Raw genomic sequence first — 55,156 nt, forward strand, 5'->3', positions numbered from 1 at the left:
TCAGCCCGATGACCCAGGCAAAGCCCCGCGCGGGCAGCGACCGATGCGGCCAGACCTCAAGACGGAAAACGGCCCCGGATTGCTCCGGGGCCGCGTCATGCCATTGATAAGGCATCGCCTAATGGGCGTGGCTGCGGTCCCAGTCCTCGCGCTTGGGCAGTTGCTCGAACGTGTGCTCGGGCGGGGGCGAGGGCAGGGTCCATTCCAGGGTGTCGGCGTGCTCGTTCCAGTAGTTCGGCACGTTCACCCGCTTGCCGGCAAAGAGCGTGTAGAACACGATGCCGATGAACAGCAGGAAGGACGCGAACGAGATATAGGCGCCGATGGACGAGATGTTGTTCCAGTAGGCGAACTCGACCGGATAGTCGATATAGCGCCGCGGCATGCCCTGGCGGCCCAGGAAATGCTGCGGGAAGAAGATCATGTTCGAGCCGATGAACATCATCCAGAAATGCAGCTTGCCGGCCCATTCCGGGTATTGCCGGCCCGACATCTTGCCGATCCAGTAATAGACCCCGGCGAAGATGCCGAAGACGGCGCCCAGCGACATCACGTAGTGGAAGTGGGCGACGACGTAGTAGGTGTCGTGATAGACCCGGTCCAGAGGCGCCTGGCTCAGCACCACGCCGGTCACGCCGCCCACGGTGAACAGGAACAGGAAGCCGAAGGCCCAGAGCATCGGCGTCTTGAACTCGATCGAGCCGCCCCACATGGTCGCGATCCACGAGAACACCTTGATGCCGGTCGGCACGGCGATGGTCATCGTCGCCAGCATGAAATAGGCCTGCTGCGTCAAGGACATGCCGGCCGTGTACATGTGGTGGGCCCAGACCACGAAGCCCAGGATGCCGATCGCCGCCATGGCCAGGACCATCGGCAGGTAGCCGAAGATCGGCTTGCGGGCAAAGGTCGAGATGACGTGGCTGATGACGCCGAAGCCCGGCAGGATGATGATATAGACCTCGGGGTGGCCGAAGATCCAGAGGAGGTGCTGATACAGCACCGGATCGCCGCCACCGGTCGGGTTGAAGAAGTTGGTGCCGAAGTAGCGGTCCATCGCAGCATGGTGATCGCGCCCGCCAGCACCGGCAGCGACAGCAGGATCAGCCAGGCGGTGATGAAGACCGACCAGGCGAACAGCGGCACCTTGAACAGCGTCATGCCCGGCGCGCGCATGTTCAGGAAGGTGGTGATGATGTTGATCGCGCCCAGGATCGAGGACGCGCCCGAGACGTGGACGGCGAAGATCGCCAGGTCCATCGAATAGCCACCCTCGGTCGTCGACAGCGGCGGATACAGCACCCAGCCCACGCCCGAACCGGGCTGGTCCGACCCACCCGGCGCCAGGAGCGAGGCGATCCCCAGCGCGACACCGCAGACATACATCCAGTAGGAAAGGTTGTTCAGCCGCGGGAAGGCCATGTCCGGCGCGCCGATGTGCAGTGGCATGAAATAGTTGCCGAAACCGCCGAACAGCGCCGGGATGACGACGAAGAACATCATCAGCACGCCGTGATAGGTGATCATCACGTTCCACAGATGCCCGTTCGGGGTGCATTCCGCAGAGGCGTCCGCGATGAAGCGCGCGCCTTCAAGGCACATGTACTGCACGCCCGGGTGCTGCAGTTCCATCCGCATGTAGACGGTGAAGCAGACCGAGATCAGGCCGACGACGCCGGCCGTGAACAGGTAAAGGATCCCGATATCCTTGTGGTTGGTGGACATGAACCAGCGGGTGAAAAATCCCCGGGTATCATGATGGTCGCCGTGGCCATGTGCGGCTGCGTCTGCCATGCTGAACTCCCTAAACATGCGGCTGGCCGGCCTGGGGCCGACGGACTCGGATCAAGTTCTAGAACACAATGCCGCGACCGGCAATCATCCGAAGGCAGGCTCGGCCTCGCCTGCGGCGGCCCGGGCCTTCTGCCACGGCGGCTGTTGCCCGCATGCGACAGCCGGGCGCGGGCGGGCCGCCGGGGCGGGGGCGCGGGATGCGCCCCCCGGATCAGTTCGCGGCCGGCGCCTCGGCCGGTGCGGCGGCAGGTTCGGCCGCGGCCCCGCCGGCATCGGGCGAGTGTTGGGCCAGGAAGGCCACGACATCGGCCTGACCCTTGGCCATCTTGAAGGTCATCTTGGTTTTCAGGGACTTGTCGCCGACCTTTGCCTCGACATACTTGTTCGGGTCGGCGATGTACTGGGCTAGGTCGTCCTCGGTCCAGATCTCGCCCGCCTCGCCCAGCTTGATCAGCGCGTCGGAATACTTGAAGCCTTCATAGGTGCCTGCCTTGCGGCCGACGACGCCGTAAAGGTTCGGGCCGGTCTTGCCGCCCTTGACCACGTCGGTTCCGTCCGGGGCCTGGATCATGTGGCAGGCCTTGCACTTGCGGAACTCTTTCTCGCCGTTGGCGGCGTCCTGCGCCATGGCCGGCAGCGCAAGCGTCGTCGCGGTCAATGCGGCGATGATGTTGATTTTCATGACTTGTCCTCTGGGTCGTTTCCTGTCGCGGATGGGACCTCTCCCCTCCCTGAAGACATGGGCTAGCATGGGGCAGGCGGCGCGCCTACCGTCAAAAGGTCGCATGTTCGGCAAGACTGTCTGCAATTCTGCGCGAACAAGGCTGCGGCCCTGTGCCAGGACAAGGCGGAACATCCGTATCGCATCGGAGTCTGGCGCGACGGGCAGGCCCACGGAAGCTTTTGATGCCGTCGCCCTAGATCCGCAGGGACGATGCCGGCGTAATGCGCAAGGTCGGGTTCGACATTGATGGAAATGCCGTGAAAGCTGACCCATTTGCGCAGCTTGACGCCGATGGCGGCGATCTTGTCCTCGCGCATCGTGCCGTCGGGCAGGGGGGGCTTGTCGGGCCGGGCGATCCAGACGCCGACGCGGCCTTCCCGGATCTCGCCCCGGAGGTTGAACTCGGCCAGGGTGTCGATGACCCAGTGTTCCAGCGCCTGGACGAAGGCGCGGATGTCGCGGCCGCGCCGGTTCAGGTCCAGCATGACATAGACGACGCGCTGGCCCGGCCCGTGATAGGTGTATTGCCCGCCGCGCCCGGTCTCATGGACCGGGAAGCGGGCCTGCAGCAGGTCGGCGGCCTTGGCCGAGGTTCCGGCGGTGTAAAGCGGCGGATGTTCGACCAGCCAGACCAGTTCGTCCGCCTCGCCCGCGGCGATGGCGGCGGCGCGCGCCTCCATGAAGGCGGCGGCGGGGGCGTATTCGGTCAGGCCGGGCGCGGTGATCCATTCGGTCATGGCCGCCAGATAGTCGGCTGCACGCGGGGCCGCAAGGGTGGTGCCGGCGGCGCTGTCGTGGTGGGGGCTGTCTGCCCCCACGCCCCCGAGGGTATTTCGGCAACAAGGAAGCCCGTGATGATGAATCGCGCGCATCATCATTGTGCGGATGATGAATTTCCCTAAATGCCTATCTGCCTATATAGGTATCTGCTTAACTAATCCGGATGCCGCCATGACCTTGCCCAGATCGCCCGCCTTCGACGCCATACTTGCCGCCGCGCACGAACGGATCCTGATCCTTGACGGGGCGATGGGCACGCAGATCCAGGGGCTGGGGCTGACCGAGCCGGATTTTCTGGGCCAGGGTTCGGGCGTGCCGCTGGCGTTTCCCACCAACCATCCCCAGCAGGGCAACAACGACCTGCTGATCCTGACCCAGCCCGAGGCGATCGAGGCGATCCATTACCGCTATGCCAAGGCCGGCGCCGACATCGTCGAGACGAACACGTTTTCCTCGACCACCATCGCCCAGGCGGATTACGGGATGGAGGCGGCGGTCCATGACCTGAACGTGCAGGGCGCGCGGCTGGTGCGCCGGGCGCTGGACCGGGCCACGGCCGAGGACGGGCGCCCCCGCTGGGTCGCGGGCGCGGTGGGGCCGACGAACCGCACGGCCTCGATCAGCCCGGACGTGAACAACCCCGGCTATCGTGCCGTCACCTTCGACGACCTGCGCGTCGCCTATGCCCAGCAGATCCGCGGGCTGGTCGAGGGCGGGGCCGACCTGATCCTGATCGAGACGATCTTCGACACGCTGAACGCCAAGGCCGCGATCTTTGCCTGCGAGGAGGTGTTTGCCGAACACGGCCTGCGCCTGCCGGTGATGATTTCCGGCACGATCACCGACCTGTCGGGCCGCACCCTGTCGGGGCAGACGCCGACCGCCTTCTGGTATTCGCTGCGCCATGCCCAGCCGCTGACCATCGGCCTGAACTGCGCCCTGGGGGCCGAGGCGATGCGCCCGCACCTGGCCGAGTTGTCGGGCGTGGCCGATACGCTGATCTGCGCCTATCCCAACGCGGGCCTGCCGAACGAGATGGGCCAGTACGACGAATCGCCCGAGGACATGGCCGCCCAGGTCGCCGAATTCGCGCGCGAGGGGCTGGTGAACGTGGTGGGCGGCTGCTGCGGCTCGACCCCCGACCACATTGCCGCCATCGCCCGCGCCGTTGAGGGGCTGGCGCCGCGCGCGGTCCCAGAGATCGAGCCGCGGCTGCGCCTGTCGGGGCTGGAGCCCTTCACCAAGACCGATGACATTCCCTTCATGAACGTGGGCGAGCGCACGAACGTCACCGGATCCGCGAAATTCCGCAAGCTGATCACCAACGGCGACTATGCGACCGCCTTGGACATCGCGCGCGACCAGGTGGAAAACGGCGCCCAGATCATCGACGTCAACATGGACGAGGGGCTGATCGATTCGAAGCAGGCGATGATCGACTATCTGAACCTGATCGCGGCCGAGCCCGACATCGCGCGGGTGCCGGTGATGATCGACAGCTCCAAGTGGGAGGTGATCGAGGCCGGGCTGAAATGCGTCCAGGGCAAGGCCATCGTGAACTCGATCAGCCTGAAGGAGGGCGAGGAGGCCTTCCTGCACTACGCCGACCTCTGCCGCCGCTATGGCGCCGCCGTGGTGGTCATGGCCTTTGACGAGACCGGCCAGGCCGACACCGAGAACCGCAAGGTGGAGATCTGCGCCCGGGCCTATGACATCCTGGTGGGTCGCGTGGGCTTCCCGCCCGAGGACATCATCTTTGACCCGAACATCTTTGCCGTGGCGACCGGGATCGAGGAGCATGACAACTATGGCCTCGACTTCATCAACGCGACGCGGCGGATCGTGCAGCAGCTGCCGCATGTGCATGTCTCGGGCGGGGTGTCGAACCTGAGCTTCAGCTTCCGCGGCAACGAGCCGGTGCGCGAGGCGATGCATGCGGTGTTCCTGTACCACGCGATTCAGGCCGGCATGGACATGGGCATCGTCAACGCGGGCCAGCTGGCGGTCTATGACCAGATCGAGCCCAGCCTGCGCGAGGCCTGCGAGGACGTGGTGCTGAACCGCAAGCCCAAGGCCGGCGGCACGGCGACCGAGAACATGCTGGAGATCGCCGAGCGCTTTCGTGGCGAGGGCGGCGCGAAGGCCCGCGAAAAGGACCTGACCTGGCGCGAATGGCCGGTCGGCAAGCGGCTGGAACATGCGCTGGTCAACGGCATCACCGAGTACATCGACGTGGACACCGAAGAGGCGCGGCTGGCGGCCGAACGTCCGCTGCATGTCATCGAAGGTCCCCTGATGGCCGGGATGAACGTCGTGGGCGACCTGTTCGGTTCGGGCAAGATGTTCCTGCCGCAGGTGGTGAAATCGGCCCGGGTGATGAAGCAGGCCGTGGCGCATCTGCTGCCCTATATGGAGGCCGAGAAGGCCGGTGGCGGTTCCAGCGCAGGCAAGGTGCTGATGGCGACGGTCAAGGGCGACGTCCACGACATCGGCAAGAACATCGTCGGCGTCGTGCTGGCCTGCAACAATTACGAGATCATCGACCTGGGCGTGATGGTGCCGGCGACCAAGATCCTGGAAACCGCCAAGGCCGAAAAGGTGGACATCATCGGGCTTTCCGGCCTGATCACCCCCTCGCTGGACGAGATGGTGCATGTGGCGGCCGAGATGGAGCGCGAGGGCTTCGACATTCCGCTGCTGATCGGCGGGGCGACGACCAGCCGCGTGCATACCGCCGTGAAGATCCATCCGAAATATGCCAGGGGGCAGGCGGTCTATGTCACCGACGCCAGCCGCGCGGTGGGCGTGGTGGGCAGCCTGCTCTCGGGGCAGAAGAACGCCTATGTGGACACGATCCGCAGCGAATACCTGGATGTGGCCAACAAGCACGCCCGGGCCGAGGCGGACAAGAAGCGCCTGCCGCTGGCCTCGGCCCGCGACAATGCGGTGCGGATCGACTGGACGGGGTTCCAGGCCAAGACGCCGGAATTCCTGGGTGCGCGGGTCATCGACGACTTCGACCTGGCTCAGATCGCGCGCTATATCGACTGGACGCCCTTCTTTCAGACATGGGAGCTGAAGGGCGTTTATCCCCGCATCCTTGACGACGCGAAGCAGGGCGAGGTGGCGCGCCAGCTGTTCGCGGATGCCCAGGCCATGTTGAAGCGCATCATCGACGAGGGGTGGTTCAAGCCGCGCGCCGTGATCGGCTTCTGGCCGGCGAACCGGGTCGGCGACGACATCCGCCTGTTCACCGACGAAGGCCGTGCGCAGGAACTCGCGACGCTTCACACCCTGCGCCAGCAGGTCTCCAAGCGCGACGGCCGCCCGAACGTGGCGCTGGCCGATTTCGTCGCGCCCGAGGGGCTGCGCGATTACGTCGGCGGCTTCGTGGTGACGACCGGGGCCGAGGAACAGGCCATCGCCGACCGCTACAAGGCGGCGCATGACGATTTCTCGGCCATCCTGGTGCAGGCGCTTGCCGACCGTTTCGCCGAGGCGCTGGCCGAGATGATGCACGAGCGGGTGCGCAAGACATACTGGGGCTATTCCGACGAGGATTTCGCCCCCGAGGCGCTGATCGCCGAGCCCTACAAGGGCATCCGCCCGGCGCCGGGCTATCCGGCCCAGCCCGACCACACGGAAAAGGCCACGCTGTTCCGGCTGCTGGATGCGACGGCGGCGACCGGGGTGGAACTGACCGAGTCGATGGCGATGTGGCCCGGTGCCTCGGTCTCGGGGCTTTATATCGGCCATCCCGAGGCCTATTACTTCGGCGTCGCCAGGACGGACACGACCAGGTGCTGGACTATGCCGCGCGCAAGGGCATGACCCTGGCCGAGGCCGAGCGCTGGCTGGCCCCGATCCTGAACTATACCCCGCAAGGGGCGGTCGCGGCCGAGTGAAAATCGCGCCGGAAAAAACACCGGGCGGGGTTGAAATGGGCCTTTTCATCCGCCCCGCAAGCGTCTAGAAGGCGCAAGCCTACGAAGATGCGGTCGTGGCGGAATTGGTAGACGCGCAGCGTTGAGGTCGCTGTTCCTTAACCGGAGTGAAAGTTCGAGTCTTTTCGACCGCACCATGAACAAAAAGCCGTTCGATCTCGATGAGATGGGCGGCTTTCGTTTTTTCCGGCCCTGACTTTTTCGATGATGACCCCGAAAAGCGGTGCCCCCGGTTTACGACAGTTCCATGGGATTCTTGCGACGGGCGCGGGGGACGGGCCGCCGGGTCCGGGCGGGGCGCGGCTTTGCCGGGCAGCTGCCGGTTTTCCGGGCGAGGCGCCCGGGCTTGCGTTTCAGGCGCGTTGCCGGGATGCGGTCTGGGTCTGCGGGCGCCCGATCCGGGGCTCTGCCCGGAATGGCGGCAGCGCCGGACCGCCTGCCCACCATCTGCACATGTCAGTTGCAATACCGGGCCGCCGCCGCATAACCTTGCCTTGCGGAAACAAGAACCACGGAAAACAGGGAGCCCCGCACTTGGCAAGCGCAGCCGGCAACGACGCCTTCGTCGTCTTCGACCATGTTCAGAAAAGCTATGATGGCCAGACCCTTGTGGTAAAGGATCTGAACCTTTCCATCGGCAAGGGCGAATTCCTGACCATGCTTGGCCCGTCGGGTTCGGGCAAGACCACCTGCCTGATGATGCTGGCGGGTTTCGAGACCGCCACGCATGGCGAGATTCGCCTGAACGGCCGCAACATCAACGACATGCCGCCCCACAAGCGGGGCATCGGCATGGTGTTCCAGAACTATGCCCTGTTCCCGCACATGACGGTGGGCGAGAACCTGGCCTTTCCGCTTGAGGTCCGCGGCATGGATTCGGCCGAACGCGCCACCCGGGTCGCGCGGGCGCTGGACATGGTGCAGATGTCCAAGTTCGCCAGCCGCCGCCCGGCCCAGCTTTCGGGCGGCCAGCAGCAGCGCATCGCCCTGGCCCGCGCGCTGGTCTTCGACCCCGAACTCGTGCTGATGGACGAACCGCTGGGGGCGCTCGACAAGCAGCTGCGCGAACACATGCAGTTCGAGATCAAGGCCCTGCACGACCGGCTGGGCATCACCGTGGTCTATGTCACCCACGACCAGGGCGAGGCGCTGACCATGTCGGACCGCATCGCCGTCTTCAACGACGGGCGCATCCAGCAGCTTGCGCCGCCGCCGGTGCTGTACGAACAGCCCGAAAACAGCTTCGTCGCCGGGTTCATCGGCGAAAACAACGCGCTGCGCGGCCGCATCGAACAGCTCGAGGGCAGCAAGGCGCTGGTCCGGCTGGGCAATGGCGACCTGATCGACGCCACCGCCGTCAACATCCGCGAAAAGGGGCAGGAAACCACCGTCTCGATCCGGCCCGAACGGATCGAGTTCAAGCCCGACCTGATGCCTCCCGGCGCCCATACCCTGCAGGCCGAGGTGCGCGACGTGGTCTATATGGGCGACATCCTGCGGGCGCGGCTGAAGGTCGCGGGCCAGGACGATTTCGTGATGAAATACCGCAACACGCTGGGCCAGACCAAGCTGGACCCCGGCCAGTCGATCCGCATCGGCTGGCACCCCGAGGACGCCCGGGCCCTGGACCCGGTCTGAGATTTCGACAGAAAGACAAGGAGCTATGATGAAACGCACGCTCATCCTGACCTCGGCGCTGGCGCTGGCCGCGGGGGCCGCGCAAGCCCAGGACAAGCAGCTGAATCTGCTGTCCTGGGGCGGGGCCTATGGCAACAGCCATGTGCAGGCCTATGCCAAGCCCTTCGAGGCCAAGACCGGGATCAAGGTCGCGGTCGCGGATGCCGACAACCCCGCCACGCCCCTGAAAGCCCAGGTCGAGGCGGGCAACGTCACCACCGACGTGGCCTCGGTCGAATATGCCGATGCCGTGCGGCTGTGCGACGAAGGCCTGCTCGAGGAAATCGACGCCTCGATCCTGGTCCCCACGGCGGACGGCACCCCGGCGGCCGACGATTTCATCGAAGGCGCGGTGACGGACTGCTTCGTCGGCACCGACGTCTATTCGATGATCATCGCCTATGACGACGGCAAGTTCTCCGATGCCAAGCCCGCCACCCCGGCCGATTTCTTCGACACCGCGACATTCCCCGGCAAGCGCACCATGCGCAAGGGCGCCAAGTTCAACCTGGAGCTGGCGCTGATGGCGGACGGTGTGCCCGCCGATCAGGTCTACGAGGTGCTGGGCACGCCCGAAGGCGTCGATCGCGCCTTCAAGAAGCTGGGCGAGATCAAGAACGACGTGATCTGGTGGGAAGCCGGCGCCCAGCCGCCGCAACTGCTCGCCGATGGCGAGGTCAGCATGGCCTTTGCCTTCAACGGCCGGATCTTCGACGCCGCCCAGAAAGAGGGGAAGCCCTTCAAGATCCTGTGGGACGGCCAGATCTATGAGATGGAGGGCTGGGTGGTACCCAAGGGCGCGCCGAACCTCGAGGCGGCCAAGGAATTCATCGCCTTCTCGACCGCGCCGGAACAGCAGGCCCGCGCCGCCGAGTTCATCAGCTACGGCCCGCCGCGCAAATCGGCCGCCGCCCTGGTCGGCAACATCGAGGGCACCGACGTGCCGATGGGCCCGAACCTGCCGACCTATGCCGAGAACATGAAGGCGGCCCTGGCCTCGAACCTCGACTTCTGGGTCGATCACGATGCCGAACTGCAGGAACGCTTCAACGCCTGGCTGGCGGCAAGCTGAGGCTTTCCGGGCCGGGGGCAAAGGCCCCGGCCCGGTCGCATCCCGACACGGGGGATGCCAACAAGAACGGCCAATGCGCCGAACAAAACCAACGGGAGCAACACCATGAAAAGAACCCTGATCCTGACCTCGGCGCTGTGCGGCCTGGCTTTTGCGGCACAAGCCCAGAACAAGGAGGTCAACGTCGTCTCCTGGGGCGGCTCGTATGAGAAGTCCCAGGTCGAGGCCTATAACAAGCCCTTCCAGGAAAAGACCGGCATCAAGGTCAACATGATCGCCGCCGACAACCCCGCCACGCCCCTGAAGGCGCAGGTCGAGGCCAACAACATCACCGGCGACGTGTTCGACATCGAGACCTCGGACGCGATCCGGCTGTGCGACGAAGGCGCGCTGATGGAAATCGACCCGGCCACCCTGCCGGCCGCGCCCGACGGCACCCCCGCGTCCGAGGACTTCATCCCTGGCGCCCTGCAGGACTGCGCGGTTGCCAACATCTTCTGGGGCACGGTCATCGCCTTCGACAGCACCAAGTTCACGGATGCCAAGCCCTCGACCGCGGCGGATTTCTTCGACACCGCCAAGTTCCCCGGCAAGCGCGGCCTGCCCAAGGCGCCCAAGCGCACGCTCTATCTGGCGCTGATCGCCGACGGCGTGGCGCCCGACCAGATCTATGAGACGCTGTCGACCCCCGAAGGCGTCGACCGCGCCTTCAAGAAGCTCGACACCATCAAGAAGGACGTCGTCTGGTGGGAAGCCGGCGCCCAGCCGGTGCAGTTGCTCGCCGATGGCGAGGTCACGATGGCCACCGGCTACAACGGTCGCTTCTTCGACGCCATGGTGGCCGAGGGCAAGCCCTTCGAGATCATCTGGGACGGGCAGTACATGGACATGGACATGTTCGCCATTCCCAAGGGCGCGCCCAACCCCGAGGCGGCGATGGAATACCTGAAGTTCGCCACCGACACCCAGCGCCTGGCCGATCAGGCGAAATGGATCGCCTATGGCCCCTCGCGCAAATCCTCGGCGGCGCTGGTCGGGCTTTACCAGGACGGCAAGACCGAGATGGCGCCGCACATGCCGACCAATCCCGACCACATGACCACCGCCGTGATGGACGACCCGGAGTTCTGGGCCGACCATTCGGCCGAACTCTCGGAACGGTTCAACAGCTGGCTGGCCGCCGGCTGACGCATCCGCCGCCGTCCGGGTGCCGGGCGGCGGCCTTCCGACAAGACGATTGCAGGTAAGGACCAAGATGGCGAACGCGCTTGACCCCCATGCCGCCATAGTGACCGAGGCGGGCGGCCTCGACCAGGGCGGGACGCTGACGACCAATGACGGGCAGCCGCTGGCCCGCGCGCTGGCGCGCAGTTCGCGCCGTGCGCGACGGCGCGCCTTCCTGCTGGTGCTGCCGCTGCTGCTGTTCATCCTGGTCACCTTCGTGGTGCCGATCGGGCAGATGCTGCAACGCTCGGTCAAGAACGACGGCTTCTCGGCCAACATGCCGCAGCTTTCGGCCTGGTTCCACGACAACCCCCGCGGCACCGCGCCCGACGATGCCGCCTGGGCGGCGCTCGCCGCCGATCTTTCCGCCGCTGCCGAGGCGCGCACCATCGGCGTCGTCGGCACCCGCATCAACTACGACATGCCGGGTACGCGCTCGCTCTTCACCTCGGCGGGGCGCAAGGCCCGCGGCGGGCTCGAGCCGCCCTACCGCGAGACCATCCTGGACATGGACCAGAAATGGGGCGACCCCCGGCTCTGGTCCGTCATGCGCGAGGCCTCGACGCCCTATACCGCGAACTTCTACCTGGCGGCGGTGGACCGCACCCGCGACGACCAGGGCAACATCGTGCAGGCCCCCGAACAGCAGCGCGTCTATCTGATGCTGTTCCTGCGCACCTTCTGGCTGTCGCTGGTCATCACCGCGACGACCTTCCTGCTGGGCTTTCCGATCGCGCATCTGCTGGCGACGCTGCCGATGCGCAAATCGAACCTGCTGATGATCCTGGTGCTGCTGCCGTTCTGGACCTCGCTTCTGGTCAGGACCACGGCCTGGATGGTGCTCTTGCAGCAGCAGGGCGTGGTCAACGACATCCTGGTCTGGCTGGGCGTGATCGGCGACGGCAACCGGCTGCAGATGATCTTCAACCAGACCGGCACCATCATCGCGATGACGCATATCCTGCTGCCCTTCATGATCCTGCCGCTGTATTCGGTGATGCGCACGATCAATCCCAGCTATGTCCGGGCCGCGCGATCCCTGGGCGCGACCAGCTGGACCGCGTTCCGCCGGATCTATTTCCCGCAGACCCTGCCGGGGCTCGGGGCCGGGGCGCTTCTCGTCTTCATCCTGGCGGTGGGCTATTACATCACCCCCGCGCTGGTCGGCGGCTCCAGCGGGCAGCTGATCTCCAACATGATCGCGATGCACATGACGCAGACGCTGAACTGGTCCATGGCCGCCGCGCTGGCCGCGCTGCTCCTGGGCGGCGTCCTGATCCTCTACTGGGTCTATGATCGCCTCGTCGGCATCGACAACCTCAAGCTGGGATAACCATCATGGCGCTTCCGACCTATGCCTCGCCGCTGGAGAAAGCCTGGCACTATTGCTACCTCGCGATCTGCGCGGCGATCTTCTTCTTCCTGATCGCCCCCATCGTGGTGGTGATCCCGCTCAGCTTCAACGCCGAGCCCTATTTCACCTTCACCGACAAGATGCTGTCCTTCGACCCCAGCGGCTATTCGATGCGCTGGTACGACAGCCTGCTGACCTTCGGCATGACCCAGCCGGACGGGCCGCGCGGCCTGGCCTGGTGGGCCGATGTCTGGCAGAACGCGAAATGGGTGCAGGCCGCGAAAAGCTCGATCATCATCGGCTTCTTCTCGACGATCCTGGCGACGGTCCTGGGCACGCTGGCCGCGCTCGGCCTGTCGCGGCCCGAGATGCCCTATCGCCGGCTCATCATGGCGGTGCTGATCTCGCCCATGATCGTGCCGATCATCATCACGGCGACGGGCATGTTCTTCTTCTACTCGAACCCCTGCGAGCCGCTGACCTGGATCGGGCTCAACCCCAGCTGCGGCCGGCTTGCCGGCACCTATCTGGGGGTGATCCTGGCCCATGCGACGCTGGGCATCCCCTTCGTCATCATCACCGTGACGGCCACGCTGATCGGCTTCGACCAGTCGCTCGCGCGGGCCGCGGCCAGCCTCGGGGCGAACCCGCGCACCACCTTCTTCCGCATCATCATGCCGCTGATCCTGCCCGGCGTGATCTCGGGCGCGCTCTTCGCCTTCGTCACCTCCTTCGACGAGGTTGTGGCGGTGCTCTTCATCGCCGGCCCCGACCAGCAGACCATCCCCCGCCAGATGTGGAACGGCATCCGCGAACAGATCTCGCCCGCGATCCTCGCCGTGGCGACGCTCCTGGTGATCTTTTCGATCGCGCTTCTCGCCACGGTCGAGATGCTGCGCCGCCGCTCGGAACGGCTGCGGGGCGTCACCCCGCATTGACGCAAACGCCGCCCCCCTGTCTTCGGGCGGGCGGCTTTCACCGTTTCCCAAATACCCCCGCCGGAGGCGTCCTCAGGGCGGACCGGGGTCGAACCAGATCGTCAGCGAGCCACGGCGTTTGAGCGCTTCATTGTAGGCTGGCCAGTTCGTGGTTTGGTACATCGTGGGTGTCGGTCTGCTCACCCCCGGCGCCATGCTGGCACGTGATGACGGCCGAGCGCATCGGCGCGGCCGGCAGCTGGAACAGCAGCCCCAGCCCATAGGTGGTGACCGGGTGGACGACCAGCGAACACAGGCAGCAGATGGCGATGGCGGTGCTGTCGCCCTCGGGCTTGTAGCGGTGCAGGACGCCGCCCAGGCCGAACAGCGCGGCGGGCAGGGCGGCGCGCGCCATCATGTCGACCGCCGCCCAGAACCCCTGGGGCATGACCAGCCCCGCACGCGTCAGCAGGTTCATCGCTACCCCGCACAGGATGCCGATGATCAGCGGTGTGTGCAGCACCCCCGACAGCGCCCGCATGGCGATCTGGCTGACCGCCAGGCTTTGCCCGCGCGCCCGGGTGATCTCCATCATGGTGATGCCGAAGGTGTAAAGCAGCGGCGAATGGATCGCGATGATCGCGACGTTGCCCGCGATCGCCTCGGCGCCATAGGCGCGCTCCATGATCGGGATGCCCAGCAGCAGCGAGTTCGAGAACAGGCAGCAGAACCCGATGGCCACCGCATCCGTGCCCGGCCGCTTCAGCCAGTACAGCGCCAGCCCCCAGCCGATGAAATAGGACAGGAAGGCTCCGCTATAGAAGGCGATCCACATGCCCAGGTTGAAGTTCTCGGCCATGTCCAGCCGGGCCACGCTGGCGAAAAGCAGGACCGGCACGGCGAAGTTCTGGGCAAAGCGCATCAGCCCGTCCACCGCGACCTCGGTGAACATCCTGCGCCAAGCCACGACATAGCCGAAACCGATCACGATGAAGACCGGCAGGATGACGTCGAACAGGATCGTCATGTCAGCTCAGGTCCAGCACCAGCCCGTCGTGGGCGGGGATGACATGCGGCGGGGTCTGGCGCATCACCGCGTCGTAATCCAGGTCGATGTGCATGTTGGTGATGACGCCGCGCCGGCAGCCCGAGCGCGCGATCCACTCCACCGCCAGGTCCAGATGGGCGTGGCTCGGGTGCGGGCGATAGCGCAGCCCGTCGCAGACAAAGACCTCGGCCCCCTGGATGGCGGGCCAGGCGGCGTCCGGGATGGACTTCACGTCGGGCAGATAGACCAGCCCGCCCGCCGGCGCCGCGATGCGGAAACCCAGTGCCGGAATGTCGCCGTGGCTGACCTCGAAGGGCCGCAGGCGCAGCGGCCCGCCCGCACCCTCGACTGCAAACGCGCCCTCGATCGGCAGCAGCGTGCAGATCGGCGGATAGGACGAGCCCTCGGGTGTGTGGAACACATAGCCGAGCGGTCCGAAGCTGCGCGCTGGTCTGCGCATCGGCATGCACGGGAATGCGGCGGTCCATGTTGTAGGCCAGCTGTCGCAGGTCGTCGATGCCGTGGATATGGTCGGCATGGGGATGGGTATAGACCACCGCATCGACCGCGCCGATCCCGGCGTCCAGCAGTTGCGGCACCATGTCGGGCCCCGTATCGATCAGCACCCGCGTCGTGCCCCGGGGGCCCTCGCGTTCCAGCAGCAGCGCGCAGCGCCGCCGCCGGTTCCGGGGATTGGCCGGATCGCAGTCGCCCCAGCGATTGCCCAGGCGCGGCACCCCGCCCGACGACCCGCAGCCCAGGATGGTGGCCCGGAACGCCCCGGTCATCCGGCGGCCTTGCCAAACAGCCGGTCGAAATTCGCGGTCGTCAGGGCGGCGAACTCGGCCTCGCTCAGGCCAAGGGTCTGGGCGCCGACGCGGGCGGTATGGACCACATGCGCCGGTTCGTTGCGCTTGCCGCGAAAGGGCGGGGGCGCCAGATAGGGCGCATCCGTCTCGACCAGGATGCGGTCGCGGGGGGCCGCGGCAAAGATCTCGCGGATCTCGGTCGAGCGCGGGAAGGCCGCGATGCCCGACATCGACAGGTAAAAGCCCAGGTCCAGCGCGGTGCGGGCCAGATCGGGGCCGCTGGTATAGCAATGCATCACGCAGTCGAAGGCGCCGACCCGGTGCTCCTCGGTCAGGATGCGGGCCATGTCGGCGTCGGCGTCGCGCGAATGGACGATCAGCGGCAGGCCAGTGCGGCGCGCAGCCCATGCGGATGCGCAGGCTCTCGGCTGGATGACGGCCTTTCATCGGTGTAGTGGAATCGAGCCCCGTTTCGCCGATGCCGACGAACTTCGGGTGACGGGCCAGGACGACCAGTTCCTCGACGGCGACCAGGGGCTCCTCGGCGGCATACATGGGATGGGTGCCGGCGGCATAGAACAGCCCCGCATGCGCCTCGGCCAGCGCGCGCACGGCGGGCTCCTTGCGCAGCCGGGTGCAGATCGTGACCATGCGGCGCACGCCGGCGGCGCGGGCACGGGCGATCAGCGCCGCCGCCTCGCCGTCGAAATCGGGAAAATCGAGGTGGCAGTGCTGTCCACAAGCTCGGGCAGGGCAGGGCTGTCGGTCATCGGAATCCCGTGTGGCGCGGCTCAGGCGGGCTGGTTCGCAAGCCCGACTAGCATATCCATCACCAGCGCGGCGGGGTCAAGGTTGACCGCCCGCCCGACGCGCGCCCGCGCCGAAAGCTCGGCCTGCGCCTCGGCCCACAGGCGCGCGGCGCGGGGATCGGGCGCAAGCCGCGTCAGCACCTCGGCCTCGGCCCCGGCGGCCTCGGGCAGGGGGGCGCCCATCAGGCCGGTGCGGGCCGCCCGGGTCGGAAGCGGTCGAGCAGCGTCACCACCAGGTCGAACGGGTCGCCCTCGGCCCCCGGGCGCGCGCCCGCGGTTTCGGCCAGCGCCGCGGCGGCGCGGCGGTCCATGCGGGGGTGCTGCGCGAACAGATCGACGATGCGCTGTACAGCGCCAGCCCGTTCTGGCCGGCCAGCCGCACCGCCTCGCCGGCCGAGCCGCCGGCCAGCGCGGCCAGCCGCTCGGCGTCGTCCGCGACGCCCAGGCCCGCCAGCACGCGGGCCATGTCCGCCGGTTGCAGCGGCTGCAGCCGCAATTCCCGGCAGCGCGAGCGGATGGTCGGCAAAAGCCGGCCCGGCTGATGCGCCACCAGCAGCAGCGTGGCGTCCTGCGGCGGCTCCTCGAGCTGCTTCAGCAGGGCGTTGGCGGCGGCGGCGTTCAGTTCGTCGGCGGCGTCGATGATCGCGACGCGGCGTCCACCGTCAGTGGCCGAAAGGTGGAAAAAGCTCTGCAGCTTGCGGATCTCGTCCACGGTGATCTCGGCCCGCAGGCGACCGGTCCGCTCGTCGACCGGGCGGCGGACCAGGTGCAGCCGCGGCTCGGACAGCGGCGATGCGGCGCACGGCAGGGTTTCGGGCGGCACCGCCAGCCTGCCGGCGCACCCCCTGCGATCAGCCATTTCGCGATGGCCCAGGCCAGGGTCGCCTTGCCCGATCCGCGCGGGCCGGTCAGAAGCCAGCCGTGATGCAACCGCTGCGCCTGGGCCGCCGCCAGAAAATCGCGCACGGCGCCGTCCTGGCCGATGACCTCGGCGGCCTCGCGCGGGTGGGGCGCACCCGGCACCCGGTCGGATTCGGGCAGGGCGTCCTCGGTCATGGCAGGGCGGCCAGCACGCGGGCGGCCACCGCATCCTCGGGGCCATCGCCGTCGATGACGCTGATGCGGCTGGGGTATTCCCGGGCGAGTGCCAGAAAGCCCGCGCGCAGCCGCTGCTGGAATTCCAGCCCCAGGCTTTCGAACCGATCCTCTGCCCCGCCCCGGGCTTTGCTCCGCGCCAGCGCGGCCGCGGGGTCCATGTCGATCAGGAAGGTCAGGTCCGGTTCGATCCCGATGACAAGGCGGTGCAGCGCCTCGACCAGCTGGCGGTTGCCGTCGCGCGCCACGCCCTGATAGACGCGGCTGGAATCGGCAAAGCGGTCGCTGACCACCCAGGCCCCGCGATCGAGCGCAGGCCGGATCAGCCGTTCCACATGGTCGCGGCGCGCGGCGTTGAACAGCAGCAGTTCGGTTTCGGGCGACCAGCGCTCCTGGCCACCCTCGACCAGCAGCGCGCGGATCTGTTCCGCCCCGTCGCTGCCCCCGGGTTCGCGGGTCAACACGGTCTCATGCCCTAGGGCGCGCAGACGATCGGCCAGCAGGCGCGCCTGGGTGGACTTGCCCGAACCGTCGATGCCTTCGAAGCTGATGAACATTCCCGCGGTCAGTTCTGCGCGGCCTGCCAGGCGCGCTGGCCCAGCCGGGTGGCCGCGTTCTGCAGCCGGCCCATGACCCCCGCGCGGCCCACGTCCTCGGCGGCGATCAGCGGCTGGCGGGACTGGCCGGTCCCGGGGATCGTCACGACAAGCTCGCCACCGGTGTGATCCGGATGATCGGCGCCTCGAAGGGGTCATCGCCCTGGGGGCTGACCTGACCTGCGCGCCCGCCGGCAACAGCACCCTGACCCCGTCCTCGGTCGTCAGGCCGACGCGGCTTTTCTCGCCCAGCCAGACCGGAGCATGCGCCACGATCCCGCCCTGCGGGATGATGGTGCGCATGGTGAACTGGCGATAGGCCCAGTTCACGATGCGCTCGGATTCCTCGGCCCGGGCGCGATCGCTGGGAAGGCCGGTGATGACAAAGATGATCCGCCGTCCGTCCTGCACCGCCGAGCCGACCAGCCCGTAGCCCGCCTCCTGCGTGTGCCCGGTCTTGAGCCCGTCTGCCGTCCAGTCGCCGTTCCCCAAGTGCAGCAGCGGGTTGCGGTTGTTGGAGTTCGACGGGACGCGGCCCTTGTAGTTGTATTCGGTCAGGGCGAAGTTCTTGTAAAGCTCGGGGAAATCGCGGATCAGGTGCTCGGCCAGCAGGCCCAGGTCGCGCATCGACATCCGATGGTCGGGATGCGGCCAGCCCGAGGCATTGGCGAAATGAGACTGGGTCATGCCCAGTTGCCGCGCCCGTTCCGTCATCTGCCGGGCAAAGGCCTCCTCGGTGCCGGCCAGCCCCTCGGCCACGACCACGCAGGCGTCGTTACCCGAGTTGATGATGATGCCGTGGATCAGTTCCTCGACCGTGGGACGGTCGGCGGGTTCCACGAACATCTTCGATCCGCCGGTCTGCCAGGCCTTGGTCGAGACCGGGAAGGTCGTGTCCATCGCCACCCGTCCGTCGCGCAGCGCCTCGAACAGCATGGTCAGGGTCATCAGCTTGGACATCGAGGCCGGGGGCAGCGGCTCGTCGGCGTTCTTTTCCATCAGCACGGTGCCCGTCGACATGTCATAGACCCAGGCCGCCTTGGCGTTGGTGTCGAAGGCGCGCGCCGGCAGGGCCATCAGCATGAGCAGGGCAAAGATGCGGAACGTCAGAGCGCGCATGATCAGTCCTTGGCAGTTCGCTTTGCCCATCGTTACCCTAGCCCCGACCGGGCCGCAACGCCGGTCGGCTGAATGTCCCGTCTTGTTGAACGACCGCAGGTTGCGGACCGCCCGGCAGGGTCAATAGCTGCGGATCAGGCCCACCAGCCGACCCTGCACCCGGACCTTGTCCTCGGGCAGGACGCGGGTTTCATAGGCCGGGTTCGCCGCCTCCAGCGCGATCATCCCGCCCTTGCGGCGATAGCGCTTCAGCGTCGCCTCATGCCCCTCGACCAGGGCCACGACGATGTCGCCGTTCTCGGCCGTGTCCTGTTCGCGGATCACCACCACGTCGCCGTCGTTGATCCCGGCCTCGATCATCGAGTCGCCCTTGACCTCCAGCGCATAGTGGCGCTCCTGCCCGGCCAGCATCGAGCCGGGCACCGCGATGTGGTGCGACACCTCGGAGATGGCCTCGATCGGGACGCCGGCGGCGATCCGGCCCATCACCGGCAGGTCCACCGCCGACACCGAGATCGGCATCGCGCCGCGGGGCAGGGGCGCGGCGGCGCGCGCGTCCCCGTCGATCACGCGGGGCTGAAAGCCCGAGCCCTTGCTGAGGCTGTCGGGCAGGCGGACGATTTCCAGGGCACGGGCGCGATGCGGCAGGCGGCGGATGAAGCCGCGTTCTTCCAGGGCGGTCACGAGGCGATGAATTCCCGATTTCGAGCGCAGGTCCAGCGCCAGTTTCATTTCGTCGAAGGACGGTGGCACCCCATCCCGGGCCATGCGCGCCTGAATGAATTCAAGCAGTTGGATTTGCTTCTTTGTCAGCATCGTTTTGTCCCTGCCTCGCCGCGACCGCCATCATGTTCATTGAATGTTCTAGCGGACTCAAGTCCTTGCGTCAACCTTTTCGCCGATTCGGGTAAAAAAGCGGTTAACCGGCGTGCAGCGGCAGGATGGTCACGCGCGAACCGGCGGGACGGGCGGGGTCGTGGGCCGGCCGGACCAGCAGGGCGTCGGCCTGCGCCAGCAGCCACAGCCGGGCGCTGTCCTGGTCGGGGAAGGGGTCGACCAGCGGCAGCCCGTCCCCCGGCGCAAGCCGCGCGCGCAGGTAATGCTGGCGGTCGCCCTCGGGGGGCAGGTCGCGCGCCAGTTCGGCCTGGGCCAGGTCCGGGCCCGGCGGCAGGCCCTGCATCGCCCGGATCAGCGGTTGCATGAACAGCTTCGCGCAAACCACTGCCGACACAGGATTTCCCGGCAGCCCCAGCATGGCGGCGCCGGCGATCCGCCCGGCCATCAGCGGCTTGCCGGGCCGCATCGCCAGCTTGAGAAGCTGCGCTGCATCCCCGGTCCGCCGCGACCTTCGCCACCAGGTCGTGATCGCCGACCGAGGCGCCGCCGATGGTCACGACCAGGTCGCAGCCCTCGGCTTCGGCAAAGCGGGCGCGCAGGCTCTCCTCGGTGTCGCGGGCAGCGGCAGGACCCGGACCTCGGCCCCCGCCTCGCGGGCCAGCGCGGCGATGGCGATGTCGTTCGAACTGACGATCTGCCCCGGCGCCGGCGTCGTGCCGGGCGGGACCAGCTCATCCCCGCCGGCCAGGATGGCGACGCGGGGCCGTCGCGCGACCGTCACGCGCGCGACGTTCATCGCCGCGATCAGCCCCAGGTCCGAGGCACGCAGCGCCCGCCCCGGCAGGAATGCCGTGCCTTCCGAAAAATCGTTTCCTTTCAGGCGGATGTTCAGGTTCTCTCCGGCATCCGCGACGGTGATGCGGTCGCCGTCTCGGGTCACGATCTCCTGCATCACCACGCGGTCATAGCCGGCGGGCACCGGCGCCCCCGTAAAGATGCGGATCGCGCTGCCCGGGGGCGTGTCGCCCGCATAGGGCACGCCAGCCGCCGCCGTGCCGACCACCGCCAGCGGCCCCGGCAGGTCGGCGCTGCGCAGCGCATAGCCGTCCATGGCCGAGGCGTCGAACGGCGGCTGGGTCAAGGCCGCGACCGCGGGCGAGAGAAGGGCGCGCCCCTGCCCCTCGGCGACGGGGATGTCCTCGGCCTCGGGGCGAGGGCAAGGGCCAGCACCAGGGCCCGGGCTTCATCGACGCTGATCATGCCGGCTCCTCAGCTTGCCTTGAAATTGCCCGACTTGCCGCCCGACTTGGACAGCAGGCGGATGCCTTCGATCCGCATGTCCTTTTGCGCGGCCTTGAGCATGTCATAGACCGTCAGGCAGGCGGTGGTGACGGCGGTCAGCGCCTCCATCTCGACCCCGGTCTTGCCGGTTGTCCTGACCGTGGCCGTCACCCGGACGCCGGGCAGGGCGGCATCCGGGACAAGATCGACCGAGACCTTGGCGATGGGCAACGGATGGCACAGCGGGATCAGCTCGGAGGTGCGCTTGGCCCCCATGATCCCGGCGAGCCGCGCCACGCCCAGCACGTCGCCCTTGGCGGCGCCGCCTTGCGCCAGCGCCAGGGTTTCGGGCGCCATCAGCACCAGTCCCTCGGCCACCGCCTCGCGCGCGGTGTCGGCCTTGCCCGAGACGTCGACCATATGCGCCTGGCCCTGGGCGTCGAAATGCGTCAGGCTCATGGCGCGCCTCCCAGAATCTGGCGGGTGGCGGCGGTCACGTCCGGCTGCCGCATCAGGCTTTCCCCGATCAGGAAGCGCTTCACCCCGGCATCCGCCATGCGGTCCAGGTCGGCCGCGGTGAACAGCCCGCTTTCGCAGACCAGGTCGCGTCCGGGCGGCAGCATCGGCGCCAGCTGCAGCGTCACCTCAAGACTGACCTCGAAGGTCTTGAGATTGCGGTTGTTCACCCCGATCAGCGGCGATTTCAGGCGCAGGGCGCGCTCCATCTCGGGGGCGTCATGCACCTCGATCAGCGCATCCATGCCCCAGTGAATCGCGGCATCCTCAAGCTCGGCGGCCAGGGCGTCGTCGACCGAGGCCATGATGATCAGGATGCAATCGGCGCCCCAGGCCCGCGCCTCGGCCACCTGATAGGGGTCGTAAAGGAAATCCTTGCGCAGCGCGGGCAGAGAGCAGGCGGCGCGCGCGGCACCCAGATAATCGGGCGCGCCCTGGAAACTGGGGCCGTCGGTCAGCACCGACAGGCAGGCGGCGCCCCCTGCCTCATAGGAGCGGGCCAGCGCCGGCGGGTCGAAATCCGGCCGGATCAGGCCCTTGGAGGGGCTGGCCTTCTTGATCTCGGCGATCAGCGCGTGGCCCGTGGCGGCCTTTTCGGCCAGGGCCCGGGCAAAGCCGCGCGGGGCATCGGCCGCGCGCGCGCGCGCCTCGACCTCGGCCAGGGGCCGGGCGGCCTTGGCGGCGGCGATCTCCTCAAGCTTGTAGGCCTTGATGCGGTCCAGGATGTTCATTCTGCGTCCTTATCCGTAAGCGCCCAGTCCACCGGCGCCTCGCCCCGGGCGCAGAGCCAGTCGTTCACCCGCGAGAACGGACGCGATCCAAAGAATCCGCGCCGCGCCGACAGGGGCGAGGGGTGGGCCGTCGCGATCACCAGATCGCAGTCGCGCGGCAGACCCGCCACCGCCTTCTGCGCATGCGCGCCCCATAGGACAAAGGCCAGCGGGCGTTCGGCCTGGGCCCGCGCCACGGCCTGCCTCGCCAGCCTGTCCCAGCCCCATGTCGCATGGGCGCCGGCCTGCCCCGGCAGGACCGACAGGGCGGTGTTCAGCAGCAACACCCCCTGGCGCGCCCAGCCGGACAGGTCGCCGTTCGGCGGCGCCGCGCCGATGTCGTCCCGCATCTCGGCAAAGATGTTTTTCAGCGAGCGGGGCAGCGCGGTCTCGGGCGTGACCGAAAAGGCCAGTCCGTTCGCGTGCCCCGGCGTCGGATAGGGGTCCTGCCCCAGGATCACCACCCGCGCGGCAGCGGGCGGCGTCAGCGCCAGGGCGGCAAAGACGCGCCCCGGACCCGGCAGCCAGTCGCGGTCGCGCAGCCGCGCCGCGATGGCGGGCCAGTCGTCCCGAAAGAACGGCAGGTCGGCCCAGGGCGCGGGGACCGGCGGGGCGGTCATTGCCGCTCGACTCACCGACCAAGCATGCAAGTCGATTTCCTCCAAGCATACGCCAGCGAGACGCTCAATCGACCGCTTCTTGGATCATGTCTGACAGAACCCTCGCGCAAGCTGAACGCCCGCCCGCTATCTGCACGCACCGGCGGCGTTCAAGGCCACCGCGTCGCGATAGGCGCCGCGCTCGCCGGCCAGCAGCGCGCGCAGCGCGGCCGCGTTCTGCGCCGGGTCGCCGCCCAGGATCGCCTCGAACGGGTGCTCGGGCAGGCCGGCATCCTCGGGCGAGACCTCGAACTCGGTCACCTCGCCGTCCTTCAACTGCGCGACCCAGCTGGGCCCGGCGATGGACAGCTCGTCCGTGCCGTCGCCGCCATGCACCAGCCAGGCCATGTCGCTGCCCAGCTCGCGCAGCGTCTCGGCCATGGGCCGGTTCCAGACCCGGTCGAAGGTGCCCGTCAGCTGCCGGCGGACCGAGCCCGGGTTGGTCATCGGCCCCAGCAGGTTGAAGATCGCCGCGTGCCCAGTTCCGCCCGCGCCGGGCCGACATGGCGCATCGCCGGGTGGTGCATCGGCGCCATCATGAAGCAGATGCCGGTTTCCGCCAGCGCGCGTTCCGCGACTTCGGGCGGCGTCATCACGTTCAGCCCCAGATGGGTGATCGCATCCGCGCTGCCCGATTTCGACGACAGGTTGCGGTTGCCGTGCTTGGCGACCGGCACGCCCGCGCCCGCCACCACGAAGGCCGCCGCGGTCGAGATGTTCAGCGTGCCCTTGCCGTCGCCGCCGGTGCCGACGATGTCGATGGCGCCCTCGGGGGCCTTGATGCGGTTCATGCGGGCGCGCATGGCGCGGGTGGCGGCGGCCATTTCCTCGACCGTCTCGCCGCGTACGCGCATCGCCATCAGCAATCCGCCGATCTGGGCGGGGGTCGCGGCGCCCTCGAACAGCGCGCCGAAGGCGGCCTCGGCCTCGGACCCGGTCAGCGGACGGCTTGCGGCGATGCCGATCAGCGGGCGGATGTCGGTCACGCTCATGCGGCGGCGTCCAGGTTCATGCAGCGGCGCAGGAAGTTGCGGATCATGTCGTGCCCGTGTTCCGAGGCGATGCTTTCGGGGTGGAACTGCACGCCCTCGATGGGCAGGCTGCGGTGCATCAGCCCCATGATGGTGCCGTCGCCGGCCGTCGCCGTGACGCGCAGGCAGTCGGGCAGAGAGGCGGGCTCGACCGTCAGCGAATGATAGCGCGTCGCCGTCAGGGGCGAGGGCAGGCCCGCGAACACGCCCGTCCCGTCGTGGCTGATCGCGTCGGTCTTGCCATGCACGATCCGGTCCGCGCGCACCACCTTGCCGCCAAAGGCCTCGCCGATGGCCTGATGGCCCAGGCAGACGCCCAGCATCGGCACGCCCCGCCCGGCCGCCGCCTTGATCAGCGGCACGATGATCCCGGCCTGGCCCGGCGTGCAGGGCCCGGGCGAGATCACGATGCCCTGCGCCCCCATCGCCAGCGCCTCCTCGACCGAAAGCGCGTCGTTGCGGCGCACGACCACATCCGCCCCAGCCTCGCCCATGTAATGGACGAGGTTCCAGGTAAAGCTGTCGTAATTGTCGATAAGCAGGATCATGGTGTCGCCTTGGATTGGGCCGCGCCGCGGGCAGGGCCCCTGCATGGGGGGTGCACCCCGGAAAATCTGCGGCTATAGATGGGCCAAAGCGGCGCGGGGGGTCAAGCCCGCGGGGCAAGAAAACAGGCGTGGGCAGAACGGAATGGCCAAGGGATTCGCGGCAGGGCTGGTTCATGGGGCGCTGGCCTGCGGCGCCGGGCTGGTCGCGCTGGCGCTGATCCTGCCGCCGCCGCAGGCGCCCACCCAAGCCCCGCCCCCGGTCGAGGTGCCGGCCGCCACGACCCCGGCGCCCGCGGCCGAAACTCCTGCGCCCGAAACTCCTGCGCCCGACATCCCCGCGCCTGCGCCCATCTCCGAACCCGTCCCGGCGCCCGCTCCGGTTCCCGATGTGGCCCCCGCGCCCGAGCCCGCACCGCAACCGCCGACCCAGGAACATGCCCCGGACCGGCCGAGACCCGGCGCCCCGCGCCCCGGCGCGATAGCTTCAGCGCCGGCAGGATCGGATACGCGCGCACCGGCGTCCGCCGCCCCAGGCGCCCGCGCCCTGGCCCCGCAGGGCCCCAGCCCCAGGCGCCCGCGCCCGCCGCCATGCCCGCCGCCGAACCGGCGCCGGTTCCTGCGGGCCCGGCCGGCCTGCCCCAGGCGCGGGGCGTGGCGCCCTTGGCCTCTTCCTGCGCCCGCCCGAGCCGGACGCGCCAGACCGGGCGCCATGCCCGAGCAGGCCCGCGCCCCCGCGCTGCCCGTTGCCCGCGTCGATGCCCCGCCGCGCGACCAGGCGCCCGCCGCCGAGCCCTTTCCCGCCGCCGAGCCCGATCCCCAGCCGCGCCCGCCGACCCCCAGGCCGAGGCGATCGCGGCCCAGGTCGCCGCCTCGGTCGCCGGCAGCGCGGGCCAGGGGCAGGACACGGACGACGGCGGGGCCGCCCCCGACCTGTGGACGCCCCCCGACCTCGGGCAGTTGATCCAACCCAAGGCCCAGACCCCATAAGGCCCAGACCCCATGATGCCCCTGAACCCCGCCCTTGCCGCGACCTTCCGCCCCCCGGTGATGGAGGCGCGGCGCTGGCTGGCCGATGCGGCCTTTCCGCCCGACCGGCCGCTCATCAACGTCAGCCAGGCCGCCCCGGTCGATCCGCCGCCCGAAGGGCTGCGCCAGGCCATCGCCCGCGCCGCGCTGGACCAGGCCGACGCGCATCTTTACGGCCCCGTGCTGGGCCGCCCCGCGCTGCGCGAGGCGGTGGCGGCGCGCTGGTCGGCGGATTACGGCGGCAGCGTCGGCCCCGCCCAGGTCGCCATCACCCAGGGCTGCAACCAGGCCTTCTGCGCCGCGATCCAGACGCTGGCGCGGGCGGGCGACCAGGTGATCCTGCCGCTGCCCTGGTATTTCAACCACAAGATGTGGCTCGACATGCAGGGCATCGGCGCGGTCGGCCTGCCCTGCGGTCCGGGCATGATCCCCGACGCCGGGCAGGCGGCGGCGCTGATCACCGAACGCACCCGCGCCATCGTGCTGGTCACGCCCAACAACCCCTCGGGCGCCGAATACCCGGCTGGGACGGTGCGCGCCTTCTACGACCTCGCCCGCGCCCGCGGCATCGCCCTGATCCTGGATGAGACCTATCGCGATTTCGACAGCCGCGAAGGCGCGCCGCACGACCTGTTCGCCGACCCCGACTGGCCGGGCACGCTGATCCAGCTTTACAGCTTTTCCAAGGCCTACCGCCTGACCGGCCACCGCGTCGGCGCGCTGATCGCCAGCGAGGACCGCATGGCCGAGGTCGAAAAGGTGCTCGACACGCTGGCCATCTGCGCCAGCCAGCTTGGCCAGATCGGCGCACTCTGGGGCATGCAGAACCTCGGCCCCTGGCTCGCGGGCGAACGCGCCGAGATCCTGGCCCGGCGCGAGGCGGCGGCCCGGGGCATCGCCTCGCTCGACGGCTGGCGCGTCAAGGGCTGCGGCGCCTATTTCGCCTGGGTCGAACACCCCTTCGCCGAAAGCGCGGCCGCGCTGGCGCCCCGGCTGGTCCGGCAGGCGGGCATCCTGATGCTGCCCGGCACCATGTTCATGCCCGAGGCCGATCCGCAGGGCGCGCGCCACTTCCGCATCGCCTTCGCCAACGCCGACCGCGACGGCATCGCCCGCCTGGTCGAGCGGCTGCGCGGCTGGGACCCCGACCGATTGTGACCGCCGGCGGGCCCGCGCGGCCCTTGCCCGCGGCCCCGCATCCCCCTAAAGACTGGCGCAAGCGACGAAAAAGGGCAGGGCAGATGCGCGGCAAGGGCAAACAAACCATCGTATGGCTGCTGATGGGCATGCTGGTGCTGGGCCTGGGCGGCTTCGGCGTCACCAACTTCTCGGGCGGGACCGCCGATGTCGGCGCCGTCGGCGATGTCGAGATCTCGTCCCAGGACTACGCCCGGGCGCTGCGCACCGAGATCCAGGGCTCGCCGCCCAGACCGGCCGCCAGCTGATCCCCGGCCGAGGCGAAGTCCTCGGCCTCGACCAGGCCGCGCTCCGCGCCTCTACGTCGCCGCCGCGCTCGGGACGAGGCGAACCGCATCGGCGTCTCGGTGGGCGACAAGGCGGTCGCCGACCAGATCACCGCGATCCCCGCCTTCAAGGGGCTCGACGGCCGCTTCGACCGCGCCCGCTATGCCGACGCGCTGAAGCGCGAAGGGCTGCGCGAGGCGGAATTCGAACACGACCTGCGCATGGACGAGGCGCGCCAGATCCTGCAGGGCGCCACGCTGGCCGCCGTCGCCGCCTCGCCCTCGGTCACCGAACGCTCGCTCGCCTGGCTCCTGGAAACCCGCGACATCCACTGGCAGGAGCTGACCGCGGCCGATCTGCCCGCGCCCATCGCCACGCCCGACGACGCCACGCTCGAGGCCTGGCACAAGGCCAATGCCGACCGCTTCACCCGGCCCGAGACGCGCAAGATCACCTATGCCTGGCTGACCCCCGAGATGCTGGAGGACAAGGTCCAGGTCGACGACCAGGCGCTCCGCGACCTCTATCAAAGCCGCATCGACGAATTCCAGCAGCCCGAGCGGCGCATGGTCGAACGCCTGGTGTTCCCGACCCCGGCTGCCGCGGCCGAGGCGCGCGCCCGCCTCGACCGGGGCGAGACGACCTTTGAACAGCTCGCCGCCGAACGCGGGCTGACGCTTGCCGACATCGACCTGGGCGAAGTCACCCAGGCCCAGCTCGGCGCCGCCGGAGAAGCGGTCTTCGCGCTGGACCAGCCGGGCATCGCCGGGCCCGCGCCCAGCGACCTCGGCCCCGCGCTCTATTCCATGAACGCCATCCTCGAGCCGGTGGACGTGTCCTTCGAACAGGCCCGGGCCGACCTGCGGGTCGAGGCGGCGGTGGACCGCGCCCGGCGCCAGATCGACGACCAGGCCGCGCAGTTCTCCGACATGATCGCCGGCGGCGCCTCGCTCGAGGATCTGGCCCGCGACACGCCGATGGAACTGGGCCAGATCGACTGGACCGGCCAGGAACAGGCGTCCCCCGACAGCATCGCCGCCTATCCCGAGTTCCGCCAGAAGGCGGGCGCGCTGACCGAACGCGACTTCCCCGAACTGGCCACCTTCGAGGATGGCGGCGTCTTCGTCCTGCGCCTCGACGCCATCGAACCCCCCGCCCTGATCCCCTTCGCCGAGGTGCGCGACCGCGTGGCCGAGGACTGGACCCAGAACGAGACCCACCGCCAGCTTCTGGCCCTGGCCGAAGAGCGCAAGCTTGCGACCGAGGCCGCGGCCGACCCGCCGGCCCGACGCCCGCCGCACCGCCCCGGTGGCCCAGGCGGTCGGCGCCCAGCCCGCCCCGGGGCCCAGCCCGAACCGGCGCCCGCGCCCGACCGGGGCCGCGCCGAACCGGGCTGGTGCGCGGCGGCTTCATCGCGGGCGTCCCGCAGGCGCTTGTCACCCAGGCGTTCCAGATCGAGACCCCCGGCGCGACCGAGGTGGTCGATGCCGAAAACCGGGTGTTCCTGGTGACGCTCGACCAGATCCACCCCGCCGATGTCTCGGGCGAGGATGCGGGTCAGATGCGCGACGCCATCGCGGCGCGGATGGCCGACAGCCTGCGCCAGGACGTGTTCGACTATTACAGCCGGGCGCTTCAGGCTCGCGCCGGCGCGACCGTCAACCAGACCGCCGTGGATGCGGTGAATGCACAGGCCCAATGATGGACATCTCTCCCGATTTCCCGGCGTTTGAACGGGGTTGGAACGCGGGCCGCAACCAGCTTCTGACCATGCGGCTGGCGGCCGATCTGGATACGCCGGTCAGCCTGATGCTGAAGCTGGCCGAGGCGGCGCCGAACAGCTTCATGCTGGAAAGCGTCACCGGGGGCGAGATCCGGGGCCGCTTCTCCTTCGTCGGGATGAAACCCGACCTGATCTGGGAATGCCGCGACGGCAAGGCGCGCATCAACCGCAATGCGCGCTATTCGGACGATTTCCAGCCCGACGACCGGCCCGCGCTCGACAGCCTGCGCGCGCTGATCGCGGAAACCCGCATCGACATGCCCGACGGCGTTCCGGCGGGGGCGGCGGGCCTGTTCGGCTATCTCGGCTACGACATGATCCGGCTGGTCGAACGCCTGCCCGACGTGAACCCCGATCCGCTGGGCCTGCCCGACGCGATGATGCTGCGCCCCTCGGTCGTCGCGGTCCTGGACGGCGTCAAGGGCGAGGTCGCTCTCTGCGCCCCCGCCTGGGCCCAGGACGGCATCCCCGCCCGCGCCGCCTATGCCCAGGCCGCCGAGCGCCTGTCCGAGGCGCTGCGTTCGCTCGACCGCCAGCCGCACGAACCCCGCGCGCTGGGCCATGATCTGAAGGTCGGCGAACTGCGCGCAATTCCTCGCGGCTTCTTCTCGGCGCCGGAGCGCCAGTGCAAGAAGCTCATCCGCGCGGGCGAATCTTCCAGGTGGTGCCGTCGCAGCGCTGGTCGATGGACTTCCCGCTGCCGCCCTTCGCGCTCTACCGCTCGCTCCGGCGCACCAACCCGTCGCCCTTCATGTTCTACCTGAACTTCGGCGGCTTCCAGATCTGCGGCGCCAGCCCCGAAATCCTGGTGCGCCTGCGCGAAGGCCAGGTGACGGTCCGCCCCATCGCCGGCACCCGCAAGCGCGGCGACACCCCCGACGAGGATCGCGCGCTGGAAGCGGACCTCCTGTCGGACGAAAAGGAACTGGCCGAGCACCTGATGCTCTTGGACCTTGGCCGCAACGACGTGGGCCGGGTGGCCAAGATGGGCACCGTCACGCCCACCGAGCAGTTCATCGTCGAACGCTATTCCCACGTCATGCACATCGTCTCGAACGTGGTGGGCGAGCTGCGCGAGGGCGAGGATGCGCTCTCCGCCCTGCTGGCCGGGATGCCCGCCGGCACCGTCTCGGGCGCGCCCAAGGTCCGCGCGATGGAGATCATCGACGAACTCGAACCCGAAAAGCGCGGCGTCTATGCCGGCGGCGTGGGTTACTTCGCCGCCAATGGCGAAATGGACATGTGCATCGCGCTCCGCACCGGCGTCATCAAGGACGGCCAGCTTTACATCCAGGCCGGCGGCGGCGTCGTCTACGACAGCGACCCCGAGGCCGAGTTCATGGAAACCGTGAACAAGTCGAACGCGCTGAGAAGGGCCGCCGAGGAAGCGGCAAGGTTCGTGCGGGGGAATGGCTGACCCCCGGCCGCGCCGGATGTAAAGCACGCTTGACATCGACGACGGCAATCCTCGATATGGAAAGCACGCTTTACAACAAGGGGGATGCCATGCGGGGTTGGATCGGGTTTGCCGCCGGAATGGCCGGCTATGTCGGGCTGCTGGTCCTGTCGCAGCGCCTGCTTGCCGGCGGGATCCAGGACCAGGGCACCCGCCTGCTGGTCTCGCTCATGCCGATGCTGCCCGTGGCCATCGTCTGCGCCGCCGTGGTCGCCATCATCCGCCGCATGGACGAGATGCAGCGCAAGCTGCAATTCGAGGCGCTGGCGCTTTCCTTCGCCGGTACCGCGCTCCTCACCTTCGGCTACGGCTTTCTCGAAGGCGAAGGCTACCCGCGCCTCTCGATGTTCGTGGTCTGGCCGCTGATGGCCCTGCTCTGGACGATCGGCACCTGCCTCGGCCGGCTGCGCCACGGATGAGGAACCGCATCCCCGACCTCCGCCAGCAGCGCGGCTGGTCGCAGGCCGACCTGGCCCGGCAGTTGCAGGTCTCGCGCCAGACGGTGAATGCGCTGGAGCGCGGGCGCTACGATCCCAGCCTGCCGCTGGCCTTCGCCATCGCCCGGCTGTTCGGCCTGGCGGTCGAGGACGTGTTCCAGCCCGCCCCCGACTGACGGCCCCGGACCCGGCGCCAGCGGCTTTCCGTTTTCCAAATACCCATCGCCAGGCGCGCAACGGGGCGTCACACCCGGATCATGGCGCGGCTCCGTCATACACCCTGTGTACGCTCCGTGCACGGCTGTCACAGCCAAAACTCCAGCATTTCCCGGAAAACCCGCATCCGCCCGGACCCCGGTGCTCCCCACGCAACGCACGCAGCCGTTGCGCGGCCCGGGGCCGGCGCTTTGGACGGAACAATCCCTTTCCCCGCCGGTTGAGCCAGCCCATAGATACGGAGAACCCGATGCTGGACCGACTCGCGATCATCGCAACCGTCACGGCGCTGCCGTCCCTGGCGATGGCCCAGACCGACACGCCCTTCACGCTGCCGGATCTGCCCTATGCCGCCGACGCCCTCGCCCCCGCGATCAGCGCCGAGACGATGGAGCTGCACCACGGCAAGCACCACAAGGCCTATGTGGACAACCTGAACAAGGCCGTGGCCGCCGACGCCAACGCTCAGGGCAAGACCCTCGAGGACCTGGTCGCCAATGCCGGAACCTATGCTCCCGCGATCCGCAACAACGCCGGAGGTCATTGGAATCACACATTCTTCTGGGAAAGCATGGCGCCCGAGGGCGAGCGGGACGAGATGTCCGAGCCGCTGTCGCAGGCCGTCACCGCCGTCTACGGCTCGCCCGAGGAGTTCCGCAAGGCCTTCGAGAAGGCGGGCGCCGACCGCTTCGGCTCGGGCTGGGTCTGGCTCATCGTGAACGACCAGGACCAGCTGGAAATCACCTCGACCCCGAACCAGGACAACCCGCTGATGGACGTGGCCGAAAAGAAGGGCACACCGATCCTGGGCAATGACGTGTGGGAACACGCCTATTACCTGACCTACCAGAACCGCCGTCCCGAATACTTGTCGGCCTGGTGGGATGTGGTGGATTGGGGCAAGGTCTCCGAACGCTACGCCGCAGCCTTGGCCGACTAAAGCCCGGGCGGGGTCAGCCGCGCTGGCCCCGCCACTCGCGCCAGGTCAATCCGATGACCACCAGATCCAGCGCCGAAAGCGCCAGCAGGACCGGCGAATGGGTGTGGCTCCAGCGGTGCAGCTGGGTCACGATGAAGCCGGAAAACACCACGATTCCCAAAGGATAGGCAAAGGCCACGCGGCGCATCAGCAGCAGCACGATGGCCAGTTTGACGACCCCGTGCGCCGCCAGGTACAGCGCATAGAAATGCTGGCTTGCCAGGCTGAACGTCCCCATCGCCTGCGCCACGCGGGCATAGACCGGGCTGCCGTGCCCCTCGATCAGGTGGCTCTGGACCAGCCAGCCGGTCAGATCCTCGATCCGGGCATGGGGCACCAGCCAAAGCCCCAGCCCGGCCGCGATTTCCAGCAGCGCAAAGACCGATTTCAGCACCAGGGTGGATTCGAACAGCCAATGCAGCGGTCCGTGTTCCCCCTTGATATGCTTCATCAATCCTCGCCCCGATAGGGCTGGACGTACTGCAGCGCCATGTCCCAGGGGAAGAAGATCCAAGTGTCCTGGCTGACCTCGGTCACATAGGTCTCGACCATGGGGCGGCCCTTGGGCTTGGCATAGACGGTCGCCAGGTGCGCCTTGGGATACATGCTGCGCACATGCTCCAGCGTGCGGCCGGAATCGACCAGGTCGTCGACCACCAGGATGCCCTCGCCATCCTGCATCACTGCCGGGTCGGGGGCCTTCAGCACCTTGACCTCGCCCCGCTCCTGCCCGCCCTTGCCCTGGTAGGACTTGACCGAGATCGTGTCGATCACGCGGATGTCCAGCTCTCGCGCGACGATCATCGCCGGGACCAGGCCGCCGCGGGTGATCGCCAGGATCGCGCGCCATTCCCGGTGTTCGAGCCGCCAGGCCAGCGCGCGCGAGTCGCGGTGGATCTGGTCCCAACTGATGTGGAATCCGCGTTCATGGGGCAGGCGGTCGTTCATGCTGGCTCCTTAATGCTTGACGATCAACAGGATGCCCAATGCCGCCATGGCAAGGCTGGCCGCCCGGTCGATCCAGAACTTCGCGGCAAAATAGCGCGCGCGCATGGCGGCTGTCGACATCAGAACGGCGACCAGGGCATACCAGAACAGTTCGGTCGTCAGGCAGATCGCATAGAGCGTCGCCTGCTGCCGGCCGGACATGGCGGCGGGAAAAACCGACAGGATCAGCGCCGCATAGAACAGCGCAGGCTTTGGGTTCGACAGGTTCAGGGCGATGCCGCCGAAAAAGCCCCGCGACCCCGAGGCGGCGGGGGGCAGCGGGCGCGAGGACGCGGCCCACAGCCGCCAGGCGAACCACAGCAGGTAAAAGCCGCCGAACACCTTCAGCGCCGCGAACCAGCCCGGATGCAGCCGAAAGACCACCGCCAGCCCCAGCAGCGCAAAGACGCACCACCGCGAAGCGCCGCAGGCCAGCCCCAGCGCATAGGGCAGGGCACGCTCGCGGCCATGCGCCAGCGCCGTCTGGATCGTCGCGATGATCGAAGGCCCCGGCGTCAGGATCGCCAGCGACAGCGCCGAGACAAGCGCGATGACCTGCTCGACGGTCATTCCGGGGGGCTATTCCTTTTTCGTCGTGGCGATGTCGGGGGCGTCCACAGCCTTCATCCCGACGATATGATAGCCCGAGTCGACATGATGTGTTTCCCCGGTCACGCCCGAACCCAGGTCCGACAGCAGATACAGCGCCGACTTGCCGACCTCGTCCTGGCTGACGTTGCGTCGCAGCGGCGAGTTCAGCTCGTTCCATTTCAGGATATAGCGGAAATCGCCGATGCCCGAGGCGGCCAGCGTCTTGATCGGCCCCGCGCTGATCGCGTTGACGCGGATGCCGTCCTTGCCCAGGTCCTCGGCCAGATAGCGCACCGACGCCTCCAGCGCGGCCTTGGCGACGCCCATGACGTTGTAATGCGGCATGACGCGCTCGGCGCCGTAATAGGTCAGCGTCAGCATCGACCCGCCATTCGGCATCATCGCTGCGGCACGGCGCGCCACGGCGGTGAAGGAATAGACGGAAATGTCCATCGTCATCAGGAAGTTGTCGCGCGTGGTGTCGGCATAGCGGCCGCGCAGCTGGTCCTTGTCGGAAAAGCCGATGGCATGGACGATGAAATCCATGCTGTCCCAGCGCTCCGCCAGCGTGGCGAACAGCGCGTCGATGGACGCCTCGTCGGACACGTCGCATTCGGCCAGCAGGTCCGACCCCAGCTGCGCCGCCAGCGGCGCGACCCGGCGCTTCAGCGCCTCGCCCTGATACGAGAACGCGAGTTCCGCCCCCTGGTCCGCCAGCGCCTTGGCGATGCCCCAGGCGATCGACTTGTCGTTGGCCAGCCCCATGATGAGGCCGCGCCGCCCTTTCATCAGCCCCATACCGGCTTCACTTGACATGATGCTGCCCCTCGCGCTTCTTCGGTTTTCAGCAGGATTAGGACAACTGCAAGGGGGCATCAAGTGTCGGTGATTGCGCTGCCATGACAGATCGGTCGGGAATATTCGCCGGGGACGACCCCTTTGCCATCGCTCGGGCCTGGCTGGCCGAGGCCGAGCGGACCGAGCCCAACGACCCCAACGCCATCGCCCTGGCCACGGTGGATGCCGACGGCCTGCCCGATGTGCGCATGGTGCTGTTGAAAGAGATCGAGGGCGCCGGCGCGGACGGCGCCTTCGTTTTCTACACCAATTTCGAAAGCGCCAAGGGTTGCCAGATCGAGGCGACCGGGGTTGCGGCCTTCGTGCTGCACTGGAAATCGCTGCGCCGCCAGATTCGCGTGCGCGGCCATGTCAGTCGCGTCGACGATGCGCAGGCGGATGCCTATTACCGCTCGCGTCCCCTGCAGTCGCGGATCGGCGCCTGGGTTTCGCGCCAGAGCCGCCCCCTGGAAAGCCGCAACGCGCTGCTGGCCGATGTCGCGCGCCAAAGCATCAATCTTGGGTTGAGCCCATCCCGGCCTCCGCACTGGGGGGGATACCGGATTCGCCCGGAGGAGGTTCATTTCAGGCGGCTCCGGGCGTCGCTGCATGACAGATTCGAATTTACGTGATGTTATTAAAACGGCAGGCAGGGCAGCGATATCCTGTCCGATAAGTCCGAATCGGACGCAAGATTCTGGTCTGTCGAGCGTCTTAGCCCTTGATGCCGGAGGTTGATTTGCTCATGGTATGGAAAACCTGACTTATGATAAGCCCGGTCCGTTCAGTTTGCCTCTGCCCTGGGTAAAGGGGTATTGGACTGAAGCTTGGTTGAGACGGTTTTTCTTTCGAATGGGATAACAAAGCAAATGAACGATAACGACGAGCAGCAGCGAGAAGTCGCCGGCGTCGTGAAATGGTTCGACGGGGCCAAGGGGTTTGGCTTCCTGACCGACCCCGAGGGGGGCGCCGATATCCTGCTGCACGCCAACGTGCTGCGCAATTTCGGCCAAAGCTCGGTGGCCGAGGGCGCGCGCGTCCGGGCCATGGTTCAGCAGACGCCGCGCGGCGTGCAGGCGGTCGAGGTGCTCTCGATCGAGCCGCCCGCGGCCGAGCCCATGCCCGCCATCGCCGACCTGTGCTCGGCCACGCCCGAGGAGGTGGCGCGGCTGCCGCTGCTGCCCGCCCGCGTGAAGTGGTTCGACAAGGCCAAGGGGTTCGGCTTTGCCAACATCTTCGAGCAGAAGGCCGATGTCTTTCTGCATATCGAGGTTCTGCGCCACTCCGGCTTTGCCGATCTTGCCGTGGGCGAGGCGATCGCCCTGCGCGTGGTGGATGGCCGGCGGGGGATGATGGCCGCCCAGATCCTGTCCTGGGAGCGTGCCGCCCACGAGGCGAAGGGTGCCCAGTTGGGGGGGGCAGCCGCGCTCGCTAAACTGCGGCTTGTCGCGGGCGCGGTATGAAATGGAAGGCTGCAGTCATCGCCCTGGCCCTGTGCATGGGGCACGCAGCCAAGGCCCAGTCTGAAAGTTGCCGTCCCGACCGGGCGGTTTTCCTGGGCGGTGCCGCGCCGGTCACGGTGCCGGTCGAAATCGCCGACGATCCGCAGGAACGCGCCCGGGGGCTGATGTTCCGGCGCCACCTGGCCCCGGGCACGGGCATGCTTTTCATCTATGAAGCCCCGCAGCGGGTCAGCTTCTGGATGCGCAACACGCTGATTGCCCTGGACATGGTCTTTCTGGATGCGCGGGGCGAGGTGCGCCACGTCCATCCCATGGCCCGCCCGCTGGACGAAACCTCGATCCCGGGGGCGGCAATCGGCGATCCCGCACCCGAGCGGCTGATGGTGCTGGAACTGCCCGGCGGCGACGCCGCCCGGCTGGGAATCCGCCCCGGCATGGCGCTGGCCCATCCCGGGCTGCCCCAGGACAGGGCGCTTGCGCCCTGCGGCGGATAGCGGCAGATTCCGCTTTTCCCCGCGCGCCCAAGTCGCTAGACAGCCCACGGTTCGGAGCGTAGCGCAGCCTGGTAGCGCACCTGCTTCGGGAGCAGGGGGTCGGAGGTTCGAATCCTCTCGCTCCGACCAGTTTTGCGGTGATAAGAGGCAGATAGTTCTGCCTCTTCGGTCAGATTATTTGCCTTTGGGTGTCACGCATCATCCGGACAGTGGTGTCGGCTCATGCTCTGGCAACGCTCGACTTGATGCGCTCGATAACCTCGGGGGCTTCGCCGACGATCTGGTTCTTTCGCATCGCTTCGGGTGAATAGAACGGGTGTTTGGCCGCCTGTTCCCCGCGCATCGATAGCCGAAGGCCCAGCGGACCTTCAGTCGATCCCACCAGCGCGACCGCGCAGCCCATCACGGTCAGTTGCACCGTGACCCAGGCCCCCTGAAGGATGAGTGTCAGCATCCAGCCGGCAGATTGCTTGCTTGTGTATTGCTCTGAGTGGCAAAGGACTTGCCCATTGGAAGCTTTTAGTCGCCACCAATACCCTGTACGTGCCGTGCCTTGAGAATTTCGTACATGGTTACTGTCTCCAAAAGGGGCCGCAGCCCCGTTGTGCCCGAAGACAGGATTGGATACCCTTGATATGGCTAGGGCCTGGCACCAAGCCTGACTCCTCGGGCAGCCAGAAGATTTCGGCGCGCTGGCTTTTTCATTCTCATCTATCCTCAAGCTGGTGATGGCGAATATGCCGGGTCCCATGCAAATGCCACCAGGATTCGCGATGGCGGTGATCGTCCCCGCCTTGATCCAGTCGCGCCTGTTTTTCCATTTGACCCGGACCGTATACTGCTGGCCATCGTCAAACACGCCTGTGATCGAGCTGCGCATAGTCTGGCCGGACGGCATCCCAAGCGAGAGGGATCGCGGCCTTCCAGTTCCTGTGCCACGATGTCGCGAAACCAGCGAAGTCCTGGATCTTCATTCCGTCGCCGGTGCCAGTGCTGTTTAAGTTCCCGGCGGCGGGCTCCTGATAGATCATGCAGCCAGACGCATGCAACTTCTCATCAGCCGGCGGACCCGAGGGCCCATCGCATGCAGGCCCATCCCAGAATTTCAGCCCATCCCGAGTCCAAGACGGAAGTTGATGGTGTTCTCGCTCGTGTCCCCTGTTGCGGCGCATTACGGGCGCCGGTCCGATGGCTTTGCTCCCAGTCGTTCGGCATAGATATCCGTTCGCCTGTCGCGGAGCGGGTGGTTGAAGCTGTTCCCGCCGATGCGTAGCGAGCCGCGATGAGCTGACTAGCGATGTCCGTTGTTCTGGCCCGAGCTGATCGGAACCCGGACCTGACGGCGAAGATCGGCCAACGTACGTGGACGTTCTGTTCTGTCTCACCTCACCGGCTCCTCGAACCACTGGACGCCATAGTCTTCGATGGCCAGCGCGAGTTGCAGCGCATCATGCGGGTTGAACCAGCAATTGGCGTCGATCATGATCGGAATGTCTCGGCCTCGGCCACAGTCCTTCTGACGCTCGGCCACATCCTCTGACCGGCCTCGAGCGTGCTCGAACTGCTCGATGATCTGGCGCAGCTCGCCTGCGGCACGCCATAGGCCTGGCCGTTGTGCCCGTTCCAGTCCGGGTCATCCTTCATGGGCGGCCCGCCGCGCACCTGGCCAGCGCCTCGCGCATCGTGTCGGGTCGCGGGGCCGGTCTGACATCGCCTTCCTGGGTGCGGTTGCGCCTCGTCCACCAGCACGCTGATCTTGTCGCGGTCGTTAGCACCCCATCTGCCTCGGCGAACTTGTGGATCGTGGTGATCGACTGCGACCTTCCGCGCGTCCGGCCCGGGGCTGGCGCGGTGGTTGGCGGACCAGTGGGCGGGCGCGGGGGCTCCTCCGCGCGGGTGGGCGGGGCGGGGCTGTTGGGCGCGGCCAGCGGCGGCTGGCCGCGCAGGAAGACCGCACCCTGTTCGAAAGCTGGTTCGCCACCCTCCGAGGCTGGGCGATCTGGGGGCGGGGCAGAGGCAGGCAGCCGGGCGCGGCCGGCTGGCATCACCGGGATCGCCACTGCGACGCAGGGTCACCGGAGCCTGACAGCAGGCGGCGAACAGTTCGGCAGGCCTTCGCCAAAGGGCCGCATGATACCCTGGCCCATGCGAACAGAGCCACACGCCTCTCGCCACATGTCATCGTCCAGGCTGCGGCCGGTCGGGGGCTTGTGCAGCCAGCGGACACCGCTGTTGCACAGACGCGTGCAGGGCGGGTGCGCGACGATCAGCATATCCCATCCGTCTGCCAGATGGTCCCGCACATCGCCCCGGATGTGTCGGTTGCTTCCATCTTCTGCCGGCAGCAAATACATCGGTGGCATCATGCCCATCATGATGAAGCAGCCCTGCCGGGACGACGACTGGGACAACCCGCTGCCGACTCGAAGATGCGGAGCCATCCCACCACACCTCGAGCATCGAAGGCCGTGAAGAGATTAAGCACCGCCGTAAGGAACAAGCGTCTCTCCGCCGAGTTGGATCTTGGATAGGTCATTTCACATGGCAGGGAGGCCATCCGATGAATGCGACCGAAAACCCCGATACCGTTCCGGCCGGTCAACCCGGCGCAGGCGAGAACATCTGCCGCAAGTGCGAAGGGAGCGGCAGGATTAACGGGCAGCCATGCCCCGAGTGCGACGGAACTGGAAAGGTCGTCACGGGGATTGGCGGCGGCTGACAGATGAATCATGCCCACCCCCGTGTCTGATCCATCGTGCGGTCGACAGCGGCCAACAGGCAACTAACGGGATACTGTTCAGGATGCATACGGATTTTCATGATCTACGGCAGATGTTGATCACATTCCCTCATTTGCCAGAGCACAGCGAACGCTCGGAGCCCTCGGGGAAGGACCACAAGGTGGCACCGGCCGATGCCTATTGCTTGGACGATCAACACTGACGAGCCGAGCCTGTTAATCGCTGACAGGCGCCGTCGCTCTGCAGCACGTCACCACGCGCGCGGCGTGTAGATCCGGCATCTGCTGCACGATGCTGCTGGCGCTGTCGTCGGCCAAGAGCCACCGCCCGGAAGGGTCCGACATCATCTGGACGTGGCCATTGTTGCAGTCGCAGTGCGGCTCATAGCGCTGGCCGGCAGTTCGGCAGGTGGTATCGGCTGGCGTCAAACTCCCGCCCTTGACGATCGGGCGGCTCCCTGAGTTCGGGGCAAGGATAATGCGGCGGGCATTGCAGGCTTCGTCGATAGGCGGGCCTCTGTCGCGCCGCCGTAGGGGTTCAGGGGCCGTGCGACTCCTGGCTTTGCCCCATCGTGGTCAGGATCACCGGATCGACCCGCCATCGCCGGAGAGATTGCCCAGGCAACGTTTAGTTCTTGGAACGGGAATTAAACCATGAGAATTTGGTAAATTCTGTTCCACCCAAGCGTTCGCCCGCTTTCCCCGATCACGGCGGTGCTGCCCTGAAACGACAGCAGGCCCCGCAATTCGCGGGGCCTTGCCTTTGAACGCCAGGGCGGTCGCCCTATGCGCCCGACAGGATGGAATCGGCGATCTTCTCGGCGACCATCATGGTCGGAAAGTTGACCGGCTTCAGATCGACCAGCACCTGGTTCCAGATGTCGTAAACGGCGCGGTGCCAGCCGCCTAGCAGAACCGGCTCGCCAGCTTCGACCAGCGTGCGCACATATGCCGCGACAGAGCGGGCCTTCGCCACGCCAGTCTCTTGGCGCACCTCAGGTCGAGTTCCGGGCGGCTTCACCGCGCTCGGTACAGCCGCCATTAAGAACCCGGACCGCGAGTCGCCGCTTGCAGTACCCGGTCGGTCTGACTCAACCCGCACCGACCTCGAACACGTTCTTGACGAGAGGCGGGCAGGGACATGGCGCGCCTCGGCATCAGTCATCCAGATCGCAGCAGTGACAATGACCCCCATCCAGAAGAAGGCACCAAGACCACAGGGTCTATGGATGCCTATGATCCCTCGATCCACTGGCAGGTGACGATCCCGCTGCATCCGGGTGCCGAGCGCGCCTTCCGAGAAGCTGGCTACATCAAGTAGCCGCCGCCAGACCACGCTAGCCCGGCGCGCGGCAGGCGCGCCGGACCTGGGCTGCCGCGTCGCGGAATCATCGCGCCACGGCCCTTGTCCGTCGCTCGGCCGTGCCGCGTCCGTCTTCTCGAGATCGCGCAGCCGACCGCTAGCGGCGTAGGCGCACCACCGGGACCAGATTCCCTGATCGCCATAGGCCGATCCGACATAGCGCTTGCCGGTCCTTGTGTCGGTGATGAGGTAGATGCCCTTGATGCTTTCGAGAGCGGCCTTCCAGTCAGGGCGGCTGTTGCTTACCACGGCTGCGGGCAAGCTCCGCCGATGGAATGTCAGTTCGCGAACGGCTTTTCCGGCGACATCGTGCAGCAACAGCGCCGGCCAGTGGTGCGCGCATCTTCGGCCGAGCGCTTCTGGTGCGGCCTGATCCTCGGGGCTTTGAAGCCGGTGATCAGCCCCGACCAGGATCGGGACGTTTCAGCGCCTCCATCGCCTGGCGCGCGCGCTGATATGCGCTGACCCCTTCGGCACCCAGCTGCAGCGCGATCGGTTACATCCAGCCGAACCGCAAGATGAGCAGGCTTTCAGGCGAATACGGCTTGAATGCTGCCGAAAAAGCAGCCTAATCAGTGAACCACAAACTCTCCGGTAAACCCGGGGCGGTTCAATCAGAGTGACACCCAAGGTAGCCATCTAAGTCAGCTTGCCGAAGCTCATAGCCACCGCGTCACGAGCGAGGCGTGGAAGAATGGCTTCCCGAACAAGGCGGAAAACCCGGCCGGCCACGCCGCCGACGTGGCCAGCACCAGCGCGGTGAAAGCTGTATTCCATTGCACGCCGTCCAAGGTTCAAATGAAAGATAGTCAATCGCCTCGCCTTTGGCGATAGACCTTCGCATCACGCCCACGCCCTCGGGTCGTGCGGGTCATTGGTCGCCCGGTAGTCTGCGAACGCCTCTGCCGCACGGCGGCGGCGACCTGCGGCGGCAGGGGCAAATCCGTCACCGTGACGGTTTTATGGGGCTGGCCTGATAGAACGCTGACGATCCGCCGGGCGAAATGTACTGGGTCACGGCCAGCACGGTCGTGCCGAGAACGGTTTCGGACTGGATCAGCCGCTCGAGAAAACCGCGATTGAGCCGGTCGAGCCCGCGCTGCGCCTCGCGTAGTGCCACGACCGATGCTCAGATCCTGTACAAGTATCTGCGCAGTCCGAACTTCGTCGCGCAGCTTGACCGCGCGGAAGGGCACGGTCATCAGCCCGCCGAAGGGGTCATAGACCCATCGCCCGGCTCGGCGCATGACGATGGCGCAGGACTACAAGCTGCACTTCGCGCGGTGGAACCAGTTGAATCCTGCACTTCGCGCGGTGGAACCAGTTGAATCACCCGCTCAATGCCTGGGTGCGTGATCGTCGCGAATGGCAGGGGTGGCAGGAATACCGGCCGCTCCGGGATGACTTCAACCGGCCCTTCATCTTCTCGGTCATGGCTACCACGAACCCGATACCTGGCTGTAGTCGGCAGGCAGGTTGTGCGCCTTCCGGACCTTGTAGCCTGTTCCGCGCCAGTCCCTCCTGTCGTTCTCATCAGGCTTGTTCAGCCCGTCACCTTCCATTGTGGAAGGGTTATGCGAACCTGCTTGTCTAGCTGGTCCAGCATCTTGTTGAGGCGCGTAGCCTCTTGCATCGCCGCCCGCTTGGCCTCGGGGTCGCTAAGGTCGCGTTCCTCGATTTCTTGAAGGCGTTGCTTGATCGGTCGGCGGCCGGGGTTGACCGTTATGCCAAACAGCTTCATCAGCCAATCGTCGCCTTCTTCCGGTTCAAATATGATCGGCAGCTTAGACGAAAGGTCTCTTGTTCCGCTCACCAGGTACCGTGGGCATGGTCTGCATGCCGAGATAGGCCAAAGCGAGGGCGTCTGTCAGCCGACACATTCAAGCCGTCGATCCCGAAAGGGGTCTGAAACCCGATCCGGTTGATGCCGCCCGGGATGGTCCGGTCCATGACGTGGATCTGCCGCGATCCGTCGACACCAGAACCCCTCCAGCGGGGCCGAAAGCCCATCTGCGGCGAAATGCCCGTCGTCGTCGGTGTGGCCGAAGTCGGCATAGTTCGGGCTGGAAGCGGACTGGGTGCTGAACGGGACCGCGGATGACGATCAGCCGCTCCGAGAGCATCGCCATCAGCCGGTCTTCGGCCACGCGTCGTTGCGAAAGCAGCGTTTCCGGGCTCGATCACCTCGACCCGCTCGAGCCGATGGCGCGGACAAGCCCTGCGCATGGCAATCTCGCCGAGCCAGGTACGCCGTTGACGATGTCGATCATCTTCTGAACCATCTCGTAGTGCTGGCGCCATTTGCGTTCTGCGAGCGGCAGACCTCGCGCTCGGCCTCGGTGCTAGATCATGTCGAGCCGCCGCTGTCGGCGATCTGCCCGATCCACCAGCCTGGACCGCGGATAGGTCTTGAGGTTGAGCGATGCCCAGGCAGGCCAGGCGCACTGCCGCTGCCCGATGGTCGACGGCGCCCGAGTGCTTGGGGCATTCGACCTCGTAATCCATCACCAGCCCGTCGGCGAGGTGGATCGCCTCGTGCGTGCACAGGCCCGCGTGCAGTAGACCGCGCGGGTCGGGATCGCCTTTTCCAGGCCGGCGTGGCCTCGAGGTCGTGCCCGATCATCCTGGTGCTTGTCACGGGCGCGTTCGGGGCGACGCAGCAGCGTCTCGACCCGGGCGGGCAGGCTTTCGCGCTATCGCGCGCTGCAGCATGATCAGGTCGGCTGCGGATCCTTGAACATGCGCTTCTGGCCGCTTTCTCGACGGCGGCGCCGGCGGCGTGAACCGTGCGCAGGCGTCCACCGCCATCGGCGGCGGCAGTTCATAGCCATCATCGCAGTTGCACCAATCAAGGCCGAGGATGCGCTCTGCGGCCAGCCGAGCTTGTATCGGGAGTGGAGGCGCCGATGTGACGCCAAGTGCTTCTGACTTTGGGCGAGGCATTGCTGCCTACTCGCCGCGCTCAAGCATGATCCGCTGTTTCGACGGTTTCTTGCCTGATACACCCGGTCCCGCCATGACGCATTTCCGGGTTCATAGCTCGGTCGTCAACGACCGCTCGATGCTATAGCCAGGCTAGGACTCGACCATGACAGACAGGAATGCCGAGAAGCCGCGTCGCCATCTATCTGAAGACCGTGAAGGCCTGCCCCCCCTACGGGCCGGGCGCATCCATGGTGCTGGCCGCCCACATCGCTCGCACATGCTGCGACAATCCTAGATGCGGGCGTGCGCTCCGCTGTGCCGATCTCGGGCGCACCCACAGCTTCTTCCTCTTCCGGATTGCAGTGTGCCGATGGTAATGCAGGCGGCTTCCCCGCAGTCGCAGGCACAGAGCCCCCGCGGCCGTCATCGATTCTGACACCCCACCGCAATGAGCTGCCCGAACCGTCTACCTGTCGATCTGCGTGTCGGTGGTCATGGGTTGCCTTCCTGTCGGTTTCTTGTTGTCCCCGCAGGATCGCCCCGAACGGGGATTGCGCCAAACAGAATGAATCGCGCATCCTGTTCGAAAATACTGCACACGGAGCCTGCACCATGTCGGCCTTCTCGCGTTCGCTAGAACCGGGTCCTGGCCCGGCCGAGATCCACCACGTCGAGGAAGCCGGCATAGGACAGCAGCTCGATGTAGTCGTTCGGGCTTGGCTGCCGCGGCGGCAGCGATGGGCCGCGATGGTCCGATCCGGCCGCCGGGTCTCGGCCTTGAGGCGATCCTCGGACCAACTAGGCCGCAACATGGCGGCGTTGTAGCCGCAGATCGCTTCCCAGGCCTCGTCGAGGCTGAGCCGGCCATCATGCGCCTGACGGAGGTAGTGCCCGATCGCAGCGCTGGCCCCGTGGAACCGGGTCCAGTCATCCCGGGCCGTCGCCGCCGAGCCTGGTCCATCCAGTCCAGGCAAGCTGCCCAAGCCGCTCCTGCGCCTCGCGCATGATCTCGCGCCGTGACGGGCAAGGGCGCGCAGATCAGCGTCTCGATGTTCGACGTGATGGCCGACTGGCTGACCGTGCCGCTTCTGAATCATGAAGTCGCGGCCAGTCGCGCCGGCCGCTGGGCAGGCGCAGCCCTCCATCCGCCGTGCGTGCGGCTTCAGCGCCGGGATCGGCCCGCCTCGTCCACCTGCATGCCGCCGCAGCGCGGCGCGATGGCGGCCTTGGCGCGCGGCAAGCGGTCATAGGGCTCATTCCTTCCGAAACGCCGGATATGTGACACGGACACGCCGCGCGCGGCAGCATGTGCGCGGCGTCGCCCGGGCTGGTCGCCTCGATGCGAAGCTCCCGCACGCCCGCGCGATCTGGCGCAGATACTCCCCGTGGAAGCCGATGGCGAACCCCCCCGCGCCTCGATGGCTGGCCCGTCAAGCTGGAAACGCTGACCGACCGCCGCTACGAGCCGCTGCTGGCCGAGCGCCATCGCTGGCAGGATGGGCAGGCGGTTGCGTTCGAGGGACAGGATGGCATAGCCCGCAACATTCCCGGGCATGCATGACCGGCAGTAGCCGAGCGGGTGCCGTCGATGGTTAGCACCAGGTCGGGCATTAATGCGTTCAAGGCGCGCTTCTGTCTTTCCTCGACCGGTCCGAGCCAGTCCTGTTGCTCACACGACCAGCCGCGCCAGCGCAGCGCCAAGCGCCGACGGGAAGCCCACAGCACGGCCGTCATCATGGCGACCTGCCCCATGCCGCCCGCCGTCGAGCCCCGGCGAGCCGGCCGTGATCCCCGGTCAGGAAGATGCCGATCAGGTAATAGCGCCGTTTCCTCGGTCGAGATGGCAAATCGCACGCGTCGACAACCGACCAGCGCGGCCTCGCGCCTGGCAGGCACGCAGTCTCCTCGGCGGCCTCGGCCATCTGCGGCAGGCTCGTTCCCCAGATCGGCGCCGTGACATGCCGCCGGGAACTGTTCATCAAATCCTTTCTTGCCCAGGTCGACGCCTTCGTCTCTCCTTCGCGCTTCCTGTTGAAGCGCTTTCAGGACTGGGGCCTGCCCCGTGAAAGGCTGGTGATGATCGAGAATGGCCTGGATGGCGGACCGGTCGCCCAGGCGCGCGCCCTGCCGCCGGGCGGACGGCGCAACCGCTTCGCCTATTTCGGACAGCTCAACCGGGATCGTGTCCCGGCGCTCGATGACAGGATAGGCGAGCAGCCGCGACGGCGATGGCAGGCCTGCCAAGGCCGCGATCACGCCGGCCTCTGCAGGAGCGATAGCACAGGCCCTTCCGACACCTCCGTTGATCAGGTGGCCGCAGATGCGCGATTTCGGAGACAACGCCCGGCCGATCCGACTGGATCGCCATCTGCGCAATGATCGATGGCGCCTAGGTGCAGGCGATACCAGGGACGCTGGCCGGCCAGCCGTCCAGTCGGCGGCACAGGTGCTGGCGGCAACGCGCCAAGCCCGGGCCGAAATCGTGTGTCGGTGCAGCCGCCGGGTCCCCATCGGATCAGCTGGTCGCCGCGCAGGTTGGGCCGTCGTCATCCATCTCGTCTCGGCGTATGGATCCAAGGGCGTCGCGGCCGGGTCTGACCGTCCTGCGGCGCTAAGCTCCTCCTTCGGCGGAAAGGACCCAAGGGGTCATCCTCATGAGGATGGCGCTGGTATTCCAGGCGCAGGTCCTCGAGCGACCCTTCTTCGACCGACCAGGTTCCCAGGCCGGTGGCGTAGAGCCGGATCAGGATATCGCGCTGTTCCCGGATATTCGGCGTGGTCCGATCGACATACTGGCGCGTCGTGTGGATGGCCGAGGCATCTGATTGCCCCGGCCAGGGGCAGGCGCCGCGCCAGATTTCCAGTCCGGCCGCGCCTTGACGGGTTAGGGGGCCACTCACCCGGACACTCGCCGGCTCGGCCAATCGCAGTTCGCCTCGCCAGCCCGGGCGGCGATCACGCCAAACTGCAAAGCGTCGCTATTCCCGGACACCGCCGTTGCCGTTGCCGTAGCACGCCGCCGTAGCCGTCGCCGTTGCCGTCGCCGCCGCCGTAGCCGCGCCGTTGCCGTAGCCGTAGCCGTAGCCGTTGCCGCTGTCCGATACCTCGTTCTCGTTACGCCGAATGCGCCGGGCCATCTGCCGTTCGGCGCCCCGGGCCTACAGCAGCAGGTCCGTGCCGCCGCCGCAGCGAGCCGTCGCCGAAGCCGTAGCCGTAGCCGTACCGCTGCCGTTGCCGTCGCCGTCGGCGTCGCAGAAGCCGAAGGCGTGTTCCACCGCCCTGCCCCGGCGCTATGGCCCCGTGCGGTATCCGGCGTCGTATCCCGCAAAGCTTCCTGATCTCGCGTCGTCCATGGCAGGCCGGGATAAGCACCCATGCCCCACCGCAAGCAATCCCGCACGCAGCTCTGAAAACGATTACTTTGAAAGCAAGAAGCGGAGTGCCGAGGGGTCTCGCTCGTGATGTCTCATGGCTACGATTCACCGCGCACATGGGCTGCGCATCATCATCTTCACGGACGATCACGAGCCAGCCCATGTGCATGCGTTCGGGGACGGTCAGGCCAAGATCAACCTGATCGGACTTGGTGGTGCCCCAGTCCTTGTCTGGGCCGAAGGCATGAAGGCGAATGATCTGCGTCGCGCCATGCAGATCGTCCGTGACGAGCAGGCGCAGTTTCTTGCCAGATGGGGGAATCCCGAAGGCTTCGAACCGCCGCTTCGGCCCGCTTCCCGAACAGTTTTCCCAACATGTGAACTTGATCCTTTTGCAAGGCCCGGGACCGCCGGGCGCGGTGGTGAAAGAAAGGGTGCTGGCCGTCCGGACGGGAGGGAGAGACCTGGCCGGCGGCCAGCCAGTCAGGGTGCGACGCTTCAGGCGCACCCATCCGTGGGCAGGGCGAAGCCGCCACCAATCGCGCGCGTATTCTGCCGTCACGCCACCGTCGGGTTGACCAACGTGTTCAGCCCGCTCTTTCGCCCGTTCGCAAATCGACAAGATAATCGCCAACATGATCCTTCCCTCCGTCAGATCGAGCCACCAGATCGCGCGCTTGCGCGGCGGTCGGGGCCGGAAGTCCAGAAGGGCAGACTGATCGACGCTGCGGACGACCAGCCACAGGCCCAGCCCAGCTGCGCGAAGAATGGCCGGCTGGACGACGCTCAGCGATCCGCGTCCCGCCCGCCCCCGCCTTCCTTGATGCGCTGCGCGCCGTTGTCGGGGCCCAGCATGTGCTGGCGGCCCGAATCTGCTTCCTGCCGGGGGTCGTCGGCTGCCAGGGCAGAGCGCATGCGATGGATCCTGGGGCGTCCTCGACGCGGATCGCAGGTCGGCGCGGCTTCGTCGCACCGCTTCATACAAGGAAAAATAACAACGCCACTTACAACACTAACGAGCGGCCCAAGCCAAGATGTTTCGCAGGTCACGGCCCTGGTGCCTGGTGAGCGTCGGGCAGTCGAGCAGTTGTCGCGAGTCTGACTTCCAGCAGGATGAGCGCCGCTCGAATGACCCCGTCGCTGCCTTGGCGGCAAAAGAAATCCCGCCGAGTCGGAGGGACTGGCCGGCAGGTGACGGCAAGTCGTGGCTTCTCTCGGCCGAGGGTTAAAGCCCCGCCCTGCTGCTCGGGCAGAGCGGGGCTGCCGCATGCCAAGGGATACTGCGGCAGACCAAAACGGGTGACGGGCTGCGGGGGTTTCCGCTCACAAGAAAGCCCCCGAGCCTATGGGGGGGTCCGCTCACAAGAAAGCCCCCGAGCCTATAAGGCCGGGGGCTCCCCGTGGGGCCGTGCGCATTACCCCACGGGGGATAAGCCGATTATGGATGCGGGGTTCCCATCATCCTCGCTGTGGCCCCGCCTGGGTGTGCGCACGGGCGGGGCCCTGCCGTAAGGCAGATCACAGCTATGACACGGCTACGATGAACCGTCTATGAAATGTTAAGGAGGTCCGCCCCTGCGCAGGAGACCCGACGACACGCAGGGGCGATGTGCTCGAGACGCAGGGGCGATGTGCACCGAGAGCTCGTCCAGCGTGTAGCTGCCGATGATGGCCCTTGTCATCGATCACATTGATGATTCGCAAGGAAGCCGAAGATAGCTGCAATTGCTACGATAACTCCGCACCGAACGATTGCTCGAGCAGCGACGGCAAGTGCTCGCAGCTACGTCCTGGCTCATTAGTTGGGACGTGCGGTCACGTGGTCTCCTATCGCTTCCGCCTGTTGCTCAACCTCTCCGCCACCTTCCGCGCGATGATGCCGGTGATCCGGCTGCGCTGGCGCCCGTCCGCGATGCCTTGGTACTCGTCAGCCAGGCGCGCCATCTGCTCCGGGGTGGCGCCCATGGCCTGGATCGTCAGCACGACCATCGCCGCGCCCGCGTCCTGCGTCTCGAAAGCTCTGCCTTGAGGGCGGCGATGCGTTCGGCGTCGGTCATGCGTCATCCTTCAAGACGTCTGCCCAGTCGTGCAGCATCCGGGCCGCGCCGAAATCCCCATGCTTCTCGCGTTCGTCGGCTAGGCCGATGATGTACCGCGGCAGTTCTGCCATAGGGATAGCGCCCTTGTTCTCAGTCTGGAGCTTCAACAGTCCTAGTATCGCGCCCACCGCGATGGCAACTTGTCCGACTTCCTCGCCCTCAAGATCAATCACGGCTTACCTCCCGCGCGCCACCTCTCGCGCGATGATAGCGCTCGTCATTGGAACGTTCAGTAGGGCTCTCCAGTCGGCCGGCAGAGCCCCACATCGCCGGCCCATTTGAGCTGCTGGATGTGGCAGGTTTCCGAGGTGGGGTGCAGGCTGAGATAGTTGCGAAAAGCCCCGGCTTGTCCACACGCTGCCTGCTTGCGCCAAGCGTTGCCGTCGGCACCTCGAAGATGCAGCGTCGAGCGTCTTCCTCGGGGATGCCTGCCATGCGCCAGGGGGCATAGTCATGCCGCTCGCCCCGTGCCACACGGCCCGGCGCCATGCTGTCCAGAAGTATCGCACCCGCATCCCTGTCCATCTCAGCTCGGGCGACCGGCGCGGGCATGCAGGCCTTCGCGCCTCCGGGGAGGGATCATGAGCGGCACGCCGCGTCGCGCCGCCAGGCCGGCCGCGGCAACCGCGGACCGGCGCACCATCCCAAAGACGGGCAACGCTTGCCCTTCGACATGTCCTCGCGTTCCGAGCGCTCCTTGACCATGCGTCAGGATTTCTGCCCAAGCCGTTGGCAGGTGCGTCCCATTTCGTACCGATGATTTCGCGGTTTATCCCCTGTGCGGCGCGCACCTGCACCGCGTTCAGCGTGCCAGTTTAGTTCGTCGAAGGCTCGAAGCTCTTGGAAGTAGTCACAAGAGACCTTCAAGGTGACGAGGCGGAGGTCCCCTAGTTGACGTAATGGGGGAGTTCCCCATTAGTGATTTATGGACCAGTTCATCGCAGAAGGTCGAAGTCCTGCACCGAAGCGATGGCGGCACGCGCTGATCGTTTTTCGGCGCTGGCCTCACTGGACGTCTGCGGCGGCTGGGAGCTGCAGGAAGGCAAACCGCGGGGCTCGTCGCCCGCACCGCGAGGCCGGAATAGACGCAGCGAAACGACTGCCCCCCCTGCGGCCGCCGGCGGCATGATGGCCTGTGCCCGCACGGTCACCTTCGGACAGGAACTGATCGGCGAGGCCCGGTCAGCGACTGTCTCGCCTCCCGCGCAATCTGACCTTTCAGCAAATGCGCCAGTCTTTTTCGCCAAATGCAACGCGAGGCATTGCTTGCGGCTCTCCGACGAGGCGGAGACTCCGCTGGAAGACAACGGCGCGCCCGCGCCTGTCCTCGCCCCAAACCGAGGCGCCGGGCCGCGTGTCACGCCATGGCACGGCCGAAGATACGTCACCCATGGCGCCGCGCGAGTCTGCGCACCGCAGGAGGTCAGCGCCGGTATCGAGCGCGCATGATAGGCCGGTGAGGTCGCGCGCCGGCCGAACGACCCCAACGCGGTCCCGGTGACGATACGCGGCACCCTCCAGTCCCTCGATCGCTGCCGCCGCCCAGGCGCTGGGCGTCTGCCTAGCACGATCAGCGGGCACTTTCGGCTGCATGGCACATCTCGACCGACGAGGTGTTCGGGTCCCTGGGCGACGACCGAGACGGGCATCACCGAGGATACGCCCTATGATCCGCGCAGCCCCTATTCGGCCAGCAAGGCCGCGTCCGACCATCTGGTCCGCGCCTGGCACGAGACCTATGGCGCTGCCGGTGGTGCTGACGACCTGTTCCACATTACGGACCGCGCGCGATCGGGTGCCGGTGGTGATCCTGAACGCGCACCGACTGGGCCATCACGTCGTCGGCCGCCCGGTTCCACCAACCTCGGGCTGGTCCCCCTTGTTTTACTCTTGCCCTTACAAACCCCCGGGGGGCTCCTCCATTTGTTCAGCGTTATCTCGTACGGACCCGTTGCTGACGGCTCGGCTGCTCGATATTGCACGGCTTTGCCGGGCCGCTGCGTGTGGGCGACAGCATCCGTGATGGTCCTTGTCCATTTCCAGCGTGCGTCCACCAGCCGTTTCGCTCCCCAGAAGGGGGTCGTCCGGTGGTGAATCCTGCCTTGCAACCCGCCCCGGCCGCTGCCACCGGCAGCGCAATCGCGATCGAGGCGGTTTCGCACCGCTTCGATCTGGAAGGCGCCCCATTGCCGGTGCTGGACAATGTCTCGGTCGCGGTCGAGCCAACCCAACCAGCATCAGGAAAGAGCGTGCAGACATGGCTCTTTCCGATCTGCTGCCCCAAGCTGCGCTACCGCGAAGCCGGTACTGCAATTCTCACCAATGACAAGCATCCCTGCAATGATCGAAATTCAGAGCGGAAGAAGACTCACACTGCAGACCACACCACCCAAGATACTTCCAACGATGAACAGGCCCGTCACCTTGGCCACGACGGGCAGCTCTGACCGTCGCATCAGCGCCAGGCCGATCGCCATCGGCATCCCCAGCACGCTGGTTGCAACGAACAGGAACAAGGTCAGGCAAAGCCCGCCCCACTGTTCCTCACCGGCACTTCGGGCCAATACCCGCGGCATCTCGCCGCCTGACCTGACCCGCCAGCAAGGCTTCGTTGTCCCTGGTCAGACAGGTCACGCCACGTTGGTATTTGGCGGCATATTCGGTCTCGATGGCCGCCAACGCCGCAGCGCGGGTTTCGGCATGAGAGATCTCGCGCAGATCGGCGGTGACAGCGGGCTGCATGGACTTGGGGAAGCAATTGAGCACATTCGCCTCGTGTGAACACCGTGCTGGCCGGCGCTCGGGACGAACGTGACGCCGGCTTTCCGAGCTCTTGCAGACGGGCGCGAGTCGTCGCCGCTGCGGGCATCGACCGCCAGGGGGCCGCCGGTCTGGCAGATGATCATGGATCCCGGACGAACACCCCGGGCGCCTCAAGCGCAGCTATGAAATCGGACCGGACCTGTTCGGCGTCTGCTGACCCGCCTTCCAAATCCAGGCACGCCTCGGCGGCTCTCTGATACGCTGGATCATCGGGATCGCAATACATCATCAGGGCTGTGCCGATCCCGCGCGCGTCGGTCACGGTTCGAAATTTGCCGGCATGCTCTTCGTAGGTGACGGGGCGGATTGTGATCCGTGGCATGGCCTGATCCTCCTGCACCGCAACGACAACGCCCCGCCTCCGGTTCGTCGGGGGCGGGGCTTTTTGCGTTTGCACGGCGCCGGCCTTGGCCCCGCGCTGCGCTCGCATGTGCTCTAGGATGTTCCAATTGCGCTCAGGTGAAAGGTGTGCCAGTAATGCCATCCACGAAACCCCGCGAACGATCGATCCCTGCGCCATTGCGCCGACAGCAGCGTCAGCGGCTCAAGCTCGACGTTGCGGTCGGTGCGGCACAGCGACCCCTGGGGCTGGCGCAGGGCAAGGCCGTCGGCCAGGAACACCATATCGAACAGCCCGTGTTCGGCCTTGCGGGCGATGCGGGCGAAATGCTCGATCCGCATGGCGCCGTCCGCCGGCACGTCGGGGTGGCGCCAGCCGCCCGCGTGATAGCCAAGCTGGCGCATGGACAGGCCAAGTTTGATCTGACGTCTGGACATTCTTGTCTCCAGCACGACCACGCTGACGATGGCGGCGATCAGTAGGGCCGCAATGCGGGTACGCAGAGAGCTCATTTCCGTCCATCGTCCACACTGACGGGTCACCGCCAGCGGACTGACGCCCCGTCCATGCCATCGCCACCCGATTGAGGCAGACGCCGGCCCCGCGATGGTGAATGTGCCGTAGCCTCGGCCCGCAAAGCAATGGCGCCGATGGCTCGGGCGACGCATCGCTGCCTGGTGCCGATCGAGGCCTTCAGCGAGCCCGGACCAGATCGCAAGCCGGTCTGGTTCGAGCCGGTTGATGGGGCGCCCATGATGTTCGCCGGCATCGAGACGCGGGGCTGGACCAGCATCCGAAAGGTTAAGGACGGAGAGACCGACGACGACCTCTATGCCTTCCTGACCAGTGCGCCGAATGCCGAGGTGGCATCGGTCCACCCGAAGGCGATGCCGGTGATGCTGATGGAGCCGACGACTGGGCCCTGGATGGACGGCTCGACGCGCGCGAGATCAGATGGGGCGCTGCGCCGGGTTCGTCGTGGCGCTGGTGGACGACGGGCCGGCCGGTCGCCGTGGCCAGGATCAGGGGCGACAGCCAGTAAACGTATCGAACTGCAGACAGCCCTTGGTTCGGGGCGTAGCGCAGCCTGGTCAGCCTGGTAGCGACGGTTTTGGGTACCGTAGGCCGGAGGTTCGAATCCTCTCGCCCCGACCAGTCTCAGCTTCGCCCTTTGCCGAGCCTTGCGGGCAAGGTGATGGCCATGCCGAGCGTGTGACTCCTTGTCCGATTGTCCCTGTCACTCCAAGGTCTTGTCCGAGGTGTCCGCCTTGCCCGCGGTCCAGTATCCGGCGGCCTTGAGCCAGTGGCGCGGGTGGTTGCGCGCGGTCAGGAAATGGTCGCGGATGTGGCGCGCGACGCCGGCCTCGGCGGCGATCCAGACAAAGCCCCGGCCTTCGGGCAGGTCCAGCCCGGCTACGGCAGAGGCCACGGCCTGCGGATCGGCGGGATCGGCGCGGTGGCACCAATGCGCGACATGGTTCGCAAGGGTCTGCCAGTGCTGCTCCTCTGCCGGGCCGCTAACCAGGCCAAGCGTGGTGACGGCGGCGCCCTGGGCCATGCCCTCGACCCAGCGGCCCATCGCGGGCAGGGCGGTTTCATCGCCGATCAGCAGCCACCAGTCAAACACCGGCGCGATCACCGTCGAGCCGCGCGGGCCCGCGACCGTCAGCCGGTCGCCCGGTACCGCATCGACGGCCCATTGCGTCGCTGGTCCCGCCTCATGCACGGCATAGTCGATGGTCACGCCCGGCCTGGGCGTCGAAGGCGAGCGGGTGATTCAACTGGTTCCACCGCGCGAAGTGCAGCTTGTAGTCCTGCGGGTTGGAAATCGGCCAGATGTCGCGGAAGGACCAGCGGATCATCTGCGGCGGCCACGGGTCTTGTCCCGCACGACAAGAGCGCGGCGGCGAATGTCGAAGCGGTGGCGGGTGGTGATCTGTTCCATCGTGACGGAAATTCCTTGTTCGGTGTCGTTTCGCCGGGGCGGGGCAATCTCCCGGATCGCCCGGGCGGTGGTTTGCAGCAGGTCTGCGATGGCCGAGAGGCGGGCGGGATCCTCGGGTCCGGCCAGGACGGCGGCCAGCGCGGATTTCAGCGCCTGCATTCCCGCCCGAACCGGATCGCCCGTCGGAACGGTCCAGTCGCGGACCAGGATCGCCCCGATTGCGGGGCGGTTGGCGGCCAGGAAGGCGCGGCCCTCGGGGGTGATGGCATAGCACTTGCGCCCGCCTTGGGGCTGCACCGTGACCAGGCCCAGGTCCTCGAGCCAGGAGAGATTGGGATAGATCGCGCCGGGGCTGGGGATGTAATGGCCGCCCGTGCGCTCCTCAATCGCCTTGATCAGCTCATAGCCGTGGCTGGGGCGATCCGCGATGATCGCCAGCAGGAACAGGCGCAGCTCTCCGTAATCCAGGGGGCTGCGCCCGCGGCGGCCAAGGCGGCGTTCGGCATGGTCGGGCTGTTTCATGCCGCCCGTATAATCCCGATATATCGAAAATCAAGATATATCTGGATGCGTCTCTGGATCAGGCGGCGCTGCGGTCGCGCACGGCGCGCAGCTTGTCCAGCCGCAGCCGGGCGATGGCGTGCTCCGGCTTCAGCGCCAGGACCGCGCGATAATGCTCCTCGGCGCCTGGGGGGTCATGCAGCGCAAGGCGCTGGCGCGCCATCAGCAGGTGGTAGCCGATCGGATTCGCCCTGCGTGTCGGGGCGGCCAACGCCTCGGCCAAGGCAGGGCGGTTCCGGCGCAGGGCGGTCGCCGCCAGTTCCAGGCGATAGGTCGGAACCGTCTTGCGCCGGGCCAGCAGGAGGCGGCGCAGAGCCTCTGTCTCGGCCTGCACCAGCAGATCGAAGGCAGCGCGGGCGGGAAGCGACCCGGCAAGGCAGGCCGCCGTGCCATGCGCCGCATGGGGCAGGGCGATCACCCCAGCCCCGGGGCGCCCGCGATCAGGCCGGCCTGGAAGCGGTCGAAGCGAAAGCGCGGGTCGTAAAGCAGCGCGGCGCGTTCGGGCAGGTGTTCGGGGCGCACGCGCATGTCCCGGTGCAGGGCCGGATCGAAGAAGCGCACATAGCGCCGGTCGTGCTCCCCCGTCTCGCGCGGGTCGATGGTGATCTGCGGGCTGCAGGCCAGCACATGGTCTGCCCCCAGGAAGCGG

Annotated in this window: 52 protein-coding genes, 3 tRNA genes and 12 pseudogenes (2 of these 67 running past the window's edge); 27 read left to right on the top strand and 40 right to left on the bottom strand. The window is 67.2% G+C overall.

Translation table 11 applies throughout. The features are described from left to right. From DPM13_RS13810 to lipB, 4 genes and pseudogenes are all read right to left on the bottom strand, one after another. Positions 1–115: the 5' portion of a DUF2244 domain-containing protein gene (locus DPM13_RS13810; protein ID WP_112888219.1), read on the bottom strand. 374 nt of this gene lie to the left of the window's left edge; 115 of the gene's 489 nt are visible here — the first part of the coding sequence; it begins with the start codon at positions 113–115; the stop codon falls past the left edge of the window. Between the two features lie 3 nt (positions 116–118). Beyond that, a pseudogene (gene ctaD / locus DPM13_RS13815) lies at positions 119–1,794 on the bottom strand (cytochrome c oxidase subunit I). A gap of 211 nt (positions 1,795–2,005) precedes the next feature. Then, positions 2,006–2,476 carry a c-type cytochrome gene (locus tag DPM13_RS13820; RefSeq protein WP_028718253.1) on the bottom strand — a complete coding sequence of 157 codons (471 nt, stop codon included), beginning with the start codon at positions 2,474–2,476 and terminating at the stop codon, positions 2,006–2,008. A gap of 236 nt (positions 2,477–2,712) precedes the next feature. Next, positions 2,713–3,255 (bottom strand): annotated as a pseudogene (lipB, locus tag DPM13_RS13825) (lipoyl(octanoyl) transferase LipB); the annotation flags it as partial. Between the two features lie 214 nt (positions 3,256–3,469). Between lipB and metH the strand changes: the two are divergent. The 7 genes and pseudogenes from metH to DPM13_RS13860 all read left to right on the top strand — a co-directional run bounded on the left by metH (position 3,470) and on the right by DPM13_RS13860 (position 13,507). Then, positions 3,470–7,203: pseudogene (gene metH, locus DPM13_RS13830) on the top strand (methionine synthase). 89 nt (positions 7,204–7,292) lie between these two features. Further along, positions 7,293–7,379, top strand: a tRNA-Leu gene (locus DPM13_RS13835). Positions 7,380–7,776: 397 nt separating this feature from the next. Continuing rightward, on the top strand, positions 7,777–8,880 hold the full coding sequence (locus tag DPM13_RS13840; protein WP_112888220.1) for an ABC transporter ATP-binding protein: 1,104 nt from the start codon (positions 7,777–7,779) through the stop codon (positions 8,878–8,880). Between the two features lie 28 nt (positions 8,881–8,908). Beyond that, the gene (locus DPM13_RS13845; RefSeq protein WP_189654684.1) at positions 8,909–9,991 is read left to right on the top strand and encodes an ABC transporter substrate-binding protein; all 1,083 of its coding nucleotides are present in this window, start codon (positions 8,909–8,911) and stop codon (positions 9,989–9,991) included. 105 nt (positions 9,992–10,096) lie between these two features. Beyond that, positions 10,097–11,179 carry an ABC transporter substrate-binding protein gene (locus DPM13_RS13850; protein ID WP_112888779.1) on the top strand — a complete coding sequence of 361 codons (1,083 nt, stop codon included), beginning with the start codon at positions 10,097–10,099 and terminating at the stop codon, positions 11,177–11,179. A 67-nt stretch (positions 11,180–11,246) separates the two neighbouring features. Beyond that, positions 11,247–12,548, top strand: coding sequence for an ABC transporter permease (locus tag DPM13_RS13855; protein ID WP_036761838.1), 1,302 nt, complete (start codon positions 11,247–11,249; stop codon positions 12,546–12,548). Between the two features lie 5 nt (positions 12,549–12,553). Next, positions 12,554–13,507, top strand: coding sequence for an ABC transporter permease (locus DPM13_RS13860; RefSeq protein WP_028718246.1), 954 nt, complete (start codon positions 12,554–12,556; stop codon positions 13,505–13,507). 127 nt (positions 13,508–13,634) lie between these two features. Here DPM13_RS13860 and DPM13_RS13865 read toward each other — a convergent pair whose 3' ends face one another. From DPM13_RS13865 to DPM13_RS25225, 13 genes and pseudogenes are all read right to left on the bottom strand, one after another. After that, a complete protein-coding gene (locus DPM13_RS13865) occupies positions 13,635–14,513 on the bottom strand; it encodes an AEC family transporter (protein WP_223252032.1) in 879 nt (292 codons plus the stop codon). Between the two features lies 1 nt (position 14,514). Beyond that, a pseudogene (locus DPM13_RS13870) lies at positions 14,515–15,322 on the bottom strand (MBL fold metallo-hydrolase). After that, positions 15,319–16,138 (bottom strand): annotated as a pseudogene (locus DPM13_RS13875) (TatD family hydrolase). Before DPM13_RS13875 ends, DPM13_RS13870 begins: the two co-directional pseudogenes overlap by 4 nt. After that, a pseudogene (locus DPM13_RS13880) lies at positions 16,135–17,208 on the bottom strand (DNA polymerase III subunit delta'). Before DPM13_RS13880 ends, DPM13_RS13875 begins: the two co-directional pseudogenes overlap by 4 nt. Then, a complete protein-coding gene (gene tmk / locus DPM13_RS27210) occupies positions 17,205–18,962 on the bottom strand; it encodes a dTMP kinase (protein WP_397244598.1) in 1,758 nt (585 codons plus the stop codon). The pseudogene DPM13_RS13880 and the gene tmk overlap by 4 nt, the downstream one beginning before the upstream one ends. Before the next feature lie 120 nt (positions 18,963–19,082). Further along, positions 19,083–19,778, bottom strand: a complete 696-nt coding sequence (gene lexA, locus DPM13_RS13895; protein ID WP_028718239.1) for a transcriptional repressor LexA — start codon at positions 19,776–19,778, stop codon at positions 19,083–19,085. 103 nt (positions 19,779–19,881) lie between these two features. Beyond that, positions 19,882–21,059 (bottom strand): annotated as a pseudogene (locus DPM13_RS13900) (molybdopterin molybdotransferase MoeA). A gap of 9 nt (positions 21,060–21,068) precedes the next feature. Beyond that, positions 21,069–21,539 (bottom strand): cyclic pyranopterin monophosphate synthase MoaC, encoded by a 471-nt coding sequence (moaC, locus tag DPM13_RS13905; protein ID WP_112888223.1) that lies wholly within the window; start codon positions 21,537–21,539, stop codon positions 21,069–21,071. Beyond that, the gene (gene trpC, locus DPM13_RS13910; RefSeq protein WP_112888224.1) at positions 21,536–22,327 is read right to left on the bottom strand and encodes an indole-3-glycerol phosphate synthase TrpC; all 792 of its coding nucleotides are present in this window, start codon (positions 22,325–22,327) and stop codon (positions 21,536–21,538) included. The genes moaC and trpC overlap by 4 nt, the downstream gene beginning before the upstream one ends. Next, positions 22,324–22,986 carry a uracil-DNA glycosylase gene (locus DPM13_RS13915; RefSeq protein ID WP_028718235.1) on the bottom strand — a complete coding sequence of 221 codons (663 nt, stop codon included), beginning with the start codon at positions 22,984–22,986 and terminating at the stop codon, positions 22,324–22,326. Before DPM13_RS13915 ends, trpC begins: the two co-directional genes overlap by 4 nt. A gap of 135 nt (positions 22,987–23,121) precedes the next feature. Then, a pseudogene (trpD, locus tag DPM13_RS13920) lies at positions 23,122–24,017 on the bottom strand (anthranilate phosphoribosyltransferase); the annotation flags it as partial. Then, positions 24,014–24,604: an anthranilate synthase component II gene (locus tag DPM13_RS13925; RefSeq protein ID WP_028718233.1), complete on the bottom strand. Its 591-nt coding sequence runs from the start codon at positions 24,602–24,604 to the stop codon at positions 24,014–24,016. The gene DPM13_RS13925 and the pseudogene trpD, both read right to left, overlap by 4 nt. A gap of 171 nt (positions 24,605–24,775) precedes the next feature. Beyond that, the gene (locus tag DPM13_RS25225) at positions 24,776–25,570 is read right to left on the bottom strand and encodes a hypothetical protein (protein ID WP_189654685.1); all 795 of its coding nucleotides are present in this window, start codon (positions 25,568–25,570) and stop codon (positions 24,776–24,778) included. A 33-nt stretch (positions 25,571–25,603) separates the two neighbouring features. On the opposite strand from DPM13_RS25225, the gene DPM13_RS13930 reads away from it, so the two are divergent. The 8 genes and pseudogenes from DPM13_RS13930 to DPM13_RS13955 all read left to right on the top strand — a co-directional run bounded on the left by DPM13_RS13930 (position 25,604) and on the right by DPM13_RS13955 (position 31,926). Then, positions 25,604–26,788, top strand: a complete 1,185-nt coding sequence (locus DPM13_RS13930; RefSeq protein ID WP_112888225.1) for an aminotransferase — start codon at positions 25,604–25,606, stop codon at positions 26,786–26,788. Positions 26,789–26,871: 83 nt separating this feature from the next. Beyond that, positions 26,872–27,075, top strand: coding sequence for a SurA N-terminal domain-containing protein (locus DPM13_RS23605; protein WP_223252033.1), 204 nt, complete (start codon positions 26,872–26,874; stop codon positions 27,073–27,075). 99 nt (positions 27,076–27,174) lie between these two features. Further along, positions 27,175–28,605 carry a peptidyl-prolyl cis-trans isomerase gene (locus tag DPM13_RS13935; protein WP_262983135.1) on the top strand — a complete coding sequence of 477 codons (1,431 nt, stop codon included), beginning with the start codon at positions 27,175–27,177 and terminating at the stop codon, positions 28,603–28,605. Further along, entirely contained in the window at positions 28,572–28,796 is a 225-nt protein-coding gene (locus DPM13_RS23610) for a hypothetical protein (protein WP_223252034.1), read from the top strand. The genes DPM13_RS13935 and DPM13_RS23610 overlap by 34 nt, the downstream gene beginning before the upstream one ends. Continuing rightward, positions 28,796–30,294: pseudogene (gene trpE / locus DPM13_RS13940) on the top strand (anthranilate synthase component I). The gene DPM13_RS23610 and the pseudogene trpE overlap by 1 nt, the downstream one beginning before the upstream one ends. Before the next feature lie 119 nt (positions 30,295–30,413). Beyond that, positions 30,414–30,752 (top strand): hypothetical protein, encoded by a 339-nt coding sequence (locus tag DPM13_RS13945; protein ID WP_223252035.1) that lies wholly within the window; start codon positions 30,414–30,416, stop codon positions 30,750–30,752. Next, a complete protein-coding gene (locus DPM13_RS13950; protein ID WP_112888226.1) occupies positions 30,749–30,946 on the top strand; it encodes a helix-turn-helix transcriptional regulator in 198 nt (65 codons plus the stop codon). Before DPM13_RS13945 ends, DPM13_RS13950 begins: the two co-directional genes overlap by 4 nt. Positions 30,947–31,236: 290 nt before the next feature. Then, complete coding sequence (locus tag DPM13_RS13955; RefSeq protein ID WP_112888227.1) at positions 31,237–31,926, top strand: superoxide dismutase; 690 nt, start codon at positions 31,237–31,239, stop codon at positions 31,924–31,926. 13 nt (positions 31,927–31,939) lie between these two features. Here DPM13_RS13955 and DPM13_RS13960 read toward each other — a convergent pair whose 3' ends face one another. The 4 genes from DPM13_RS13960 to fabI are packed head-to-tail and all read right to left on the bottom strand — an operon-like array spanning position 31,940 to position 34,341. After that, positions 31,940–32,416 carry a DUF2127 domain-containing protein gene (locus DPM13_RS13960; RefSeq protein WP_145963378.1) on the bottom strand — a complete coding sequence of 159 codons (477 nt, stop codon included), beginning with the start codon at positions 32,414–32,416 and terminating at the stop codon, positions 31,940–31,942. Continuing rightward, positions 32,416–32,913 (bottom strand): xanthine phosphoribosyltransferase, encoded by a 498-nt coding sequence (gpt, locus tag DPM13_RS13965; protein WP_112888229.1) that lies wholly within the window; start codon positions 32,911–32,913, stop codon positions 32,416–32,418. The genes DPM13_RS13960 and gpt overlap by 1 nt, the downstream gene beginning before the upstream one ends. 9 nt (positions 32,914–32,922) lie before the next feature. Further along, positions 32,923–33,522: a LysE family translocator gene (locus DPM13_RS13970; RefSeq protein WP_112888230.1), complete on the bottom strand. Its 600-nt coding sequence runs from the start codon at positions 33,520–33,522 to the stop codon at positions 32,923–32,925. A gap of 9 nt (positions 33,523–33,531) precedes the next feature. Next, complete coding sequence (gene fabI, locus DPM13_RS13975) at positions 33,532–34,341, bottom strand: enoyl-ACP reductase FabI (RefSeq protein WP_120440668.1); 810 nt, start codon at positions 34,339–34,341, stop codon at positions 33,532–33,534. 101 nt (positions 34,342–34,442) lie between these two features. Here fabI and pdxH point away from each other — a divergent pair, with 101 nt between their 5' ends. From pdxH to DPM13_RS13995, 4 genes are all read left to right on the top strand, one after another. Beyond that, positions 34,443–35,012, top strand: a complete 570-nt coding sequence (gene pdxH / locus DPM13_RS13980) for a pyridoxamine 5'-phosphate oxidase (protein ID WP_112888231.1) — start codon at positions 34,443–34,445, stop codon at positions 35,010–35,012. Positions 35,013–35,249: 237 nt separating this feature from the next. Next, positions 35,250–35,843: a cold-shock protein gene (locus DPM13_RS13985; RefSeq protein ID WP_028718221.1), complete on the top strand. Its 594-nt coding sequence runs from the start codon at positions 35,250–35,252 to the stop codon at positions 35,841–35,843. A gap of 35 nt (positions 35,844–35,878) precedes the next feature. Continuing rightward, the gene (locus tag DPM13_RS13990) at positions 35,879–36,337 is read left to right on the top strand and encodes a DUF192 domain-containing protein (protein WP_223252036.1); all 459 of its coding nucleotides are present in this window, start codon (positions 35,879–35,881) and stop codon (positions 36,335–36,337) included. A gap of 52 nt (positions 36,338–36,389) precedes the next feature. Continuing rightward, positions 36,390–36,466: transfer RNA gene (locus DPM13_RS13995), tRNA-Pro, on the top strand. Positions 36,467–36,557: 91 nt separating this feature from the next. Here the strand turns inward: DPM13_RS13995 and DPM13_RS14000 are convergent. From DPM13_RS14000 to DPM13_RS14020, 6 genes are all read right to left on the bottom strand, one after another. Beyond that, the gene (locus DPM13_RS14000; RefSeq protein WP_189654686.1) at positions 36,558–37,196 is read right to left on the bottom strand and encodes a YegP family protein; all 639 of its coding nucleotides are present in this window, start codon (positions 37,194–37,196) and stop codon (positions 36,558–36,560) included. Positions 37,197–37,718: 522 nt separating this feature from the next. Continuing rightward, entirely contained in the window at positions 37,719–37,820 is a 102-nt protein-coding gene (locus tag DPM13_RS21070; RefSeq protein WP_262983136.1) for an enolase C-terminal domain-like protein, read from the bottom strand. Between the two features lie 589 nt (positions 37,821–38,409). Next, the gene (locus DPM13_RS23615) at positions 38,410–38,778 is read right to left on the bottom strand and encodes a hypothetical protein (RefSeq protein WP_223252037.1); all 369 of its coding nucleotides are present in this window, start codon (positions 38,776–38,778) and stop codon (positions 38,410–38,412) included. Positions 38,779–39,861: 1,083 nt separating this feature from the next. Continuing rightward, positions 39,862–40,758, bottom strand: coding sequence for a GIY-YIG nuclease family protein (locus DPM13_RS21075; protein ID WP_189654688.1), 897 nt, complete (start codon positions 40,756–40,758; stop codon positions 39,862–39,864). Between the two features lie 628 nt (positions 40,759–41,386). Continuing rightward, on the bottom strand, positions 41,387–41,560 hold the full coding sequence (locus DPM13_RS21080; protein ID WP_189654689.1) for a hypothetical protein: 174 nt from the start codon (positions 41,558–41,560) through the stop codon (positions 41,387–41,389). Between the two features lie 423 nt (positions 41,561–41,983). Further along, entirely contained in the window at positions 41,984–42,181 is a 198-nt protein-coding gene (locus tag DPM13_RS14020; RefSeq protein WP_112888235.1) for a hypothetical protein, read from the bottom strand. Between the two features lie 356 nt (positions 42,182–42,537). Here DPM13_RS14020 and DPM13_RS19850 point away from each other — a divergent pair, with 356 nt between their 5' ends. Then, on the top strand, positions 42,538–42,717 hold the full coding sequence (locus tag DPM13_RS19850; RefSeq protein ID WP_145963379.1) for a hypothetical protein: 180 nt from the start codon (positions 42,538–42,540) through the stop codon (positions 42,715–42,717). Between the two features lie 1,664 nt (positions 42,718–44,381). Continuing rightward, positions 44,382–44,615: a hypothetical protein gene (locus DPM13_RS14035; RefSeq protein ID WP_112888237.1), complete on the top strand. Its 234-nt coding sequence runs from the start codon at positions 44,382–44,384 to the stop codon at positions 44,613–44,615. 208 nt (positions 44,616–44,823) lie between these two features. On the opposite strand, the gene DPM13_RS19855 is transcribed toward DPM13_RS14035, so the two are convergent. Beyond that, complete coding sequence (locus DPM13_RS19855; RefSeq protein ID WP_145963380.1) at positions 44,824–45,621, bottom strand: hypothetical protein; 798 nt, start codon at positions 45,619–45,621, stop codon at positions 44,824–44,826. A 398-nt stretch (positions 45,622–46,019) separates the two neighbouring features. On the opposite strand from DPM13_RS19855, the gene DPM13_RS21085 reads away from it, so the two are divergent. Next, a complete protein-coding gene (locus DPM13_RS21085) occupies positions 46,020–46,190 on the top strand; it encodes a hypothetical protein (protein ID WP_189654690.1) in 171 nt (56 codons plus the stop codon). 153 nt (positions 46,191–46,343) lie between these two features. On the opposite strand, the gene DPM13_RS21090 is transcribed toward DPM13_RS21085, so the two are convergent. Further along, a complete protein-coding gene (locus DPM13_RS21090; RefSeq protein WP_189654691.1) occupies positions 46,344–46,502 on the bottom strand; it encodes a hypothetical protein in 159 nt (52 codons plus the stop codon). A 331-nt stretch (positions 46,503–46,833) separates the two neighbouring features. On the opposite strand from DPM13_RS21090, the pseudogene DPM13_RS23620 reads away from it, so the two are divergent. Next, positions 46,834–46,995, top strand: a pseudogene (locus tag DPM13_RS23620) (DUF4160 domain-containing protein); the annotation flags it as partial. Positions 46,996–47,525: 530 nt separating this feature from the next. On the opposite strand, the gene DPM13_RS25230 reads toward DPM13_RS23620, so the two are convergent. From DPM13_RS25230 to DPM13_RS14045, 3 genes are all read right to left on the bottom strand, one after another. Further along, positions 47,526–47,654 carry a hypothetical protein gene (locus DPM13_RS25230; RefSeq protein WP_262983376.1) on the bottom strand — a complete coding sequence of 43 codons (129 nt, stop codon included), beginning with the start codon at positions 47,652–47,654 and terminating at the stop codon, positions 47,526–47,528. A gap of 912 nt (positions 47,655–48,566) precedes the next feature. After that, entirely contained in the window at positions 48,567–48,728 is a 162-nt protein-coding gene (locus DPM13_RS21095) for a hypothetical protein (protein WP_189654692.1), read from the bottom strand. A 64-nt stretch (positions 48,729–48,792) separates the two neighbouring features. Next, entirely contained in the window at positions 48,793–49,011 is a 219-nt protein-coding gene (locus DPM13_RS14045) for a hypothetical protein (protein WP_112888239.1), read from the bottom strand. 1,422 nt (positions 49,012–50,433) lie between these two features. Here DPM13_RS14045 and DPM13_RS14050 point away from each other — a divergent pair. Then, positions 50,434–50,696, top strand: a pseudogene (locus DPM13_RS14050) (GDP-mannose 4,6-dehydratase); the annotation flags it as partial. A 229-nt stretch (positions 50,697–50,925) separates the two neighbouring features. Continuing rightward, the gene (locus DPM13_RS19860) at positions 50,926–51,285 is read left to right on the top strand and encodes a hypothetical protein (RefSeq protein ID WP_145963381.1); all 360 of its coding nucleotides are present in this window, start codon (positions 50,926–50,928) and stop codon (positions 51,283–51,285) included. Positions 51,286–51,433: 148 nt separating this feature from the next. On the opposite strand, the pseudogene DPM13_RS23625 reads toward DPM13_RS19860, so the two are convergent. The 3 genes and pseudogenes from DPM13_RS23625 to DPM13_RS23630 all read right to left on the bottom strand — a co-directional run. Then, positions 51,434–51,610 (bottom strand): annotated as a pseudogene (locus DPM13_RS23625) (IS256 family transposase); the annotation flags it as partial. A gap of 130 nt (positions 51,611–51,740) precedes the next feature. Next, on the bottom strand, positions 51,741–51,983 hold the full coding sequence (locus DPM13_RS21105) for a DUF982 domain-containing protein (protein ID WP_189654694.1): 243 nt from the start codon (positions 51,981–51,983) through the stop codon (positions 51,741–51,743). Between the two features lie 113 nt (positions 51,984–52,096). Further along, entirely contained in the window at positions 52,097–52,513 is a 417-nt protein-coding gene (locus tag DPM13_RS23630) for a hypothetical protein (protein ID WP_223252038.1), read from the bottom strand. Positions 52,514–52,678: 165 nt separating this feature from the next. Between DPM13_RS23630 and DPM13_RS14075 the strand changes: the two genes are divergently transcribed. After that, positions 52,679–53,104 carry an SOS response-associated peptidase family protein gene (locus DPM13_RS14075; RefSeq protein ID WP_262983137.1) on the top strand — a complete coding sequence of 142 codons (426 nt, stop codon included), beginning with the start codon at positions 52,679–52,681 and terminating at the stop codon, positions 53,102–53,104. Next, positions 53,073–53,156 (top strand) — tRNA-Pro (locus DPM13_RS14080). Before DPM13_RS14075 ends, DPM13_RS14080 begins: the two co-directional genes overlap by 32 nt. 82 nt (positions 53,157–53,238) lie before the next feature. Here the strand turns inward: DPM13_RS14080 and DPM13_RS14085 are convergent. The 5 genes in view from DPM13_RS14085 to DPM13_RS14100 are tightly spaced (at most 58 nt apart) and all read right to left on the bottom strand, a layout consistent with a single transcriptional unit that may run on beyond the window. Then, complete coding sequence (locus DPM13_RS14085; protein ID WP_223252040.1) at positions 53,239–53,745, bottom strand: siderophore-interacting protein; 507 nt, start codon at positions 53,743–53,745, stop codon at positions 53,239–53,241. Beyond that, positions 53,720–53,863 carry a hypothetical protein gene (locus tag DPM13_RS23635; RefSeq protein WP_223252041.1) on the bottom strand — a complete coding sequence of 48 codons (144 nt, stop codon included), beginning with the start codon at positions 53,861–53,863 and terminating at the stop codon, positions 53,720–53,722. The genes DPM13_RS14085 and DPM13_RS23635 overlap by 26 nt, the downstream gene beginning before the upstream one ends. Continuing rightward, a complete protein-coding gene (locus DPM13_RS23640) occupies positions 53,860–54,468 on the bottom strand; it encodes a PadR family transcriptional regulator (RefSeq protein WP_223252042.1) in 609 nt (202 codons plus the stop codon). Before DPM13_RS23640 ends, DPM13_RS23635 begins: the two co-directional genes overlap by 4 nt. Before the next feature lie 58 nt (positions 54,469–54,526). Continuing rightward, positions 54,527–54,925 carry a hypothetical protein gene (locus DPM13_RS14095; RefSeq protein ID WP_112888243.1) on the bottom strand — a complete coding sequence of 133 codons (399 nt, stop codon included), beginning with the start codon at positions 54,923–54,925 and terminating at the stop codon, positions 54,527–54,529. Continuing rightward, positions 54,922–55,156, bottom strand: the 3' portion of a protein-coding gene (locus DPM13_RS14100; protein ID WP_112888244.1) for a hypothetical protein. Its footprint extends 344 nt past the window's final position; the window shows 235 of its 579 coding nt (coding positions 345–579); its start codon lies beyond the right edge, outside the window; the stop codon is at positions 54,922–54,924. The genes DPM13_RS14095 and DPM13_RS14100 overlap by 4 nt, the downstream gene beginning before the upstream one ends.

The organism is Paracoccus mutanolyticus, from assembly GCF_003285265.1.
Lineage (GTDB): Bacteria > Pseudomonadota > Alphaproteobacteria > Rhodobacterales > Rhodobacteraceae > Paracoccus > Paracoccus yeei.

What these genes read in the sequence shown, in the direction of transcription:
- DPM13_RS13985 (WP_028718221.1), top strand. Translation starts at nt 35,250, where the DNA reads ATGAACGATAACGACGAGCAGCAGCGAGAAGTCGCCGGCGTCGTGAAA.
- DPM13_RS23630 (WP_223252038.1), bottom strand. Translation starts at nt 52,513, where the DNA reads ATGAGCTCTCTGCGTACCCGCATTGCGGCCCTACTGATCGCCGCCATC.
- DPM13_RS13955 (WP_112888227.1), top strand. Translation starts at nt 31,237, where the DNA reads ATGCTGGACCGACTCGCGATCATCGCAACCGTCACGGCGCTGCCGTCC.
- tmk (WP_397244598.1), bottom strand. Translation starts at nt 18,962, where the DNA reads ATGCGCGCTCTGACGTTCCGCATCTTTGCCCTGCTCATGCTGATGGCC.
- DPM13_RS23615 (WP_223252037.1), bottom strand. Translation starts at nt 38,778, where the DNA reads ATGGCTCCGCATCTTCGAGTCGGCAGCGGGTTGTCCCAGTCGTCGTCC.
- DPM13_RS21105 (WP_189654694.1), bottom strand. Translation starts at nt 51,983, where the DNA reads ATGCCACGGATCACAATCCGCCCCGTCACCTACGAAGAGCATGCCGGC.
- DPM13_RS13855 (WP_036761838.1), top strand. Translation starts at nt 11,247, where the DNA reads ATGGCGAACGCGCTTGACCCCCATGCCGCCATAGTGACCGAGGCGGGC.
- DPM13_RS13820 (WP_028718253.1), bottom strand. Translation starts at nt 2,476, where the DNA reads ATGAAAATCAACATCATCGCCGCATTGACCGCGACGACGCTTGCGCTG.
- DPM13_RS13950 (WP_112888226.1), top strand. Translation starts at nt 30,749, where the DNA reads ATGAGGAACCGCATCCCCGACCTCCGCCAGCAGCGCGGCTGGTCGCAG.
- DPM13_RS13945 (WP_223252035.1), top strand. Translation starts at nt 30,414, where the DNA reads ATGGCCGGCTATGTCGGGCTGCTGGTCCTGTCGCAGCGCCTGCTTGCC.
- DPM13_RS13960 (WP_145963378.1), bottom strand. Translation starts at nt 32,416, where the DNA reads ATGAAGCATATCAAGGGGGAACACGGACCGCTGCATTGGCTGTTCGAA.
- DPM13_RS19850 (WP_145963379.1), top strand. Translation starts at nt 42,538, where the DNA reads ATGACGATCAGCCGCTCCGAGAGCATCGCCATCAGCCGGTCTTCGGCC.
- fabI (WP_120440668.1), bottom strand. Translation starts at nt 34,341, where the DNA reads ATGGGGCTGATGAAAGGGCGGCGCGGCCTCATCATGGGGCTGGCCAAC.
- lexA (WP_028718239.1), bottom strand. Translation starts at nt 19,778, where the DNA reads ATGCTGACAAAGAAGCAAATCCAACTGCTTGAATTCATTCAGGCGCGC.
- DPM13_RS13930 (WP_112888225.1), top strand. Translation starts at nt 25,604, where the DNA reads ATGATGCCCCTGAACCCCGCCCTTGCCGCGACCTTCCGCCCCCCGGTG.
- DPM13_RS13845 (WP_189654684.1), top strand. Translation starts at nt 8,909, where the DNA reads ATGAAACGCACGCTCATCCTGACCTCGGCGCTGGCGCTGGCCGCGGGG.
- DPM13_RS21090 (WP_189654691.1), bottom strand. Translation starts at nt 46,502, where the DNA reads ATGGCCCGGCGCATTCGGCGTAACGAGAACGAGGTATCGGACAGCGGC.
- trpC (WP_112888224.1), bottom strand. Translation starts at nt 22,327, where the DNA reads ATGAACATCCTGGACCGCATCAAGGCCTACAAGCTTGAGGAGATCGCC.
- DPM13_RS14020 (WP_112888235.1), bottom strand. Translation starts at nt 42,181, where the DNA reads ATGAAGCTGTTTGGCATAACGGTCAACCCCGGCCGCCGACCGATCAAG.
- DPM13_RS21070 (WP_262983136.1), bottom strand. Translation starts at nt 37,820, where the DNA reads ATGATCGACGCCAATTGCTGGTTCAACCCGCATGATGCGCTGCAACTC.
- DPM13_RS13915 (WP_028718235.1), bottom strand. Translation starts at nt 22,986, where the DNA reads ATGACCGCCCCGCCGGTCCCCGCGCCCTGGGCCGACCTGCCGTTCTTT.
- moaC (WP_112888223.1), bottom strand. Translation starts at nt 21,539, where the DNA reads ATGAGCCTGACGCATTTCGACGCCCAGGGCCAGGCGCATATGGTCGAC.
- DPM13_RS13990 (WP_223252036.1), top strand. Translation starts at nt 35,879, where the DNA reads ATGGGGCACGCAGCCAAGGCCCAGTCTGAAAGTTGCCGTCCCGACCGG.
- DPM13_RS23605 (WP_223252033.1), top strand. Translation starts at nt 26,872, where the DNA reads ATGCGCGGCAAGGGCAAACAAACCATCGTATGGCTGCTGATGGGCATG.
- DPM13_RS13970 (WP_112888230.1), bottom strand. Translation starts at nt 33,522, where the DNA reads ATGACCGTCGAGCAGGTCATCGCGCTTGTCTCGGCGCTGTCGCTGGCG.
- DPM13_RS23640 (WP_223252042.1), bottom strand. Translation starts at nt 54,468, where the DNA reads ATGAAACAGCCCGACCATGCCGAACGCCGCCTTGGCCGCCGCGGGCGC.
- pdxH (WP_112888231.1), top strand. Translation starts at nt 34,443, where the DNA reads ATGACAGATCGGTCGGGAATATTCGCCGGGGACGACCCCTTTGCCATC.
- gpt (WP_112888229.1), bottom strand. Translation starts at nt 32,913, where the DNA reads ATGAACGACCGCCTGCCCCATGAACGCGGATTCCACATCAGTTGGGAC.
- DPM13_RS21085 (WP_189654690.1), top strand. Translation starts at nt 46,020, where the DNA reads ATGAGGATGGCGCTGGTATTCCAGGCGCAGGTCCTCGAGCGACCCTTC.
- DPM13_RS23635 (WP_223252041.1), bottom strand. Translation starts at nt 53,863, where the DNA reads ATGATCCGCTGGTCCTTCCGCGACATCTGGCCGATTTCCAACCCGCAG.
- DPM13_RS13925 (WP_028718233.1), bottom strand. Translation starts at nt 24,604, where the DNA reads ATGATCCTGCTTATCGACAATTACGACAGCTTTACCTGGAACCTCGTC.
- DPM13_RS13865 (WP_223252032.1), bottom strand. Translation starts at nt 14,513, where the DNA reads ATGACGATCCTGTTCGACGTCATCCTGCCGGTCTTCATCGTGATCGGT.
- DPM13_RS13860 (WP_028718246.1), top strand. Translation starts at nt 12,554, where the DNA reads ATGGCGCTTCCGACCTATGCCTCGCCGCTGGAGAAAGCCTGGCACTAT.
- DPM13_RS25230 (WP_262983376.1), bottom strand. Translation starts at nt 47,654, where the DNA reads ATGCGCTCTGCCCTGGCAGCCGACGACCCCCGGCAGGAAGCAGATTCG.
- DPM13_RS13850 (WP_112888779.1), top strand. Translation starts at nt 10,097, where the DNA reads ATGAAAAGAACCCTGATCCTGACCTCGGCGCTGTGCGGCCTGGCTTTT.
- DPM13_RS21095 (WP_189654692.1), bottom strand. Translation starts at nt 48,728, where the DNA reads ATGGTCGTGCTGACGATCCAGGCCATGGGCGCCACCCCGGAGCAGATG.